Origin of the sequence: Sinorhizobium sp. 6-70 (assembly GCF_030124375.1) — a bacterium.
GTDB lineage: Bacteria > Pseudomonadota > Alphaproteobacteria > Rhizobiales > Rhizobiaceae > Sinorhizobium.
Genome location: NZ_JASKLS010000012.1, coordinates 155,909 through 213,579, shown reverse-complemented (window position 1 = coordinate 213,579; position 57,671 = coordinate 155,909). Strand labels below are relative to the sequence as shown.

The 57,671-nt window shown below is 57.7% G+C and carries 31 protein-coding genes and 3 pseudogenes (1 of these 34 cut by a window edge); 14 read left to right on the top strand and 20 right to left on the bottom strand.

The window, feature by feature from the left end:
• The 4 genes from QN222_RS22460 to QN222_RS22445 all read left to right on the top strand — a co-directional run.
• A protein-coding gene (locus QN222_RS22460; RefSeq protein WP_283962014.1) for a SpvB/TcaC N-terminal domain-containing protein crosses the window boundary here: on the top strand, window positions 1–6,859 show its 3' portion. 968 nt of this gene lie to the left of the window's left edge; the window shows 6,859 of its 7,827 coding nt (coding positions 969–7,827); its start codon lies off the left edge, out of view; its stop codon occupies window positions 6,857–6,859.
• 122 nt (window positions 6,860–6,981) lie between these two features.
• Entirely contained in the window at window positions 6,982–16,845 is a 9,864-nt protein-coding gene (locus tag QN222_RS22455; protein ID WP_283962015.1) for a neuraminidase-like domain-containing protein, read from the top strand.
• A 525-nt stretch (window positions 16,846–17,370) separates the two neighbouring features.
• A complete protein-coding gene (locus QN222_RS22450; protein ID WP_283962016.1) occupies window positions 17,371–17,832 on the top strand; it encodes a hypothetical protein in 462 nt (153 codons plus the stop codon).
• Between the two features lie 338 nt (window positions 17,833–18,170).
• Window positions 18,171–18,560, top strand: a complete 390-nt coding sequence (locus QN222_RS22445; RefSeq protein WP_283962017.1) for a hypothetical protein — start codon at window positions 18,171–18,173, stop codon at window positions 18,558–18,560.
• Window positions 18,561–18,636: 76 nt separating this feature from the next.
• Here QN222_RS22445 and QN222_RS22440 read toward each other — a convergent pair.
• From QN222_RS22440 to QN222_RS22410, 7 genes and pseudogenes are all read right to left on the bottom strand, one after another.
• Window positions 18,637–20,171 (bottom strand): annotated as a pseudogene (locus tag QN222_RS22440) (IS66 family transposase).
• A 68-nt stretch (window positions 20,172–20,239) separates the two neighbouring features.
• Window positions 20,240–20,593, bottom strand: coding sequence for an IS66 family insertion sequence element accessory protein TnpB (gene tnpB / locus QN222_RS22435; protein ID WP_283962018.1), 354 nt, complete (start codon window positions 20,591–20,593; stop codon window positions 20,240–20,242).
• Window positions 20,590–20,976: a transposase gene (locus QN222_RS22430; RefSeq protein WP_283962019.1), complete on the bottom strand. Its 387-nt coding sequence runs from the start codon at window positions 20,974–20,976 to the stop codon at window positions 20,590–20,592. The genes tnpB and QN222_RS22430 overlap by 4 nt, the downstream gene beginning before the upstream one ends.
• Window positions 20,977–21,018: 42 nt before the next feature.
• On the bottom strand, window positions 21,019–21,270 hold the full coding sequence (locus QN222_RS22425; protein ID WP_283962020.1) for a transposase: 252 nt from the start codon (window positions 21,268–21,270) through the stop codon (window positions 21,019–21,021).
• The gene (locus tag QN222_RS22420) at window positions 21,192–22,016 is read right to left on the bottom strand and encodes an IS3 family transposase (protein WP_283962021.1); all 825 of its coding nucleotides are present in this window, start codon (window positions 22,014–22,016) and stop codon (window positions 21,192–21,194) included. Before QN222_RS22420 ends, QN222_RS22425 begins: the two co-directional genes overlap by 79 nt.
• Window positions 21,950–22,134 (bottom strand): annotated as a pseudogene (locus QN222_RS22415) (transposase); the annotation flags it as partial. The pseudogene QN222_RS22415 and the gene QN222_RS22420, both read right to left, overlap by 67 nt.
• Before the next feature lie 66 nt (window positions 22,135–22,200).
• Window positions 22,201–22,348: pseudogene (locus QN222_RS22410) on the bottom strand (transposase); the annotation flags it as partial.
• A 275-nt stretch (window positions 22,349–22,623) separates the two neighbouring features.
• Between QN222_RS22410 and QN222_RS22405 the strand changes: the two are divergent.
• Entirely contained in the window at window positions 22,624–23,484 is an 861-nt protein-coding gene (locus tag QN222_RS22405) for a hypothetical protein (protein ID WP_283962022.1), read from the top strand.
• 563 nt (window positions 23,485–24,047) lie between these two features.
• The gene (locus tag QN222_RS22400) at window positions 24,048–25,088 is read left to right on the top strand and encodes a reverse transcriptase domain-containing protein (RefSeq protein ID WP_283962023.1); all 1,041 of its coding nucleotides are present in this window, start codon (window positions 24,048–24,050) and stop codon (window positions 25,086–25,088) included.
• A 207-nt stretch (window positions 25,089–25,295) separates the two neighbouring features.
• Here QN222_RS22400 and dgt read toward each other — a convergent pair whose 3' ends face one another.
• A complete protein-coding gene (dgt, locus tag QN222_RS22395; RefSeq protein ID WP_283962024.1) occupies window positions 25,296–26,744 on the bottom strand; it encodes a dGTP triphosphohydrolase in 1,449 nt (482 codons plus the stop codon).
• A gap of 618 nt (window positions 26,745–27,362) precedes the next feature.
• On the opposite strand from dgt, the gene QN222_RS22390 reads away from it, so the two are divergent.
• Window positions 27,363–29,627 (top strand): AAA family ATPase, encoded by a 2,265-nt coding sequence (locus QN222_RS22390; RefSeq protein ID WP_283962025.1) that lies wholly within the window; start codon window positions 27,363–27,365, stop codon window positions 29,625–29,627.
• A complete protein-coding gene (gene mcrC / locus QN222_RS22385; protein WP_283962026.1) occupies window positions 29,627–30,739 on the top strand; it encodes a 5-methylcytosine-specific restriction endonuclease system specificity protein McrC in 1,113 nt (370 codons plus the stop codon). The genes QN222_RS22390 and mcrC overlap by 1 nt, the downstream gene beginning before the upstream one ends.
• A gap of 453 nt (window positions 30,740–31,192) precedes the next feature.
• Here mcrC and QN222_RS22380 read toward each other — a convergent pair whose 3' ends face one another.
• The 10 genes from QN222_RS22380 to QN222_RS22335 all read right to left on the bottom strand — a co-directional run bounded on the left by QN222_RS22380 (window position 31,193) and on the right by QN222_RS22335 (window position 49,621).
• Window positions 31,193–31,954: an HNH endonuclease gene (locus QN222_RS22380; RefSeq protein WP_283962027.1), complete on the bottom strand. Its 762-nt coding sequence runs from the start codon at window positions 31,952–31,954 to the stop codon at window positions 31,193–31,195.
• Entirely contained in the window at window positions 31,954–35,844 is a 3,891-nt protein-coding gene (locus QN222_RS22375; RefSeq protein WP_283962028.1) for an N-6 DNA methylase, read from the bottom strand. Before QN222_RS22375 ends, QN222_RS22380 begins: the two co-directional genes overlap by 1 nt.
• A gap of 4 nt (window positions 35,845–35,848) precedes the next feature.
• A complete protein-coding gene (locus QN222_RS22370) occupies window positions 35,849–38,614 on the bottom strand; it encodes a DEAD/DEAH box helicase (RefSeq protein ID WP_283962029.1) in 2,766 nt (921 codons plus the stop codon).
• A gap of 4 nt (window positions 38,615–38,618) precedes the next feature.
• Entirely contained in the window at window positions 38,619–43,790 is a 5,172-nt protein-coding gene (locus QN222_RS22365; RefSeq protein ID WP_283962030.1) for a DEAD/DEAH box helicase, read from the bottom strand.
• A gap of 319 nt (window positions 43,791–44,109) precedes the next feature.
• Window positions 44,110–44,559, bottom strand: a complete 450-nt coding sequence (locus tag QN222_RS22360) for a hypothetical protein (RefSeq protein WP_283962031.1) — start codon at window positions 44,557–44,559, stop codon at window positions 44,110–44,112.
• A 338-nt stretch (window positions 44,560–44,897) separates the two neighbouring features.
• On the bottom strand, window positions 44,898–45,401 hold the full coding sequence (locus QN222_RS22355; protein ID WP_283962032.1) for a hypothetical protein: 504 nt from the start codon (window positions 45,399–45,401) through the stop codon (window positions 44,898–44,900).
• 81 nt (window positions 45,402–45,482) lie between these two features.
• Window positions 45,483–46,349, bottom strand: a complete 867-nt coding sequence (locus QN222_RS22350) for a DUF2971 domain-containing protein (RefSeq protein ID WP_283962033.1) — start codon at window positions 46,347–46,349, stop codon at window positions 45,483–45,485.
• 483 nt (window positions 46,350–46,832) lie between these two features.
• Window positions 46,833–48,038 carry a tyrosine-type recombinase/integrase gene (locus QN222_RS22345; RefSeq protein WP_283962034.1) on the bottom strand — a complete coding sequence of 402 codons (1,206 nt, stop codon included), beginning with the start codon at window positions 48,036–48,038 and terminating at the stop codon, window positions 46,833–46,835.
• Window positions 48,039–48,260: 222 nt separating this feature from the next.
• The gene (locus tag QN222_RS22340; RefSeq protein ID WP_283962035.1) at window positions 48,261–49,058 is read right to left on the bottom strand and encodes a DUF429 domain-containing protein; all 798 of its coding nucleotides are present in this window, start codon (window positions 49,056–49,058) and stop codon (window positions 48,261–48,263) included.
• Between the two features lie 56 nt (window positions 49,059–49,114).
• Entirely contained in the window at window positions 49,115–49,621 is a 507-nt protein-coding gene (locus QN222_RS22335; protein ID WP_283962036.1) for a hypothetical protein, read from the bottom strand.
• Between the two features lie 311 nt (window positions 49,622–49,932).
• On the opposite strand from QN222_RS22335, the gene QN222_RS22330 reads away from it, so the two are divergent.
• Window positions 49,933–50,094 carry a hypothetical protein gene (locus QN222_RS22330; protein WP_283962037.1) on the top strand — a complete coding sequence of 54 codons (162 nt, stop codon included), beginning with the start codon at window positions 49,933–49,935 and terminating at the stop codon, window positions 50,092–50,094.
• A gap of 128 nt (window positions 50,095–50,222) precedes the next feature.
• Here QN222_RS22330 and QN222_RS22325 read toward each other — a convergent pair whose 3' ends face one another.
• Window positions 50,223–51,530 (bottom strand): amidase, encoded by a 1,308-nt coding sequence (locus tag QN222_RS22325; protein ID WP_283962038.1) that lies wholly within the window; start codon window positions 51,528–51,530, stop codon window positions 50,223–50,225.
• A 226-nt stretch (window positions 51,531–51,756) separates the two neighbouring features.
• Here QN222_RS22325 and QN222_RS22320 point away from each other — a divergent pair, with 226 nt between their 5' ends.
• From QN222_RS22320 to ppa, 5 genes are all read left to right on the top strand, one after another.
• Entirely contained in the window at window positions 51,757–51,978 is a 222-nt protein-coding gene (locus QN222_RS22320; RefSeq protein ID WP_283962039.1) for a KTSC domain-containing protein, read from the top strand.
• 263 nt (window positions 51,979–52,241) lie between these two features.
• Window positions 52,242–53,804, top strand: coding sequence for an alkaline phosphatase (locus QN222_RS22315; RefSeq protein ID WP_283962040.1), 1,563 nt, complete (start codon window positions 52,242–52,244; stop codon window positions 53,802–53,804).
• Between the two features lie 122 nt (window positions 53,805–53,926).
• Window positions 53,927–55,753 (top strand): translational GTPase TypA, encoded by a 1,827-nt coding sequence (gene typA, locus QN222_RS22310; protein ID WP_283962041.1) that lies wholly within the window; start codon window positions 53,927–53,929, stop codon window positions 55,751–55,753.
• Window positions 55,754–56,092: 339 nt separating this feature from the next.
• On the top strand, window positions 56,093–56,599 hold the full coding sequence (locus QN222_RS22305; RefSeq protein ID WP_283962042.1) for a GNAT family N-acetyltransferase: 507 nt from the start codon (window positions 56,093–56,095) through the stop codon (window positions 56,597–56,599).
• A 320-nt stretch (window positions 56,600–56,919) separates the two neighbouring features.
• Window positions 56,920–57,453, top strand: a complete 534-nt coding sequence (gene ppa / locus QN222_RS22300; protein ID WP_283962043.1) for an inorganic diphosphatase — start codon at window positions 56,920–56,922, stop codon at window positions 57,451–57,453.
• A 1-nt stretch (window position 57,454) separates the two neighbouring features.
• Here ppa and QN222_RS22295 read toward each other — a convergent pair.
• Window positions 57,455–57,671, bottom strand: a 217-nt coding sequence (locus QN222_RS22295) for a DUF167 family protein (protein ID WP_284005594.1), incomplete at its 5' end; no start/stop codon positions are given.

Here is a 57,671-nt window from a genome sequence, read left to right as displayed (position 1 = left end):
CGGCATTACACATGGTCTTTTCCTCGTATACGAGACTGGAATGTCTACCGGGGAGCTCGGTGAAGGGCCGATCGGCTCGCCGATCCTGACTAAGCTCAAATCCATTCAGCAGATTCACTTCTGTAAATCGGAAGACCAATCTTCATCCGCAGGACGATACAAGACTGCTGAGTGGCCACCCCTCGAGTTCGCCTACTCCACACCCGGGGCAATGAGCTTGAAAAGAGTTTCTCGCACAGACGCGCCATCGCTCCCTGAGGGCGTCGACGGCTCACGCTTCGAATGGGTCGACCTCGACGGGGAAGGTATTCAGGGCGTTCTCTCTCGTCGTCAGGAGGAATGGTGGTACTCACCAAATCGCTGGGCCGATTCGGCGACCGATCCGGGTCATCCGCCGAATTCTCCTCCGTCTGGTGGCACATTCCCCCAGCAGCAGCCGTTAAGGTTGCGGCCCGCCGCGGTGGCAGGTGCACAGCTTGTTGACCTTGCAGGCGACGGTTTGTTGGACGTGATCGAATACTCGCCCCACGCCACATTAATGTACGAACGGAGTGACGACAGGGGGTGGCGGTCCCCGAAAGCACTGCCGCAGCGACCTGCCTTTTCTCTTGACGATCCCAACGTCCGGTTAATTGACCTCGACGGCGATGGTCGGACCGAACTCCTTCTTACGGAGGACGATTGCTTGTTATGGCAGCAAGGCCTCGGTGAGGACGGTTTTGGCGCCATACACCGCGTGGCAAAACTACTAGATGAAAGACGAGGCCCGCGATGCGTATTCAGTGAAGTCATTCAAACTTTCTTCTTAGCCGATATGTCGGGAGACGGTCTGACTGACATCGTACGCATTCGGAACGGTGACATCTGCTACTGGCCCAATCTGGGCTACGGCAGGTTTGGTGCGCGTGTGGTCATGGACAACGCGCCGGCGTTCGATATTATTGGCCAGTTCGACCCTAAGCGAATCCGCCTCGTCGATGTCGACGGATCAGGTGTTGCGGATATTGTGTACCTCGGGCGCGAGGAGGCCGTCTTTTGGGCAAACCAATCCGGCAACGGATGGTCGCGAAGCCAACCCATTCCCTTCCGAATTCCGCATTCGTTGGCCGGTGTCACGACAACGGATTTCTTCGGACGTGGGACCGGCTGCCTCGTTTGGTCCTCCCCTTCACCCGCCGATGTCGGCAGTCAGTTCTATGTGGTTGACCTAACCGGGGGCGTTAAGCCGCATCTCCTTACATCGATACGAAATAATCTAGGAGCGGAAACCCATCTATCATATCGCAGTTCGACCGAGTTCTATCTGAAAGACCTTGCTGAGGGACGCCCATGGGTCACCAGACTTCCATTCCCGGTTCATGTTGTCGAAAAGGTCGAGACGAAGGATATTATAGGTCGCAATCGCTTCATTTCTCGTTACGCCTATCACCACGGCTTCTTCGATGGCGTCGAACGAGAATTTCGCGGATTCGGCCTGGTTGAACAATGGGATACGGAAGAAATTGATGCGATATCAGCGTCGACAACCGGAGCTGACAACTGGCGATCAGATTCGTACGTACCACCGAAATTAACGAAAAGTTGGTTTCACCACGGCGCTTGGTTCCCGAATGCATCGGTCCGCGATGCGTTCAAGCGCGAATATTGGTCGGGCGATCCGGATGCCATTGATATACCAGATACAGTGTTGCCAGGCGGTCTCAGTATAGACGAGGAGCGCGAAGCAGGCCGTGCTCTTCGCGGTCGGATGCTGAGGCAAGAGGTTTTTGCGCTCGACGCTGATGAAAATTCACCATCGTCAACAATAGCAAGGGCGTCTCGTCCATACGAGGTTACCGAGCAAAACTTCACGGTTGTGATAGTTCAGCCCAGGGACAGAAACCGTCATGCGGTGTTTCTGGTCCATCCGCGCGAGAAAATTCACGCCCGGTATGAGCGATTAGAAAAGGCCGATCCGCGAGTCTCGCATGAGCTGACGCTCAAGGTCGACGACTTCGGCAACGTAGAACAGTCGGCGGTGATCGCCTACGGCCGCCGCCAAGCTGATTCAACTCGTTCGTACGAAGAAAACAATCAGCGTCTCACCGAGGATGAGGAGATTGTCCAAGGCCGCTCCTTGATCACTTTCACTCTAACAAGCTATACCAATTCCATTGACGAGTTCCCGAACTCGTGGCGCTTGCCACTACCGGCGGAGGTACGGACATACGAAATGACCGACCCGGCGTGGGAACGCGCAAAGTGGGTCGATTTTGATACGCTTCGAGATGCGGTGGCTGCGTGGAATGCGATTCCTGAGCTCAACTACGGGGAAACGGCTGGCTACACACGAAGAGAGCGCAGGCTGATCGAGCACGGTCGAACCCTCTATCGGGCGAATGATCTAAGACTATTACTTCCTTTAGGCAGGCTCGAGTCGCTCGCGCTTTCCGGCGAGGCGCTAAAGTTGGCAATTACTCCAAGCCTATTAGGCCTGTTTGAGCGAAAGTCCGAGCCCGATCAACTGAATGCCAGCCTGCGCGCGCCTCGTGCGGGCTATGCCGAGCCAGATGGCGACGGTTGTTACTGGGTCTCGTCCGGACGGACTTTTCTTGCACCGGATGCTTCTGGGGTACCTCAGGGGGCGGCGACCGAGCTTGCTTTTGCCCGCAAGCACTTCTTCCTTCCGCACCGGTTCGTGGATGCGTTCGGCAATGCAACGCGAGTCGCCTATGATGACGCTATTCTGCGGATTGCCGAACTTACCGACTCCGCTAACAACACGACCACGGCAAAATATGAATACAGGCTGCTGCAACCCCGACTGTTAACGGATCCAAATGGCAACCATACAGCCGCAGCATTTGACATACGCGGCTTCGTCGTTGCAACCGCCGTGCTCGGGAAAACGCCTGTTGGCGAATTCGGTGACACGCTGGAAGGCATCAGGACTGACCCGAGCAGTTCGGAAATTGAGAGGTTTCTTGCGGACCCGATCGCCAGCGGACCCTACCTCCTTGCACGAGCGACGAGCCGGTTCGTCTACGACATCATGCGATACTACCGTGCGGTGAACGCGGACAAAGCTACTTCGCCAGCGTTCTCGGCGGCTTTGGAGCGCCAGTTCCACGTCACTCTTCCGTTTGCTGACGATGGGGCGGCCCAGCATATTGCCGGACTTGAAAACTTCGATCTATCCGACCACATCCATTGTAGGATCAGCTATTCTGACGGTTTCGGCCGGGAGATTCAGCGAAAGCTCCGAACCAGTCCGAGAATTGAAGATCAAAATCCATCATCGGTGATGCCGCCACGATGGTTGGGTAGCGGCTGGACAATCTTCAACAACAAGGGACAGCCTGTTCGCCAGTATGAGCCCTTCTTCCGGGTGGACGAAGTAGGCCAACCTGCTGCCCATGCGTTCGAGTTCCGCAGCCGCGAGGGGGTCAGCCCGATACTCTTTTACGATCCGATTGGCCGGGCAGTCGCTACGCTGCATCCCGATCACAGCTGGGAGAAGGTCGTCTTCGATCCATGGAAACAGGTCGCGTGGGACCGCAACGACACAACCTTGATCGAACCACTGGAGGATCCCGACGTCTGCACGTTCTTCGAGCGGCTGCGCGTGGAGGAGTGGCCACTGATCGAGGGTGCTTCGCCGACGTGGAACAAGCTGCGCACGACCGCCAGCGAACTTGAAAAGCTGTTCCCGGGAACAACCGACGCGGCGAAATGGCGGCGACAGAAGGAAGCGGCGGCAGCCCAAAAAGCGGCCGATCACGCTGGCACGCCGATTATCACCCATTTTGATCCGCAGGGACGCGAATTCGTCGTCGTTACGCACAATCGATTCGTCGATTATCGATCGAACAAATTGAGGGAGGAGTTCGCGCGTACGCGGACTCTTCTTGATATTGAAAGTAATCGTCGGGCCGTCATCGATCCGCTGGATCGGACGGTCATGGCCTGGGAGTACGACCTGCTGCGCCGTCCGTTGCGGGAGACGAGCATGGACAGCGGTCGCCGCTGGATGTTGCCGGATGCAGCCAGCCAGCCGATGTTCCGCTGGGATGAGAGGGACCATTTCTTCACCCACATTTACGACGAATTGCGACGGCCCCTGGAAACCTGGATGATCAAGCCGCATGGACACTCGGCCGACGCGCAACAGGATGAGATTTGCTTCCAACGGTTCGCTTACGGAGAGGACGCGCGCGCACCATCCGACCGCAACCTTCGCGGACGGGTTTGGAAGCATTTCGACACCGCCGGCGTCGTGACCTTTGGGGAGTATGACGCCAAGGGCAATCTGCTATCGTCGAAGCGTCGGTTCTGCCGAGACTACAAATCCCCCCCGGATTGGTCTTCCAATCCCGATGTTGAGCCGGAGGAATTCGACTCCACTACCGATTGGGATGCCCAGAATCGCGCTATCCGGATCGTCACGCCGGACGGACAAGGCAGCGAGACCTTCAGGCTTTACAATCTCGCAGGGCAGTTATTTGCAACCACCGTTCGCCTCGAGACGCCAAAGGCCCCGCTTTTCCTTGTCGGCTGGAGCAGATCTTCGATGGAGCGGGAGTCGTTCTGGATTGTCCGCGGCGTCGACTACAACCCGCGTGGCCAGCAACGCATCGTGCAATACGGCAATAACGAGCGTGGGTACGGCCTGCAAACTACCTTCACATATGACGACAAGACGTTTCGACTCCTCAGCCTCACCACGGTCAATAAAGGCAAGGGCAGGACCGAGCAAAAGTACCAAGCCCTGGACTACACATACGATCCGGTCGGAAATGTCACTGCGATCGCGGATAGCGCACAGGAGACTCTTTTCTTCAAGCAACAAGCGGTCAAGCCAGAGGCGGAGTACATTTGTGACGCGCTGTATCGGCTGGTCTCCGCCACGGGGCGAGAACATATCGGCCAAAACCTCCCACCGAACGCTTGGGACACCCACCGCGCCGGCATCTTTGACGGAAACTGCACGTTCGCTGCCTTTCCGAATCCAAACGACGGTCAAGCTATGCGCAATTATTTGCAACGTTTTGTCTATGACCCAGTCGGCAATATCGAGGAGATGATGCATCAAGCCGGGCAGCAAGGGTCGTGGCGACGTGTCTATGGCTATGAAGGGGTCGCCGGGTCGCGCGAGAAGAAATCAAACCGTTTGCTCAGTGTCGCCATAGGCGGCACGACAATGCGTTATGATTACGACAGCCACGGCAGCATGATTTCCATGCCACATCTGCCGCAGATGGAAACGGACTTCCGCGATCAGTTGTGCTTCACCAGCCGACAGCTGATTCGCTGTGCTGCGGATCGGCCGCTATCACAAGGTGAGGCTACTTACTATGTCTACGATTCTGCTGGCGAGCGAGTCCGAAAGATCACCGAACGAAACGGTCGTCGGATCGCAGAGCGGTTCTATACTGGATTGGCCGAGACGTACAGAGCCTACCAGTCCAATGGCCAAGACATCGAGCTGGAACGGCTCTCCCTCCATGTTCTGGACGACAATCGTCGCTTCGCTCTGTTCGAGACGCGGACCAAGGGGGACGACGGCACTGCGAAACAGCTCATCCGCAGCCAACTTCCAAATCACCTGGGCTCCGCATGCCTCGAAGTCCAGTACGACAAGGCGGCACCGATCATCTCCTACGAGGAATTTCATCCTTACGGGACGACGGCCTATCAAGCGACCAATGCGAAGATAAAGGCTGCTGCAAAGCGCTACCGCTTCGCCGGAAAGGAACGGGACGAGGAAAGTGGCCTCAACTACCATTCGGCGCGGTATCTGGCGACTTGGCTGGGACGGTGGGTATCGGCGGATCCCGAGGGTATCGGCGATCACTTAAACGTCTATCAATTCGTACAAAACAACCCAGTCACCGGGACAGATCCCACTGGGCGATGGACCTCGAAAGATGCGGCAGTGGTTGGTGCTGTCGTAGCGGTCGCGGTTGCAGTGACTGTCCTCACTGCGGGGGTCGGGACGGTTGCAGTCGCAGCGGCAGCATCCGCTGCCGGAGCCGTTGGCACCACAGGCGCCGTGGCAACGGCTCTCGTCGGCACAGCCGCCGTCGGCGCGATTTCGGGAGGTGCGAGCGGTGTTGCAGCTGACTTCACCGCGCAGGCGCTGACAAGGAACGAGGGGGCGGAGTTCGATACCGCACGGATTAAGGCAGCAGCCGCGGGTGGTGCAGCTGCTGGCGGTCTCTTGAGCCTGATCCCAGGAGTCGCTGCTGCCCGGGCGACCGCACAGGCAATTCGCACCGGAAGCAATGTCGCTCAGGCGGTCAGGGCGTCCAGCATCGCTGCGGCTAGCGGGGGCCTCCCGCGAGAATTGGCTGTGAGTGCAGTTCGGGGCGGTGCAGCGGGTGCCGCCGGAGGTGCGATTCAAGAAGGCACTCGTCAGCTCGCAAGCGGGGAGGCAGAAAGCTGGCGCAATCTAAACGTAAATGACATCGCGGCCGCATCGGGCACAGGATTGGCATTTGGAGCGGGAGGAGCCGTCATGGCGACGTCAGTTCGCCAACGTGCAATCCTTTTCACGTCACGCGACACAAAGGGCCCAGTCGCCGTGACTGACGAAGCGATATCCGCTGCGCTGAAAGGCTCTGAGCTCGAAACCGCACAAATCAGCATTTCAAGGCCGGCTGTCGAACGCTACGTACGTCGGTTGGAGGCGGGAGAAATTGCCCCCCCAATTAAGGTGTCCGGCAATGCTATAGTTGATGGTAATCACCGATATGTGGCCGGCAGGTTGGTGGGCCGTGAGCCAGCAAGGACGGCTGGCACTCTCTCTCCTAGCCAACATGCGCGCCTCCAACCTGTCGAAAAGCTAAAAATAGATCCTGTTGATTGGGGCAATCGATGAGGTCAGCCAATGAGCGAGACAAACCTGGGAATCATATAATAATCCCAAGGTTCATACGGATATTTCGTTAGTATAACAGAAAATCGTTCAAGCGTAATGCGTCGCCATGAAGGAGAGGCGTTATGAAAGTCGTTCTGCCAATTTTCACTCCCAGTACCGCGGAAAAAGAACACGTCTCAAGACTGCATGAAGCGCTGAAGTTCCTGTTGGCCAATGGCGGCGGGCTGATGAGACGGCCCAAAGGGCAAGATGCGACCGACTTCAAAGCCGAAGTTGCGGCAGAACGCTACGGCAGGGTTACTAAGGATCTCATTTTTCAGTTTCAACAAAATAAGAATCTGCAGAAAAGCACCACTCTGGATAAAACGACGGCAAATGAGATCAACGTCGTACTGCACGCAGAGCGGCAGATTTCAAAGATATCCGGCCAGATAGGGTCATTTCAACAAGATAAGTTCACGCCTTCGTCTCTGATCGGCATCAAAGTTGTCGCTAGGCTCGAAGAAGCAGGCGCAGCAGATGTCGACGTGAGCGTGGCCAGTAGTAGAATCGATGGCAAATTCGATCTCTATACAGACGGAGAATATTCAGGTTCAACTGTATTCTTATACGCGTTCGTGAGGGACGCCCGTGTCTACGCTCATGACATCGATGTTACTCGGCCGCGCGTTCAATGGGCGCAGTTTGGTTCAGAGCAGGAAACTTCTCTTGGTGTTGATACAGCCAAGGTCCCGATCGTGGAGTTTCCTGAGGTTCGTAAAGAGGTCAAGGCGCGAATCCAGGTGGCAAAGCTTGACAACAGCTTGTGGGAGCATCCTGACAGGATAACCCCAGCTGATATCAAGATTATTATAAAGCAGAATCCTCAGTCGTCTTTCCCTTTGTTGACGGAGCAACAGCTTGAGTACTTCGTCGTCGCCCACTGGTTGGCCAAAGATGCGCTTAACGGCGAGATCTTTGATGCTCAGTTCGTCTACGGCATACTTCGTCTCGAGGCGCTGCTGTACGCTCAATTGGGGCAGGATGTCGAACAGATAAAGGACCAAGGGCGGAAGATACGACCGCGGGCACAGCTGAATATTTTTCCAGATAGATCCTTTGTCGACAAATACCTAGCTCAGATAGCGTTTTATTCGGATGTTCCGCCTAAAAGCGGTCCATCTGATGAAGTGGCACTTTTTGAAGTTATAAAGTCGGCGATTGACTCAAGGATAATAGAGCCTGGATTCGGAGACTCACCTCCGTACCTAAATGAAAATTACAGTGCGCTTAACGGCCTTTATAAAGAAAGACTAGTGAACCTTCGGGATTATTTCTATGACGTGAAGGAGGAATATGTACCGTCAATACCTTTTCATGTTCGACTAGATTTTGACTGCTATTGCGCAGAGCGTGGCGTACACGTTTCGAGTCAAATTGATTTCGCCCTGCTGGCGCAGACTGACAAGTTGCCGCAGTCATACGCGGATCTATCACTCAAAGTCGTGCAATCGCAGAAACTTAAAAGCGGGCCAAGGCATTTCCAGGCTAGCGCCACCCGAACGAGCATTGATCGTCTTATCAAGGATATTGGCCTTGACAGCGCGGAAGCTTCTAAGCTTCGCGCCATTGGTCGAGTTTCAAGCCTGACGCAGGAGCATAAAGAGATCGCGTTCTTGCTCGGCCATGTTCCAGAGGCAGATGCAAATCTGGACGGTGCTTGGAAGATCCGCATGCTGGGGAGGGGTCGGTTTACAAAGGCGTACGTCAGGGCATTGGGAGGCGAAGGCAAGGAATCGGGCTTGTTAGGACGCAAGGCTGCCACGTTGTACCAGCGAGCGGCAGCACGGGCTGAAATCACGGCACACATCTTCAGCGAGGCGCGTGCGCTTGCGACGGCACAATATGTAGATGCGCTTTGCTCGCCCCACGACCGAAACCGGATAGCGACGGCATTTCTCAAGGGCCGAGACGAGAATCTGCCGTCGTGGGAATCGCTCTTTGGATCTCTTGATGCGTGTGCCTGTGATGACTGTCAATCCATATATGGGCCTGCTTCCTACCTCGTCGACGTCCTGCAGTTCTTCAAACGGCTGGATTGCATTGACGTAGACGGCGGAGATCAAAACAGGGAAGACGCGCGATCTTACCGCCCCTGCCTCGCCGGCCCTAAAGAGGCTAAGACGGTTTTTGATATACTGATTAGCCGACGGCCCGACATCGCGTATCTCGACCTCAACTGTGCGAATGCGATGACTCCAGTACCCTACATCGATCTGGTGAACGAACTGCTGGAGGATTTTGTCGCCGAGACTCCTTTGAAATTGCGCCTGAAACTCGAGCCGGGGCCCATACCGGAAATCGCACTCACCGCCTTACAGGATAATGGTTTTCTTGCGGTTACGGCGAAGGCAGAGGTCACGGCCGATTCGCTTGGTAACCGACTTGTACGTGATGATCGGACACTTCTTCTCTTTGAACATCAAGGTGAGGAGGCTAAATGCCCAATTTGGCTGGTGCGAGAACTTCGCCAGACCTATGGATCAGAGGAAGAAATCGGCGCCGCTCCTGAGTTTGTCAACCAAGCTGCGGCGAGGGTATTGAGGTCCAGCCATCTTAATCTGGCCCTTCCATACGATGGAAACCGTGCGGAAGCTTTGTCGTACTTGGCGAAAATGGATCTCGATCGCGCGGAGGTGATCCGCGATCTTGCCACGTGGCGAGATCACATCGAACCGTCGACGTCATTCACCGGGATAGTGTCAGCTGAGATGCTCGGGCTCACCGCGGTTGAGCGCGATATAATCGTCACCCCCGATCCAAGGCGCCAACACGAATACTGGGCGGAAGCGCAGTGGGACGTCGTCGTGAAGATGAGTGAGTTGCGCCGCTTCCTGGACAAAACAGAGCTCAAGACGGAGCCGGTTGGCACGAGCGAGTTTGACGAGTTGCTCGGTGGGGCATTTATCAATCCATCGGGCAACACGCTCATTGTCGTCTCTGACGAGCCCGACAATCCCGCGACTCAGTGCGACACTAACAAGATGCACATTCGAGGTCTGGACGAAGAGGCGCTTGATCGGATCAACCGTTTGTTAAGGTTGCAGAAGAAGGTTGGATGGCCGATCAATCTTCTGGATCGGTTGATCATGTCACCTGCCATCGGACACGGAAAGCTCAATAAGACGTGCATTGCAGCACTTGCGGACCTCGTCTGCCTCGCCAGTCGATGGGACATGGACGTTCAGGCGCTGGCAACTTGGTTTGCTGACGTTTCTACTTTTGGCGGCCATAGCGATTACGGCCGAATATTTCTGCAGAAAGACGACAACGGGTACCCATATGAACCCTTCAAGGTCGAGAATTTGTGTCCACCCGTTCGCAAAGGACCGGAGGTCATTGTCGGTGAGTCGATCGATGCCGATCAGGACGACTGCCCGCTATTGAGGGATCACAAGGAACATCTAGCAAAAGCTCTCGGGGTTCCCACAGACCAACTAAACGCGTGGTTGGATTTCTGCAGTAACGAACCAGGCAGCCAGTCGCCGGTAAGATTGTCCCTGCGCAACCTGTCACGAGTCTGGGCATGGTTTCGGCTTACAAAAAAACTGGGACTGAAGATGCGCGAGCTCGTTACTCTGCTGACGATGCTCGACATTAAGGATGCGCTTGCATCCCCTGGTGTCACCGCGAGGGTCCGTGATGCCGTCAACTTGATGAAGAAATGGAACCTCTCGGTAGCTGATGTTCGCTTCTGGCTTCTGCACAAAGTGCAGGACGTCGAGGAGGAAAGAACGCGCATCATCTCGGACCTTTCAATTTCGAAACTGCTCAACGACATTCGAACATCGTTTCGAGCAGTGCGCGAGGCGAGAGCTGCTAAAGAAATCACAGATGACGCAATGGCCGGGTGTTTAGCCAAACTCACATCAGCGTTGTCGCAGGTTCCGGAGCTCACTGCCGGAGAAGTTCAACGGTTAGCGAACCTGCTGCAGAACCGTTCTTCGAGCGAGGAGGTGCAAGAATTCGCCGGGCTTCTAACCGGAGCCCCTCTCGGCTCCATCGCAGGTGTTGCCGAGCATGCTAGCAGGAAGCCTGTAAATGAAATCGGGTCGTGGACGGAGACGTCGGAAGATCCAAAGAAAGTCAACCACACGGAGTACTTGGCTTGGACATCTTTCTTTCTGGATTGCTTGCTTGACTACCTGGACCAGGCGGAACGGGATCTCGCGGTCCTCCGGCTGACCAGCCAGCACCTCAAGGCGCCGATTGAGCAGATCGAGACCATTCTGCGCTGGTGCAGAATGCCCAAGGACGACCGTCCAGCAGCGGGCGGCTCAATTATAGAGACGTTGTCATCAGCGAGTTGGTCAACAAGTCCAATCTCAAACGATGTCGAAACCGCGAAGCTAATCAAGGGAATGTGGAACGGCATCTTTTGTGCTGCGCAGGGCTGCATCGATACACTAGACGAGAAACCACGCAAATTCCGCGAAGCGGTAGTTGCGAATACGCCGATCACAACCTGGGATGAGCCCCCCGAGATGGCGGCGGTCGAAAAGTGGCGTAGCCTGCTGAGCCCACTGTTTATTGGCATTCGTCTGACTCACAAAGTCCTTGGCCTTATGCAAAAGTTGAATGTGCAAACAGATCATTTGCTGTGGGGGCTCTGGCGCGAGTTGCCAGAGGATGGGTCACCGAACCGCTTCCAGCGGCTTGGCTGGTTTTCGCCCGATCAGGTTCCCTTAACAAAATCAGCTGATGCGTCCGAACTGGGCGACTTATATCACCGTTGGGTCATGCTTTTGGAAGGACTCGACTTCCTAATCCGATACCCACTCACGGAAATTGCCAACGACCCAAACGTCAAACTAGGTGGAGCAACCGCTCTTGAATTGGCACTTAGTCCCGCGCCGTCCGACGCGACCGGCGATCCATCCACCGGCTTGGATTCCATTCGCGACATTCTTGCTATTTGTGACGATCTGTTCGACCTGCCGCACACTGAGGTTGTCGCGATTGCTGGATGGCTGGAAATTCCGCGCGCGGGATTCAAGGATGCAGCGACGTATAGATATCTATTGCAGGCCTGCAATGTAGTGAGAAAACTCGAGTTTCCGATTGCAAGTCTTCCGGCCCTTGTCGCCGATGTGGTTACGCGCGACTTGGTGTTGGTCCTTAGACAATGTTTGAAACAACAATCCGATCCAACGACCTGGCTGGAGACGCTCAAGCAGGTTCAAGATCCACTGCGCGAACAAAGGCGCGACGCGCTAGTTGCTTACCTAATTGCTGACCCGAATCACGGTTGCTTTCACAAAATAAACGATCTCTATGACCACTTCCTGATCGATACACAGATGTGCGCCTGCATGCCAACATCGCGGATAGTTCAGGCTCATGCAGTTGTCCAACTTTTCGCCCAACGCTGCCTGATGGGGCAAGAGCCGTCCGTCAACCCTAGTGCCAATGAAAGTGCGGATGACCCGAATAGCTGGAATGAATGGAACGAATGGCGCTGGATGCGAAATTATCGCGTTTGGGAGGCGAATAGAAAGATCTTTCTTTACCCGGAAAATTGGATCGAACCGGAACTAAGAGACGACAAGTCACAATTCTTCAAAGGGTTTGAACAGTCGTTGGCGCAGGCGGAAGTGACAGACAGCAATGTAGTGCTAGCAGCCCAAACATACTTGGACAAGCTTGACGACGCCGCGTTCATGGAAGTCATGGCTATTCACTACCAACACAGTGACTTCGCGGAGAGTGGAAGAGTCGAGGGGCCCGTTTTACACGTTGTCGCCCGCACGAAGGGCGGGGATCCAGCTACCTACTTCTATCGCCGTTTTCTTGCCGAGAGCGATTGGACTCCATGGGAAAGTATCGATCTCGATATTGCAACAGATCATTTGTTGCTTTTTGTGCGAAATGGCAGGCTGAACATCGCCTGGCCGGTGTTTACAGATGTCATTGATGAGTCGGCGGAGCTTGAAGTGCCGACTGCCGGCCAGGGGAATCAAGGGAAGCGACAGATACCGACCGCCCCACGGGGATGGACAATCCAACTCGCCTTAAGCGAGCGCAGCAATGGCGCTTGGCAACCAAAGCGCGTGTCAAAGGACGTGATCCGCACAAGCATGGTGGACACCACCACCGAACGCATGATGTCCGAGCGGAGGCGATGCCGCTTTGTCATCCGGGACACGGACGCGGCCCAGACCAAGATGGCAGACGACAACGTCAATCAGGGTTTTTTTATCCTCGCCTTCGGATTTATCAGGCCAACCGCGGCCAACAAGCTCGACCACCCAGATGTAAAGTCTGAGCCGTTGCTGATGGGAGCCTTCAATCTCGCTGGCTGCAAAGGTTACCCGGAGGTAGTTGCTGCGAAGAAACTCTCAAAATTCTCATCGGCAACAGGAGTTACCGTACCAAGAATAGAGGACACCATTTTCGAGTCACAGCGGTGGGGTGAACAGTATAGCGACTCCAACGACAGTCTTTCTGTCCAGGGACTACTTGCTAATCACTTCCATCGTACTGCAGTACTTGGAACTACGCCTGGAACATTTAAAGTAACGACTGCGCAACAGACGACAGTTGTCGACAACGTGATAATGGGCATATTACGGATACTCAAAGAAGATCCGCGTCAATGGCAACCTAGCGGAGTTTTTTTGCCATTTTTTTACGAAGACGGCCGAAGGGCATATGTAGCAGTACCTACGCTGCGCGAATCAAAAGATGTTCGTGACAATATTACAATAAGCGATCTAGCTAAAAATTTGTCTATGCTTTCCTCAGACATTGAGGCAGCGGTGAAAAGAACCGAAGAGACTTGGGAAGATCTTGTCCATATGTGGAGCAAGTTACCGAAGGACGACGCAAGGCGGCTGGCGTATAACGAGTTAACGGGCCAATTGCGAGGATGTTTCGGCGTTAGCTTTACCGCCTTCTACCACCCCTTCGTCTGCTTTATGAAGCAGTGTCTCGCCGAAGGCGGATTTGAGCGCTTGATGAATTCGTCCTCCCTATCGTGGAGAAATAAGAGAGACGAGTTTGTGCAGCTATACAAACCGGATTCTGTTGTTTTGCGACCATACCCAACTGAGACAAAAGAGTTCCAGTTTGAAGTCGGCGATGGATATGCAAGTTATAATTGGGAAGTATTTTATCACTTGCCTTCCATGGTCGGTCACAAGCTAGTGGTCGATCAGAAGTTCGAGGACGCACTGCGATGGTATCACTTCATTTTCAACCCGACTGGGGTGCCTGATTCGCGGAGGACTTATGGTGAAGATGTCGAGCAACAGTCAGCCGCACAAGGGGCGGGACGCTATTGGGTGACAAAGCCATTTCGTCTTCGAACTGATCAGCCATCAGACAGCGAAAGCTACGTGGGACAGCGCATTGAAACGATTCTGGCGATCCTTGCCAAGCCCGATGATCATTCTGAAGCCTGGAAGCGTTGGCACGATGCTGTTGTTCAGTGGCAGCGGAACCCATTTGTTCCGCATCTTGTCGCTCGGGGTAGAACTGTCGCCTTCCAAAAGACCACAGTGATGCGCTACCTGGATGCAGTCATCCAATGGGGCGATTTCCTGTTCAGGCAAGACACCAGGGAAAGCGTCAACGAGGCACTGCAGCTCTACATCACGGCCGAGCGCCTGCTCGGCACAAGACCACGAGTGGTCGAGGCGCCGAAGGGTTCTCGCCCGAGTAGGACCTACCGTGAACTCGAACTGGTCATGTACCGGGAGCTGGCGGATGACCGCAGCAGCCTCGTGGAGTTAGAAAACACGTTGCCCGGCCAACTGTCGATCCCTGATGTTGGTCGACCGAGCATTCCTGCGCTGCCGGCCGGCTGTCTTTTGGCGACGCCTTACTTCTGTGTCCCACGAAATGAAAAGCTGATGGGATACTGGGATACCGTCGATGATCGGCTCTATAAGATCAGGCACTGTCAGAACATCGAAGGCGTCGAGCGACAGCTTGCTTTGTTTGCTCCCCCGATAGACCCGGCACTGCTGGTCCGGGCGTTCGCCGCGGGCTTGAGCATTGGTGACGTTTTGGCCCAAGGGGCGGGCGAGGTACCGCACTACCGATTCCAAGTGATGATTGAAAAGGCATTTAATCTTGTACAGATGGTCATCAATCTAGGGAACTCGTTGCTGCAAGCCATCGAGAAGAGAGATGCAGAAGCCTTGGCCCAGCTTCGATCGAGCCATGAGATCGGTCTACTGAAGCTCATTAGAGACATCAAGGTTAGACAGATTGAGGAGGCGCTGCAGACATTGGCCGGCCTGAAGCAGACGAGAGCTGCGATTGAGGAGCGGTATCGCTTTTACCAAAGCATTGAATATATGACCAGCGCCGAGCAGAGATCCCTCGATTTAAATGAAGAGGGAATGCGACTAGAAACGACCGCTTTGGTCTTCAACACTGCCGCAAGCGTTGCGCATATGCTACCGGACTTTACGATCGGTGGATGGGGATTTGGAGGCGCGCCAGGGACAGATCTCGCGTGGGGTGGCGTCAATATAGCTAATGCTGCGAGCGCCATGGGGCAATTTGTCGGGGAATCCGGCTCGCTAAAGCGTTCCGCAGCCTCCGCGGTGGGTGTCCAGGCGAGCTACGAGCGCCGCTGGAATGAGTGGAAACTTCAGGAGCGCGTGGCCGCAAAAGAACTCTCACAGGTCGATCGGCAGATTCTCGCAGCTGAGACTCGAATTGAGATCTTCAAGAGTGAACTGAGAAGTCACGACAAGCAGCAGGAGCAAGCGGCAGACATTCTCGCGTACATGACCGATCGGAAGTTCTCAAATCAGGAACTTTACAATTGGATGATCGGCGAGATCTCAGCCAGCTATTATCAAGCTTGGCAAATGGCGCATCGTTTTGCCCTGCGTGTGGAACGAGCATTCCATTTTGAACTCGGGCCTAAGGGTGACGGATTTACGGCCAATTCCTACGTGCGTCCCGACAGTTGGAACGGTATTCGCAATGGGCTGTTGGCCGGCGAGCGTTTGATGTTGGACTTGAAGCGAATGGAGGTCGACTACCTGGAGCGAAATTGCCGTGAGTTCGAGATCACAAAGCACATATCGCTCGTTCGGCTCGATCCAGATGCGTTTCTGGATTTGAAGCGCTCCGGTCGTTGCAGCGTTGAGCTTCCCGACTGGCTGTTTGATATGGACTATCCGGGTCACTACTTCCGGAGGATCAAGAGCGTAAGCTTAAGCATTCCGTGCGTCGCTGGGCCGTACGCGAGCGTCAACTGTACGTTAACCCTTACCAAGAACCGAATTCGTATAAAGCCCATGCAATCGGTTGACGATGATGAGCCGAATCTCCTCACCAATTTTGCCCATATTCAATCAATAGCGACAAGCGCTGCACAGAATGATAGCGGGATGTTCGAGGTGAACTTCCGCGACGAACGCTACTTACCCTTCGAAGGCGCCGGTGTTCTGAGTTCGTGGATGCTGGAGTTGCCTAAGGAGGATAATCGACAGCTAGACTTCGACTCGATCACGGACGTGATCGTCCATTTGAAGTATACCGCACGGCAGGGAGGAAAGAAGTTGCAGGAGAATCGTCGGAAAGCGGTGAGCAATTACTTCGAATTAGGGTACCCCATCAATGATCCCAAACCGATAGTTCACCGCCTTTTCTATTTAGAGGATGAATTTCCCAGCCAATGGCATCGCTTCCAGGCTTTGAAGAACGCCGACGGAAAGCACGTATTAGCTCTCGAGGGGCTTGAGGATCGGCTTCCGTACTTATTGCGGGAAATACCCAGTGCGGCGGCCAGGGTTCGAATTGTTAGCTTGACCGAAACTAGCTTGCAGCCGACGTTTGACTTGAACGACTATACGCCGGAAAGCAAAAACCAATGGCAAGACGTCGTGTTTGGAGAATGGAAGTTCGCCGCAGAGGAGGCTCCTGACAATCTTGGTCTACTTGTAAGTATAAACCTGAAGGCTCTTGAGGACGAGCCAAGCTGAAGCGTCTACTGGCCGATGCGATACTCGACTTGTCAACGCTGCCGTGAACTGGGGCGATGGAGGAGAAAGTCTATTGCAGTGCCGCGCTTGTGTCTGGTGGGCATCGGAACCAATCCGCGCCTTTTCGGTATCGGTCGACGCGCGGCGATGATGCTGCCGGCGGTGCAAAGGCTACCAGAATTTGCCAGCCACGAGGATCGCTTTGCCTGCACACATCGTACTGAAGCTGGAATACGTCGAGACCACTTGGAAAAGCCTTACGGCCGTGCGCAAGGGCGGCCGTAAGCGACCGCCGACGGGCAGTGACACAGGGGAACAGAATAAGCGCTGGAGCGGACTTCGTCTCGGATGCGTTGGTCGACGGCAGGCGCTTTCACGTCCTTTCACGTCTTCGATGGCTTCTGTCCTGCCGTGCTACGGTGGATGCACTCCCGCTCCGGTGAGCGCCCAATCCTCAACTATCCCATCGTTATGTTCTAAAAATAGGAAGTAAGTTGCTGACCTGCTTACATGAGGAAAAAAGACGTGGACAAGAAAGATCTATTGCTTTCGATGTACGAAGAGCAGGCTGCCCAAGCGAGACAGCATGAAGAATTGAGAGCTAAAGCAACAAACTTAACGTTTATTGCAGGCTCCGTGCTGATATCGCTTTTGTTTAAGGATGGTAAGCCTATTGTAGATCAAACAGCGCTTGCGGGAGTCCTTATCGGGGTGGGAATCTTTGGAGTTCTCTTGTCTCTGAAGCACTATGAACGCAATCGACTCCATGTCGCAATAGCTCGCAGGTACAGACAAGCGTTAGAACACGAGCTATCAACACGGGATCTTTCCCTGATGAGGGAGCTGGGACAGCAAGACAATGAACGCAAATACCCGTGGTTGTCGAGACTGCGCCTAAATTGGCTTTGGAGTTCAAGTTGCGTTGTGTTCATCATTGTAGGTGTAACGCACCTTATGATGAGCTGGGATTTTCTCCGCCAGTGGTGAAGAGCTTCGCCTACCAAGCGTGGCCGCCAAGTGGCCCGTTCGTGCTCTTTGTGCCTCAGGCAGGTAAAATCGCGACCTTGCCCTGACCTTGCCCCCAAGTTTTGTCCAGTTTTGAGTTCGCTCCAGCGGATTTGGGTTGCTGCAGTTGCGGAGGTAGCGGCGGGTTGCGGTGCGGAGCCATTTCGGCTGCGCAGCACCGCATCACGTCGCGGGCTGATGGTAAGCGGCGTTCCGATCACACCTTGACAGCGCAATTCCGTCCGCACGCCCAAGCGCCCGCGATATTGCTCTTCGCTGCAAGATAAAGCAGCGTGGAATCGCGATGCACGCACAGCGCGATGTTGGGTTTCGATGAGATGAGTAAATTTTGGCACCGGATCACGTACTATCGTCATCGCAGCGAGCTTTGGGCACTTGGTCTGGCGATGCAGGTGCCGCTGCTAGCGATGCTTCCGATCGGAATCGTACTGGGTTTCTGGTGGGTCATTGCCCCACTGCCTATTGTTCTTCCGATTATTCTACTGCTCGAGAGCCTCGGCCACTTTGGCGCAATAGTCTTAGGTTTCTTAGGAATCCCGGCTCTTGTGGTGCTGTTGCTTGCCGCTCCATGGTTCTTTGGATGGTACGGTATTGCAGCCAGTCTGATGTTTGGTCGATTCACGACCGCGAAAGCCAAGGAGAAAGCCTTGGCAGAATCAATTCATGCCTATCGGACGAAAGCCGTTTGACTCCGGGCTATCCTTCTCTTGATCGGAGCCAGCAAAGTTCAACATGGACTGCGACATGTCGTAGGTGGTGCCCTCCTTACACTTTGGTGGGGTAATTCCAGGGGAGCAGCTCGTCAATCCGACTCTGTTTGTGGCCATTGACGATGCTTGTGAGCGTGCTGGTCAGATAGGCCTGCGGATCGACGGCATTGAGCTTGCAGGTTTCGATGAGCGAGGCGACGGCCGCCCAGTTTTCGGCTCCGGCGTCATGTCCCGCAAAGAGTGCGTTCTTCCGGTTCAGTGCAATCGGCCGGATGGTTCTTTCGACGCTGTTGTTGTCGATTTCGATGCGGCCGTCGGTCAGGAAGAGACACAGGCCATGCCAGTACTTGACGATGTATTTCAGGGCTTCACCCAAGGACGATTTGGCAGCGGCGCGGGCACGGTGATAGGTGAGCCAAGTTTCCATGTCGGCGACAAGCGGCTTTGATCGCTCCCGCCGCGCAGCCAGGCGGGTTTCCGGATCAAGCCCGCGCAAGTCGGCCTCGATTTGGTAAAGTTCGCCAATCCGCTTCACGCCTTCCTCGGCAATCGGCGCGACTCCCGTGCGGTAATCTCCACCAGCTTGCGACGCGCGTGAGCCCAGCAATAGGCCAGTTGAATGTTTGGCCCGACGCGATCCGGTGCGATCAGCCGATTGTACCCGGCGTAGCCATCCACCTGCAGAACGCCGGTGAAGCCCTGCAATATCTGTTCGGCATGCTGTCCTCCGCGACCAGGGGCGTAGGTGAAGGCAACGCCCGGCGGTGCACCGCCACCCCAAGCCCGGTCGTCACGCGCCAGTGCCCAGAAGTAACCGGTCTTGGTTTTGCGGGAGCCGGGATCGAGCACGGGAGCACGGGTCTCGTCCATGAAGAGCTTGGTCGAGCGCTTCAGGTCGGTGATCAGGGCGTCGAAGACGGGACGGAGTTCGAAGGCTGCCCGGCCGACCCAATCGGCAAGCGTGGAGCGGTCGAGATCAATGCCGTGGCGGCTCATGATCTGCGCCCGCCGATACAGGGAAGATGATCGGCGTATTTGGAGACCAGGACATGCGCGACCGTGGCCTCCGTCGGTAGACCTGCCTGGATCAAACGGGCCGGGGCCGGAGCTTGGACGACACCGTCCGTGCAGGCGCGGCAGGCATACTTGGGACGACGGGTGACGATGACGCGGAACTGTGCCGGGATCATCCAGCCGCTCGGACACATCCTCGCCGATACAATGCAGGCAACCGCCGCAGGCGCAGATCAGGTTTTCCGGCTCGATGACCTCTTCGATACGGGCAAGATGGCTGGGAAGTGAGCCGCGATTGGTCGTGCGTGGCTTGGAGGATCGTTTGCCCGGAGGAGCATCGGCCTCTTCCTCAGCCTGAACGGCCGCAATGGCCGTTTCCAAATCCTCCAGCGCCAGATCGAATTGATCGGGATCGGTCTTCTCGGATTTGCGCCCGAAGGCTGCTTGCTTGAAGGCGGCAACCAGTCTTTCCAGTCGTTCGATCCGCTCGTCCTTGCGAACTTCACGCGCTTGCGCTGCGATCAGCATCGCCTTCAGGGCGGCAATGTCATCTGGCAAGTCGACGGCGTTCAGCATGCGCCGCGTCTACCAAATTCGGCCTCGGCTTGCCTCTGCAATTTGCCACCCGAGTCATCGTGCCGCAGCTACTCGATGGCCTCCGGCGCTCTCGTCACGACAGCGCGGACGCGACGCCAGTCCAGGCCGGCAAACAGGGCTTCGAACTGGGCATGGCTCAACGTCATCAAGCCATCCTTGATGCCGGGCCAGGTGAACGTGTGCACTTCCAGCCGCTTGTAGGCCATTACCATGCCGCTGCCATCCCAGTAGATCAGCTTCAAGCGATCTGCCTTGCGCGACCGGAACACAAAGACCGTTCCAGTGAACGGGTCCTTGCGCAGCTCGTTCTTCACCAGCGCTGCCAACCCGTCATGGCCCTTGCGGAAGTCCACAGGCTTGGTCGCCACCATGATCCGCACGCGGTTCGACGGAACGATCATGCCGAGGCCGCCAACGCACGCGCAACCGCAGCGATCCGGGCTGCCGATGCGCCTTCCTCCAGACGGATGGTGACAGGACCAACGATGATCTCCGGACGGCTGACTTCTCTAATCGGCGGCACGGCATCACACGTCTCGACAACCATCGCCGCGAATTCCACCGCATCCTCGGGCGCAGGCAAAACCAGCTTGCCCTGCCGCGCCATCGTGCGCCATGACGACAGGTGGTTCGGCTTCAGCCCATAACGCTCCGCCACCTCGTTCACCGTCACGCCCGGCCGCAAACTCTCCGATACGATCCGCGCCTTGACCTCCTCCGGCCATTGCCGATGACGTTCACCCGCAGCCTTGGCGGTTGTGAGAACCTCCAACGTAGTCTCCATGGAGAAACTCCCTTCGTTCTTCCATGGAAAGCCGATCACAGATCACGCCAGACAGGGCAACGTGGGGGCTAAACACCGGTTACGGCTGATGGTCTGAGCGAACTCGGCAGGTGTCAGCCAGCCGAGGCCAGAGTGTGGTCGGTTATCGTTGTAATCGCTTCGCCAGTTTAAAAGCGCTGATCGGGCACGGGTCAGTGACGAGAAGAGAGTCTCATTCAAGAACTCGTCTCGCAGACGGTGGAGCTTTCGATGAAGGCGTTTTGGATCGGTTTGCCCGGCGCGATATAGTGCCATTCCACCTTTGTCCGGTCCGTCCATTGCAGGATCGCGTTGCTGGTGAACTCGCTGCCATTGTCGCTGACGATCATCTTCGGTTTGCCGCGCTCCTCGATGATCCGATCCAGCTCACGGGCAACCCTCAGACCGGAAAGCGATGTATCGGCGACAAGTGCCAGGCATTCCCTGGTGCAATCGTCGACGACCGTCAGAACCCGGAACCTGCGTCCATCGGTGAGCTGATCCGATACGAAGTCCAGCGACCAACGATCATTGGCTGCCATCGGGATCAGCATCGGCGCTCGCGTGCCTATCGCTCGCTTGCGGCCGCCGCGCTTGCGCACTGTCAGCTTCTCTTCCCGATAGAGCCGGAAGAGCCGCTTGTGGTTCACACGGTGACCCTCACGCCTGAGCAGCACATGAAGGCGTCGATATCCAAAGCGGCGGCGTTCATGCGCCAGCGCCTTCATCCGCTCGCGAAGGTCATGGTCATCGCTGCGCCTGGTTTCATAACGGATCGTCATCCGGCAAAAGCCGATGGCTTTACACGCCCGCCGTTCGCTCATCTGGTGGCGATCCATCAGATGCGCGACAGCGTTCCGCCTTGCTGCGGGCGTCACCACTTCTTTCCCAAAAGGTCTTTCAAAGCGGCATTGTCGAGCATGGCGTCTGCCAGGAGCCGTTTCAGCTTTGTGTTCTCGTCCTCCAGCGCCTTCAGCCGCTTGGTCTCGGATACGTCCATGCCGCCGAACTTGGCCTTCCACTTGTAGATGCTGGCGTCGCTGACACCGTGTTGCGGCAAAGCTCCGACACCGGCGTGCCCGCCTCGTGCTCCTTCAGAATGCCGATAATCTGTTCGTCCGTGAAACGGTTGCGCTTCATTCCCTGGTCCTCTCAATGGGCCAGAGCTTACTTCAAAATGGATTATTTCAACGGGGCAAGGTCATGATCGTTGTAGTCGCTGCGCCAGCTTGAAAGCGCCGATCGAGCATGAGCCAGGGACGAGAAGAGGGTCTCATTCAAAAAACTCGTCTCGCAGCCGCCCATTGAAGCTTTTGATGAAGGCGTTCTGGATCGGTTTGCCAGGCGCTATGTGGCGATGTGGCGGATCGAGCTCGCGTGCAGGAGATGACGGGAGGTTTCGGACGTGGGGGATCTTGTGATAGGTCGGCACAAGTCGCCTCGCGGGGGTAATACCTCCGTCGATCGCCTCCCGGTCAACCCGCAAAGCGCTGCGTGGCCGCAGCCAGCTGTTGATCAGAAATCACCTGGAAGAGGCAACATGAGCTTAGTAATTTTGGAGCGCTGGTCTTGTCTCCCATTCGCTGCTGTGCTGTTGAACTGGTCTAAAACAAGCGCGGGTGAATAGCAGTGACCAAATTTGAACGACTTCCTATGACTCTGGATGAGGCCACCTTCGACCGTTCGCTTCGCCTCATGGAAAACCACACGTGGATAGCTTCGAAGAATGATCGTTTCAATGAATTGCTGATGTTTTGCTCGCGGGATGAAGAACGAAGTTTAGTTTTCGATATTGTTGAACGGTACACTTACGTGGACAGCGAACAACTTCGGCAATGCCTACAGCAGATCGCAGAGCGAATAACGAATGAGTGGAAATGTGGTCCACAGGACAGTGTCATTGTCGCTATGGATAAATCTCGACACGCCGACAGTTCCGCAGCCATCGCATGGTTTCTCAAGCCAATCTTAGGCGACATGGCGGATTGGGAAACAAACCAGTTCTTCAAAGCTTTGGGTGAAGCAGTCACTGCCGTTCCAGATGGCGGCAAAATCGTCATAGTCGATGAGTTCGTGGGTACCGGGCAAAGCCTCAAAAGGGCGCTTAAATGGCTATCTGGAAAACTCGACGAGCAAGGGAAAAGCGCCAAATTGTTTGTTGCGACGGTAGCGGCGATGGAAGCATCGAAAGAAAAAGATCTCTCTCTTGCAGAGGACTTTTTCTCAACAATCTGGATGAAGAAATCGATCAGAGATTTCTATCCTCCCGAAACGGCGGAGCTTCATGAACGTCTCATGTTATCCCTAGAAGAGCGCCTTCTTAAAGAAGATGGATACATGAGGTTGGAAAAATATTCCCTTGGTTACAAAAAATCGCAGTCGGCCTATTTTTTCGAGAATGGAAATCCACCAAACAATAACTTTCCGATATTTTGGTGGAAGCGGCTCGCCAATGGCTCTCGGAGGCGTCCTTTGACGCCGAGAGTTTAATATGTCTTCAACTGACAAAATCATCCTAAAGACGGCTTTTCAGTCACCTGGTGGTGTCGATCTGTATGACCTTCATGTCAAGTACCGCCTCAGCCCTGCGGCCCTATTTCAGAGCAGCTCCAACTTCCAAGAGCGGAGGATACTTCACCGTGAAGGAAGGTTGGTCTCGCTTACGAGCGAAGGGCGGCTTTGGGTACTTACGAACCGGAAGCGGATTTTTTTTACATCTAAGCGAGAGTGGGCGCAGCCTAGCGATTGGCATTTTAGCCGTCGGCTTGATTCCCACGAACCCTACCTTCCAGACCTTGGTCTAGTAGATCGAGACTATTTCACAAACCTCTTGCGGGAAAAGGATTAATTGCATAGAGAGTCAAATGGGGCGCAGCGATAGTTATCGGGGGTTGATTCGCCCCTGTAAGCTGAGGCGCGCGTTAGATTTTCTTCACGCACTTCGCGCAAGAAGCATAGATCCTACGGATCTATGTTTACTGCATAAAGCAGTAAATAAGAATATAATAATATTCACTTTGGTATCGTTGCGCTCCACCTAATTATCGCCGCTTATGACTGAATATAGAATCGAAGACTGGCTTTTCTTTTTTCAAGAGAACGTCAAAGGTGCCCGTGGTCGAGATTTGGTCAGAGGCTATCTTGCCCATATTGAGGCTGTGACCGCCAACAATCTTCCGCCAATTTTTGAGTTTTCGCACCTGTCGGAGTTGCTTGGGATCGAAGGAGTGATGCTTGCGAAAATATGTCATGCGCCGCATCTGTTTTATAGAACTTTTCAGATACCGAAGCGTACAGGTGGGCATCGAGAGATCAGCGTCCCGAGACCGATACTAATGACTCTCCAGCAGTGGATTCTCGATAATATACTGGAGCGAGGTAGCGTTCATAAAGCTGCGCATGCGTTCGTTAAGTCGCGGTCAATTGTTACTAATGCTCAACAGCATTTGGGATGCAAAGAACTCCTAAAGATCGACATTGTAAATTTCTTCCCATCGATCAAGTCGACGAAAGTGCAGCGTGTTTTTAAGAATTTCGGCTATCCCAGCCAAGTAGCGGCTGCACTGACACGGATATGCACAAAAAATGGCAGTCTGCCGCAGGGGGCGCCTACCAGCCCTGCGATCAGCAATCTGGTGGCTGCGGAGTTTGATGCTCAGATTGAGGAATTATGCGCGTCGTGCGGCCTAACTTACACTCGATACGCCGATGATCTGGCAATTTCCGGCGATGGTATCCCCTCGGATCTAAGAGGTAAGATTGCGCACATTCTTGCCCAATCTGAACTAAATATTCACCCGCTCAAAAGCCGCACATTCGGCCTGAAGGATCGAAAAATCATCGCTGGCATCTCCATTTCATCTGGCAGGCTCATGCCGACGCGGCACTTTGTTCGATCGCTTCGGAGAGATGTTCATCACGTGATCACTAGAGGGTTGCTCGCGCATATGGCGGCCACGGATAACTTTGATCCGATATATTTGGAAAGATTGCTAGGCAAGATTGCGTTTTGGATGCACGTTACTTCCAAAAGTCATCAGTCAATCCGCGCTGATGCAGCTCTAAGAAAGTACATGGCTGAGGCTGGTTTGTAGAAATTTCACGAACCGCCGATCGCAGGCTGCCGCAAGACAAAATCGACCGACAGCAGGCACGTAACCTTGCCCCGTTGAATAATCCATTTTGAAGTAAGCTCTGGCCCTTGAGAGGACCAGGGAATGAAGCGCAACCGTTTCACGGAAGTAGGTTTCCTGCGACTCCTCACTCTCAGACGCTAACTTATGAGCTCGCCATGGCACCTATCAAAGTGGCTTATGCATCGTCATCCCATTAGCGCCAAAAAGGCGGCTATAGAACTCGACCGCGTAGCGATCAGTCATACCGGCAATAAAATCACATATCGTTCGCATTTTCCCAAGGTTGTCGCTCTGCCGGTAAATTTCCCTAAAGTCCGGAGGCATCAGGCGGTCACCATTGGTCGAGCTAATGACATCGAATATTTTTGCAATCACATCCTTCCCGCGGTATTCTACGACTTGTAACATAGGAGATCTAATGACGGATTCGAAGGTAATATTCTTAAGAACTTCGACAAACACAAATGTCTTTATATTAAGTTTTGCTTGGTGAAGTTGTGGAAAATCGGGGTCAGGAACAACTTCAATGCCGTCCAAAAATAGCTGTACAAGTTTGGAGGTGAAGCGAGTTCGATGATATCCGTTGCCCGCGTAGAGTGACGATAATTTTTTGGCAGACATCGGTGAATACATCTTTCTCCGGCCTGGGTCTATGGATCTATTTCGGAGAAATTTCTCTTCATCTGTTCCGATAGAGAATATATCTCTAAAAACCTCGTAAAGAACATCTCTTACGTCAGACACGGTAACCCGCGTCTCCTCTCCTTTATATTGCTTTTCTATTCTAGAGTTTATTGTCTCTACGACGTACTCATAAACCTGTTCAGGAAAACTGAAAAGGTCTAGGGGTCCATGTATCCCGCTCTTGAATATATCTTCCAAGTCGTATGTTGAGTATGCGATATCATCTGCGATATCCATGATCGAGCATTCGACGGTTTTAAAGTCCGCGTGATCTGAAGTGCCCAGAACGTGAAGCTTTATATCACGAACCAAATCTTGGTCTGACTTATAGTATCCTTTCATGGGACTATGTTCTTTGTCCTCAGGACGTTCTTTACTTCCGACAGGGATAATTCTGTCGTACTTTAGTACCGACGCGAGAGTACGGTAAGTTAGGTTCAGTCCTCTCCTTAAGTCGTTTCCGTCGGAGTCAAATAGCGAAGAGTCATCGCTGGAAGTCTGCTTCTTTTCCAGTGTGGAGAGAATCCGAAGGGTTTGGGCGTTGCCTTCGAACCCACCAAAATCACGCATACACTCATCCAAGGCCTCCTCTCCATTGTGACCAAATGGAGGATGCCCCAAATCGTGCGCCAAGCCGGCGAACTCAACGATATCGAGGTTGATGGCAGTTTTTTGAAAGTGTTCAGACGTGCTATTAAGTTTAATCGCAATCGATTTTGCGATCTGCGCTACTTCCAGCGAATGCGTCAGGCGATTCCGAAAAAAATCGCTTTCGTGACCAGGGAAAACTTGAGTCTTTCCCTGAAGGCGTCTGAAACTTGCACTATGAAGGAGGCGCGCATAGTCTCTTCGCGCCTCGTCTCTATACTCTTCTGGATTGGGCTGATCTATTGGGCGCTTGTAGTCACCAGCAGAATATAATTCAGACATGCAGTATCCACGGTCATTTCACCTTGTAATTGACCGTATTCGCAGCCCTTTCCTTCGTCAAGCTCCACTTGCCCGTAGACTGTTCAATGGCAGTACGTAACGTCTTCAATTCGCTCACGGCTGCACGATAGACCGGGTCTTTATCCGTCTTCGCTGCGGACTCCCTGCTACTGGATTTCATGGCCGGTGAACTTGCCATAGACGCTCTCCCTCTCGAATGCGTGAGCGCGTGCGCGCGGTTGCGCACATTGCATATGCTATGGGATGTCCATTGCATACAGGTTAATACTGCTCGTCTGAGAAAACGCAGTCACGTGTGTTGAGTTCCGTCGCAACACTTGTCGACCCGACGCCCGACGCAGTTTCCACCTTGTCTAAAACGTACGTCAGGGATCGGGCTTATGCAAGGGCAACAGGTCGCAATCGTGGTGTTACGCCGCCACGACGTGCGAGCGCGAAAATCGGCCATCGGTTCTAAGGAGGGTTCGGGAACCCACCACCAAAGCAGGCGGGTTCGTACTTCGCTGTTTCCGCCGCCGCCCCCTGCGTTGGTGAGGTGACGGACGTCTCAGACGAGCAGGGCTCTTCTTCCGAGACTTATGGAAACGAAGCAAGCCTTTGCTTGCGCTCGCAGGGAGGAATCAGCACTATTGGCCGCTACGGGGGGAATCAATGAGCCTGAATATCAATAAAAGCTACAAAGCAATTCTCGATGGTGCGCGGCAGGGGCGGTTTGTCACCTATGGTGATGTAGCGGCTGCCAGCAATGTGGAATGGAGGTTCGCCCGGCGTCCGCTGCCCTTGCAGCTCGACCAGCTCGTGCAGATTTCCCATGACCGCGGCTGGCCGCTCATCTCGGCCATAGTCGTAAACAAGAGCAATCTCGACACGGGGAAGCTGGAGGGAGAGTCCCTTGCCGGATTCACGACCGCCGTCAGGAAGCTCGGCATCCCGGTCAACAATCCCGAGACCTTCCTGCGAGAGCAGCAGCAGGCCGTGTTTGAATGGGCGAAGACAGCGCCTGACGACCTCGGCATCGAGACTGATGCTGATGAGGATGATCCTGGCGGCCCGCGTTTTGTGCGCTATTTTGGGCCCGTGCTTTCGGCTCTGCAATCGCTTGGGGGGAAAGCCTCACCTGAGCAGGTCTTTGCATGGATCAAGGACATTCTCGATGTGCCGGACGAAGACATAACAGGCGCCACCAAGGGCGGGCAGTCAAAGTTCGAGAACAAGGTCGGTTGGGCGCGGTACTATCTCTCCAGAGCCGGACTAATCGATGGCAGCAAACGGGGCATCTGGGCCCTCACCGCGGAAGGTCAGGTTACAACGCTAACCAATGCGCAGGCGCTGGACGTCTTCAAGGATGTCCGCAAGCAGTTCAACACGACCGGCCAAGAGAGCGAGGACGAGGCGGCCCCCGATACCTTTGGCGGGCACGAGTTGTTCTCCGATCCCGAGCGGCAATTCTGGTTTGTAGGGGCTTCCTGGGGCGGAACCGATGACCAGACGGCGCGCTTTTATGGCGAAGGCATCTGGCAGAACGGCTTTCACAACAAGTTCACCGAAGAAATCCAGCGTATGAAGCCAGGCGACAAGATCGCCATCAAAGCGTCCTTCGTGCGCAAGCATAACCTGCCGTTCGACAATCGCGGCCAGCCCGTCTCCTGCATGCGCATCAAGGCCATCGGGACGATCACCGAGAACTTGGGCGATGGAAAGACGGTGAAGGTCGATTGGGAGGTGCTCGATCCCCCGCGAGACTGGTATTTCTACACCTACCGCGTGACGCTGGTTGAAGCCGATCCCAACGATGAAATGGCGCGCAGGCTGATCGCCTTTGCCTTCGCGGGTGCCCGGCAGGACTATGATTTCTGGATCAAGCAGCCCTACTTCGCAAAGAAATACAGCCCCGCGCAGGAGACGCACAGCCTTGACGACCTGTTCGAGGATGACGCTCTGGAGACAGAGGAAGAGGCTGCATCGCCGTCCTACACCGTTGATAACATCATCAGTGACGGCTGCTTCCTGACAAGGGAGGAGATCGACCGGATTCTGGCCCGTGTCGAAAGTAAGCGCAATCTTGTGCTGCAAGGGCCGCCCGGCACGGGCAAGACCTGGCTCGCCAAACGGCTTGCCTATGCGCTTCTGGGATCGAAAGACCCCAAAGTCACGCGGGACCGTTTGCGCGTCATGCAGTTTCACCCGTCACTGTCCTATGAGGATTTCATCCGCGGCTGGCGTCCTTCGGGCGATGGCCAGCTCGCCCTGATCGACGGCGTGTTCCTTGAGATCGTGGAGGCCGCGAAAGCTGAGCCCGATAGACCTTTCGTGCTCGTGATTGAGGAGATCAACCGCGGCAACCCTGCGCAGATTTTCGGCGAGGTGTTGACCCTGCTTGAAGATACAAAGCGCAATCGCGAGGAGGCGATGGAGCTTGCCTATCGCCGGGCGCCGGGCGAGCGGGTTTACGTGCCGCGCAATCTCTATGTGATCGGGACGATGAATATCGCCGACAGGTCGCTCGCCCTTGTCGACCTGGCGCTGCGCCGCCGCTTCGCATTTATCAGCCTTGAGCCGCAGCTGAACGGGCTATGGCGGGAATGGTGTACCGGCAAATGCAGCCTTGCCCCTGATGTGGTGTCGCTGATCGAGCAGCGCATGAATGCCCTGAACGAAGAGATCGGGCAGGATCGCGGGCTTGGGCAACAATACCGGATCGGCCACAGCTACGTCACACCGGCTGCGGCGCTGGCCGGTGATGCGCGGCAGTGGTTTGTTGACGTCGTGCGTAGCGAGATCGTACCCCTTCTTGAAGAATACTGGTTCGATGCGCCCGAGAAGGTGGCCGCCACGCGGCAAAAACTGCTTGAAGGCCTTTGATGCAGGGCGCGGTTGCCGAACCATCCGCGCTGCCGGAAAGCCGCCTCATTGGCCGCATCCCGGTGCGCAATATCTGGCTGCTGTTTCTGTTTGCCTCAAACCTTGCGCGGTTTCACGGGCAGTACGCCGCAGAGGTGGAGGAGTCTCCCGATTTTCCGTCGCTGATCGCCCGGCTACTTTGCTATGCAGTTGACCGGCGCCTGCGGCGGAATCTCAGCCGCGGCTACCAGCAGCGGGAGGCTGCGCTCACCCGTGTGCGCGGACGCATTGACGTTCTGAGGACCTTCTCTAATGACCTCCTTGGCAAGGGCATGATCGCCTGCCGATTTGAGGAGTTCACCTTCGATACGCCGCGCAACCGCCTGGTGCGAGCAGCGCTTGATGCGCTCTCGCGCCGGGTAGATGACCCGCTGCTCGGTCATGAATGCGCGCGCCTTGCGGGCGATCTGGGGCGACAAGGTGTCGGCGGTCTCAAGCCTTCGCGGGCCGCGCTCAGTGCTGACCGCCTCGGGCGGCATGATGCCGACGATCTGCTGATGGTGACGCTGGCCAAGCTTGTGTATGAGCTGGTGCTGCCGACGGAAGATGCAGGTGGCCATGCCATGTCCCGGGTGGACAAGGACGAGGTTCTCGTACGGCGGCTGTTCGAGAAGGCGATCGGGAACTTCTATAAAGCTGAGCTCGCTACCCGCGGCTGGTCTGTCCATCAGGGAAAGTCGCTCCCCTGGCAGATTGAGTATCTGACGGCGCGCGCAGAGGGGCTCTTCCCCGGCATGGTGTCGGACATCATTCTTGAAAACAAGGCGCTCGGCCGGCGGCTTGTCATCGATACCAAATTTACATCGGTGTTCGGGCAATCCCAGCACAGGGAAGCCGTCCTCAAGAGCGGCTACATCTACCAGCTCTACACCTATCTGCGCAGCCAGGAGCGGGCCGACGATCCGTTGTCTTTGAGCGCCGCAGGCATGTTTCTGCACCCGGTTGTCGGCGGCGATCTCGATGAGAGCGTCAGGATTCAGGGGCATGAAATCAGGTTTGTGACCGTCGACCTTTTGCAGCCGACATCAGCCGTCCTAAACCGCCTCAAGCAACTGATACCGATGGGAACATGAACGTTGTGCCTGAGCGAGAACTCACGGTTCTCATAACATCAAACCTCTGTAGAGGAGCCTACTGCAATAAATTCCATTCTCCTCCCGCCTGCGATAGTGCTCAAAGATCAGGTCGGGTTCGCAGCCCCGATCGGCGCCTGGATCCAACATAAGGCATGATTGCCGACCCGAAACTTTTCTCGGCCAAGCTGAATGCCGCGCGGGCGGCCGTGCTGAACGGCACCACCGAGATCGGGGGCCCGTTCGGGGAACCACAGCGGGACCATGCCTCCGAGGCGCGAGGGGCTTGAGCTCCAGACTTTGGCGGCGCTGAGCGGTGACGACACGGTCGAGTTGTCGGGTGCGTTCCGAGCCGCGGAGAGCTGTTTTGCGGCGGAATCATACGAGCTTCTGGAGCGCGAAGATTGATTAGAGTGTAGGTCCGCTACATACGGCTGTTGATCGAACCGGGTTTCATGTCGCGCACCTGTCGAAGAACTGCGCCCTGTGCCGAGCTAGATGCGCGCGGTGCCTTTCGGTCAGCGGAAGCGGCTTGTGCCAGCGAAGCTCAGCCCGGGCTACATCGCTCAAGGTTTGCGAGAATTGCGGCTCGCCTTCGTCGTTGAACGTCACGAGGCCCCGATCAAAAGCAGCATCCCAGAGTGCGGAAAGCAACAGACCGTTGTGAACGTCCAGCCGTTCGGCATCGCTGCCGCATTCCGCCCAGGGCACGATATGCGAAGCGCGCAGCAGCGCCGGATCGGTAATGCCAGTCAGCGGGCAACTTCCCTGCCAATAGTCCATGAGGCCGGCGCGGAAAATATCCTGCCCGATACGCTGGACGACCAGCCGCTCGGCCTCAGTCGTCCGGGGCATCCCGGCTACCTTTGTCTGGAACGCATGAAGCGGCGCGTCGGGCAGGCTGGCAGCCAGTTGGTAGAGGCGCGGCAGCACGGTGTAGAGCGCGCCGAGCTTGTCGAAGGCATGGCGCGCGATGCCTGGCCCGGGAATGTCGGCGGGGGCAAGGCCAAGCTCGGCCTCGACGCCCGCGTGATCGAGCGCAAGGAACCACGGTCCCTGTTTCCCGACCGCCGCCAGCCAGATCGTCCCTTGCGCTGTGGTCGAGCCAAAACCAGCCCAGCCGTCACGCTCGCCCAGCACCCGGCGGAAACCGTGCTGCCAGGCAGCCTTTTCGCATTCCTCGCGGACGACGAAGCTCTGTGGCTTCTCGATCATCACATCCCCATCGCCTTGAACTCACAACCTGCCTCCATGCGGTCCCAGGCTGCGAGGACAAGGCGGCGGGTGCGGTATTCGCCGTATTGACGCATTTCCTTTTCCTTGAGCACACGGAAGGTTTCCGAGGGGTAGTCGGGGCCTTTCACGTCGGCGGGGTCGAGGACATAGCGCAGTTCGTCGCGGGTAAGGCGGTAAGCGCGGGCATAGAACGCGTCGAGATCGGCGCGCAGATAGGCTCGGCGGTTGTCGTCCCAGACGAAGGGTGGGCCTCCATAGCCTAAATCGCGGGCGAACGAGGCTAGGCTGTGCGAGGTGTAGGTGAGTTCCAGAACCCGCGACGCTACAAAAGTTAGGCGGCCGGGGATGTAGAACGACGGAGGCAACAGTGGAAGCTGTTTGAGGATGAAAAAGCTAAGGGAAATGCCGCTGATCTTCTGGCGCGCAACAAAGTCGAGAGGGATTGAATTCAAATTTGCTAATAATGCATAACCAGGCTCACGCACGTTCCACCCGAGTGTCGGATGTTTAATTGAAGCAGGTTCAAAGGGTAAAGCGAGCGAAATTACGGATCTTTCGTCTGTTGCTCTTGCGACGTCTCGATAACCCAGCAGCCAGTTTGGCTGTTCAGGGTATTTCTGCATCAGTGATTCAAAAAAAGACTTTCTCACCCAATATCGGTGCACCTGCTTACCCGGATCTTCGCGGTCCGATAGCTCCTCTGTTTTGTCGCCGTCCATGAAAGTCGCATAGTGAAGGCAGTAGGCGTTAGTAAGCTTGCTTTCCCAAACGGGCAGTAGAACTGCATCGCCGTTTCTCCAATTTTGGCCTTCCTGCTCAAACCCTTCATTTTTGGCCCGTGTACGGTCATAGAGCTCAGAACTGTGATCGCCGAAGTGTATTAACCTGAGGTAGTAAGCACCCCAGGGGTTGCCCGCCGGGCCTTTGCTCTCGTCGATTAGCACGGAAGCGTCGCGATAAATCTTGGCCGTCAGTTCAGCATCCCACCGGGAGCGGAAAATCGGAGCAGTATGCGTGTTCGGGTTAATTGCAGCAATCTCTTTGAGGCTGAGGGTAAAGTTGCGTTCTGACTCAGCCATTTGCCCGGTATTCGTTAGGAAGAAGGCAAAATTTGCCTCCAGTTCGTCGCTTCCAATGGTCAGCAGAGCGAACTTCATGCGGCTATCCACAGCGGAAAACAGGCCCGCGCGGTTCTCAAAATCCACCAGCCGCGACAGCCGTCGCCTTTCCACCAGATGGGCAAAGAAGGGAGCGGTGGTGGCGTCGGTGGCAATGCCCGTCGGTACGATCACCCCGGCGCGCTGCCGTGCAAGGTTGGTGAATAACTCGGCGAATAGCGCATAAGTATTTACGTCACCCCGTCCGGTTAGCCCAAAACGCCCGCCATGCTCGTCGACTAAACGGACAAATTCACCCGTCGCTTCTGCCTCTCGCTTCGCCGCGATGAAAGCGTCATGCAAGGCGCGCTCTGCGCTGCCCACCGGTGCTTTTTCCAGCGCCTTGATCAATTTGTCGCGCGAGGCTTTGTTCGGGGCGTTCGCGATCTCAGGGCTGCGGGCGGCAAAGAACTCCTGTTCCTGCAGCTTGATCCTTTCCCACGGCGGGTTGCCCAACACCACGTCGAACCCGCCGCGCTGCATGACATCAGGAAATTCCAGCGGCCAGTGAAAGGCGCGGGCGTGGCGGGCGGTCTTGGGTGCTTCCGCCATCGCAGCGCGCATCTTGCCTTGATTGAGGGCCATCCATAGCTCCTCGGTGGTCGGCACGGTGCGGCCAGACGCCCCAGCCGGGGCCCCGCCTGCCTTGGGCAGCAGGAAGGCCGCGACATACAGGTCCGCTGCTGCCTTGGCGCGGGCAAAGGTCTGCCCTTTGCGCAGTTCCTTGAAACGTGCAGCCTTGGCTCCGATTTGCTCCACCGTATCCTCGGGCAGGTCGCGGAAACCTGAAAAATCCAGCGCGAGCGGCTTCATGGCCGGCATGGCGGCATGACCGGCGCCGAAGTCGAAACCGCCCTGACCAACGGTCGCGGCGCGGTTGGCCTGCAGATAGTAGCGCGCCGTATCCTTGTCGTCGCCGGTCAGCGGCTTGTAGGCGGCGTCAGGAATGCCTTCCTGCAGCACCTTGAGGTCAAGCACCCCGAGCAGCGCGTCGCCGCAACGTATCTGCGCGTCGAAGAAGCCGAGTGGAAGACCCGGATCCACCGTCTCGATCCAAAGCGCAACCTTGGTCAGCTCCACTGCCATCGGGTTGCGGTCCACCCCGTGGATGCAGCACCGGGCGACATCGCGCAGCGCATGGCGGAAATCGGCGAGCGAGGGCGTGCCCTCCGCCCGGATGCGGGCCAGTCGGGTGGCGATGCGGCGGGCGGCGGCCAAAAGGAAATGGCCCGAGCCGCAGGCCGGGTCGATGACCGAGAGTTTCAGGAGCGCCTTAGCAGGATCGTCCGCTTCGGCCTCAGTCTTGTCGAGAACGGGGTCAAGCGCGGTGTCGAGGAGCGCCTGAACGAGGCTGTCGGGCGTGTAGTAGGACCCGGTGGTCTTGCGCTGGTTGCCCTTCTGCTCGCCGGCCTCCGAGGCAAAGACCAGCGTCTTACCGTCATCGCCCAGCTGGGGCTGGAGTTCGAGCAGGGATTCGTAGACCGAGCCCAGTTCCTCGGTCTCCATCGCACGCCAGTTGACCGGCACCATGCCGTTCCCGTCTGACAACCAGGACAGGCGATAAAGCGCCTCCATAAAGGCGCGGTTACGCAAGGTCGCAGTTTCCAGGTGAGGCAACCTGTCGGTGGCGAACAGCCCGCCAAGGGCGGGCAGAGCCAGCGCATCCTGCCCTGCAGCAAGGGCGCGGAAGACAATCTTTATGCCCTCGTAACGGTCGTGGTAACGATCCCATGTTGAGGCGCGGAAGCACTGCGCGCGCAGCGCCATCAGCGAATAGCCGTCGGCATAGAGTTTTCGCGCGTCGGCGCGAGCGCTCGTGGGGTGCAGAAGGTTACGATCCTCGGCCACCATCAGGAAGATCAGGCGGTACACGAGGCGAAGGAGTTCGTTGAACCATTCGGTCAGGTTGACCTCGCCCGATTTCAGGCGGGCACCGAGGTCGGGGTTGGCTTCGAGGAAACCCGAGCCGAGGAGCTCGAGGGCGTCCTTGACCTGTCTGGCCAGGCGGTCGCGGGCGACCTCGCCCTCGCGCGCGCCGGAATCGCGCCAGCGTTCCAATGCGCAATCGGTGGCCGGCGTTCCCGCGGCACCAAAGCGGGTGCGATGGAACAGTAGCCAGACGACGGCGAAGGAGGCGGCATCCTCATTGGTGAAGATCTGCGCCAGATCCGCCTCGATATAGGCTGGGCGGGTCAGCGAGGCGTTGTCGCGCATCAGCCGGATCATCGTGCCGTTGGTGACAAGCCCCCAGAGGCAGTCGTCGTTGTCGTTCAGGTAGTCCTGAAGTGCAAAGGCAGGCGAACGTGAGCGATCGGTCGAAAGCGTCGGGCTGCGCCGGTCGAGCTTTTCCTCATCGGGTGGAACGATGCCGACTGGCACGCGGCCACCGGCGACGAAGGAGAGGATACCGTCCGCAGGGGCGAGATCGTCGAAACCCAGTGTTTCGCACAGAAAATCGCGCATGAAGCGGCGGGTGGCTTCGGCAGAAGGATTCTGCATCCGACGAAACGTGTCGAAATGCGATTGGCCGACGCGGAAGGAGGTGGAAATTTCCTCGCGGATCGTCAGTCCCTTGCGGATGCGATAGGACTGTTGGGTTTCTTCGTCGTCCTTCGGCGCGGCGATCTGTGCGACCATTGCCGGTGCGATCAGATTGCCTTCGAGGCTGAGTGAGGGCCAGGCTGACATGTCGATGACGGGTTTGCGGGCCATGGGCTTAGATCTCGCTCGGCATCAGGACGAAAAGGCCGATCACATCGGGCGGCAGGACGGGTTCGACGGTCACACGCGAGGCGGAACCTGCGGCCGCGCGCAGGCGGGCATGATCGTGCACCAGTTCCTCGGCCCGCTGCCGAACGAAGTTGGCCAAGGAGCCGTGAAGGAGCGCGGGCAGATCCTCACGTGCCTTGCCGATGAAACGTTCACGTGCCGACTGCGCAAGATCCGAGGTGGCGGGGGCGTTGAGGAGATTGCGCGCATCCTCCCCGACCGCGAAGATCCTGTCGCCCTGAAGTGCGACAAGGGCAGCTTCCTCAGCCAGCAGCAGGCGTTCCCGGCGGGCGTGGACAGTGAGCTTGAATCGAATGCGGAGGAGTGCGAGCCGGGTGAGCTTTTGCACCGCATCCGTAGGCCAAGCGCCGACGCGGCCGATGCCAAGCGCAGCGAGCGTCTCGGGATCGAGGGAAGCTTCAACCAGGCATTCGGCCAGCGTTGCGGTCAGCGGATGGGTCCGGGTCAGAAGCGTAGCGCCCGATGGCGCCGGTTCGGCTAAAGCCAACCGCACCGACCCCTTCAGATCGTGCTGTTCGAGGCGCTCGCGCAAGCCCGCATCCAAGCCATGGACATGGGCGAGAAGCAGCGATTTCTTCCCTTCCAGCGGCACGCCAAAGCGGGCCATCGCTGCCTGGACAAAGGCGCGCGCGTCCTCGGGTGAACCGAGGAAGTTACGCACTTTTTCCCATTCGGGCGCGACCTCCTGCGGCTTCATCGCATTCTGAGCAAAGCGGGCGCGGGATTTCTTCTCGTTCTCCGAGGCATCACGCCAGCGGGCCTCCATCGCCTTCGTCCCATCGTCGAGGCGAAGATCGAGCGCCAGCTGCTTCGTCCCGCCCCGTCGCAGCATCATCGAGGCCATCAACGCATCGGTGACCGGTCCGCGCTCATCGGGCAGCGGCACGGTGACGCCGGTGACTTTACGGATTTCCTCAGCCTTGCGCAGGATCACCTCGAGCACCGCGCCGTCGATGGCGCTATCTGGCGAGAACATCATGATCGAGCGCACAAGTTCCGCTGGCTGCCCGAAGCGGTCCACCCGGCCTTCGCGCTGCTGGTGACGGGTCGGGTTCCAGCACAGGTCGTAATGAATGACCGTGTCGAAGATCTGCTGGAGATTGATGCCCTCGGACAAGCAGTCGGTCGCCACAAGCAGCCGCTGATTGCCCTCTTCGCCGTCGCCGCTGGCCATATCAGCTACACGGTCACGGCGCTCGTCTGGCGTCAGGACGCCGGTGACCGCCTCGATCGTCAGCTTCGGGAAGGCGCGGCGCAGGCCATCGCGTACATAGTCGGCTGTCGCAAGATACCGGCAGAAGACAACCGGATTGGCGCCCTGTTTCAGCAGTGGTCTCAGGGCGTCGATCAGCGCGTCCAGTTTGGGATCGGGTTGCGAGATCAGGGTCCTAGCATGATCGACGAGCACGAGAAGCGCCGGGTCGGCGGCGAAGCTCGCTCCCGGCTCCAGATCGACGGCATCCTCGTCATCGCCATCGTCATCGTAGATCTGCGGCTCCAGCCGGTCGGTCTCGCTGGCCATGCGGTTGCGCAGCGCGCTGAGCGCCGCCGCTGGTGAAGAGCCGACGCAGCGCATCAGGGCCAGCGTGCCCCAGAAGGCGAGTCTACGCTCGCGCGCGCCTTCACCAGCGCGGGAAACCACGCCGAGGCAATAGTCGAGCACAGATTCTTGAAAGCCGAGATGAGCCTGGGAGAGCCGATAGGAAAATTCGGTTGTTTCGTGTTTGGGGAATGCGCGTTCCTCGTGCCATTCCCCTGATACGAGGTCGATGCGCCGGCGCTGGACAAAATGCCGAGCCAACCGTTCGCGGTATCGCGCATCGTCGAAATTCATCGAGACGAACGACGGGTCGATCAGAGAGAGCAGCCGGCCGAAAGCCTCTTCATCCCCCGAATGTGGGGTCGCCGTCAAAAGGATCATCCGGCGGTCAAGATCTTTTGCTAGGCCTGACAGAAGCTCGAAGCGCTGCTGCTTACCCGCGCCGGTGCCGACGCAGGCATGGGCCTCGTCCACGATCACAAAATCCGGGCAGGCTCTAGCGAAACCTTCCCGGCGTTTTTCGGCCTTGATGTAGTCGAGGCTGACCACTGTGTAGGGATAGGCATCGAACAGGGTCTGCGAGAGCGGTAGGCCGCGTTCCAGACGGGCGGCACTCCCCGAGGTGACCGCCACGGCGTCGATGCCAAAGCGGGATTTGAGCTCGATCACCCACTGCTCGACCAGATGCGGCGGGCAAAGGACCGAGAACGCATCAATCTCACCACGGTCCATCAATTCGCGCAGGATCAGACCTGCCTCGATCGTTTTCCCGATCCCGACGTCGTCGGCGATCAAGAGGCGCGGCACCTGCAGGCGAAGCGCCATGAGCAGGGGCACAAGCTGATAGACGCGCGGTTCGAACGCCAGTTGGGCGGCCGATCGGAACGGCCCCGCGCCGCGGCGCAGAGTGAGGCGAAGAGCATCCGCCAATAGCGCGGCCTTGGCCTGGACGGTGTGGCGCGCGTCTTCCGGCAGGTCAAAGCGCGCGGGCTCGACCGGCATGATTTCCAACTGCGGATCCAGGATCACCGCATCACTTTCGCCACCCGAAAGGGGGCGCAGCGCCAGGGTGCCTTCGCGCGGCGCGGGCAGGGCAACCCATTCGCGGCCGCGGGCACGGACGAGGTCTCCCGGGGCAAAACTGACGGTCATGTGCTTACTCCTTCAGGGCCGCGACGAATTCCGTCGGTAGGTCCGCCCCGGTGTCTTTTGGCAGCTCGAATAGCGACCAACCCATATCTTCGGCATATGATCGCGCGGTATCGCTCAGTGCTTCGGTTGTCGCGGCGATTCGATTATTACGCCACACCAAGGGAAACTCCTGTTCCCCCAGCGCCGCCGGTTTGGCATCTGGCTGAGGCAGGCCGGCCCGCTTGAACGCGGCAGACCAACCATCAGCCTCGTCATTCTCCCGAACCGACGACATGACATGCACTTCACCGCGTGCCAGGTCGACCAGCATCTGCTTGGCTTCTTCGCTCGTGCGGTCGATCAACTCGTGATCCGGCTGGTTAAAGTAGGACAGCAGGCATCGGTAGCAGCCCCGGACACAGGCCGTATCGACGCTGTCCGTCAGAAGCGCGCCATCACCAGCGGCGATTGCCGCATCGACATTGTCAAAATGCATCAGCGTCAGCGCCGCCCGAGCAACGCGACCAAGCGCCTGTGGATCGTCTATCAGCCGATTCAGGACGCCGGCGCCGCCTTCGGTGGCCTCATAAGTCAGGATCGAGCGTCGATTGTCTCGGGCGGGCAGAGGCTCACCAAGAATCTCGCCTTCCTCCAACTGGAATTCCAGCTCGACTCCGCGCAGAAGGGAATGCTGAACCGTGGCGATCGTCTCGGGTTGTAGCGCCTCCGGCTCCTTGAAACGTATAAGCAGAGCGTTCTTGCGATCACGCACGATCGGCACGATCCGCACGGGTTTCACCACATCGGGCGGAGTATCAACATCCGAATCTTCATCTTCGGCTTTTGCCCAATAACCGCTACGGGGATCAATGTTGAAACCGAGTACCGTCTCGCTCTTACGCCGCTTCAGTCCCTTATTGATGCGGCTGATCTCGGCGCTGTTGGCATATTGCAGAGAAAGGACAGAAGTGTCGTCGCAACGAAACTCCGCCTCCGTTACCTGCACCCGCCCATCCCTGCGCGGCCAGGAGAATACAGTCTGGATATCGAAACCCTGTCGAACCCGCTCTTCATCATTGGCGGTGATGCGCTCGGCGGGAGCGGCCTCGACATTGTCGATACGCAGCGTACGCTGCACTTTGCCTTTGTCCGAAATGGGCGCATTGCAGGCGTGACAACGCTCGACGTCGCCTTCGTGACAGGCGCCGCAGTTCGAACAAATGAAAATATCCTTGGTTGCCAGCTCCGATCCGTCGCCAGTACGGACCTCGGGCGGCAGCTTGGCCTTCATAACCCGATAGGCGCGACCCTCGTGATAGATCAGGCTACGCGGGCCAAACTCGGAAATGGCAAGGAAGCGTGCGCGCTGCAGAAACGACCCGGTTTTCCCTTCTCCGGGCACGAAGGCATAAAGCGGCAGGCGCGGGAAATTGTAGCCTGGCAGGAAGCCTTCGGTCGCCAGATAGCGGTAGGAATAGAAGTCCGACCCGTTTGAGGCCTTGCCTTGTTCCAGAATCGCGATCTGATCGGTCGCCTGCATCTGTGCGGCCTTGATCTTCTGGCGATCCGCCCTCGACAGACCGGCGATCATGGATTTGGCGTTCGCCTCGGCAAGCTGGCTGCGTGCGGAGTGGTAGAGTTCACGCCACCTGTCGAAGGCCGCGTCGAATTCGTCGGGTGACCTCGTTGCAACCGTCAGGATGAACTCATCCGGATCGCCAAGCCAGACGGGCACTGCGCTGCCGACCGAGGCGAGGATCTGGTCCAGCACCTGTTTCATCGGCGCGCGGCAGGCTGTTACTAAAGATGGCTGCCGGATGACATCCAGCAGTTCCGGCTTCAGCGGATATTTCTCGCGGGTCAGGTCGAGAATTTCCGGGATATCCGGGGAGAGTGCCAGTTTCGCTACCGCCAGCCAGATGGCATGGAGATGCGAGCGCACGAGTTCTTCATTGGTGATGTCGAGCGCCGGGGGGCGCACCACGCCTGCAACCATCTCGTTGCGGCGGGTGAAGAAATACTGGTCATGTGGAGACTGCGCGGCGCAATAGGTGACGATCACCGCCGCCTGGCCCGAACGTCCGGCGCGGCCTGCTCTCTGGGCATAGTTAGCCGGGGTCGGCGGCACATTGCGCAGATAGACGGCATTCATCGCGGAAATATCCACGCCGAGTTCCATTGTCGGCGAGCAGAACAGCGCGGGCAGGAGTTGAGCCGTCTCGCCCGCCGCCTTCATCTCAGCAGCATTTTCCTTCATTCGTTCGAGATCGTCGGCCTCGAAGCGGAACCGCCACTCGCGCCATTCACGTTGCTTTTGCGAAACCTGCGCGGTGTGTTCTCGGCCTTCCAGTCCCCAATAGCTGCTTCGGCCATCTTTCAGGTCGTTGGCGATGGCAGAGTAGAGGCCAAGGAAATACTGATTTCCTTTCGTATTCTGTCCCAGAGCGGCAGGCCCTGGAACAATGCGGACTGCGGATGGAGCCAATCGCCAACCACGGAGACCGGCCTCGACCTCGACCGGCGTGACGAGCCCTTCTCGGGCCAGCAGCTCCATCAGCCCGGTCATGACCGCAAGGTATTCGTCCTTCTTCAATTTGGTGCCGATCACCGATCTGCGATTGATCAGTCGGCCCAGCCGGGAATTGTGACCCGCTCGCAGGATTGTCTGCTCTTCACGAAGTCCGACCCGGTCCTTGCCCGGTGCTTGCAAAAGAAGCGTGGTATGGCCACGCGGGGTTTCCTTCTGATCCATCGCCCATGGGCTGCGCAGAAGGTTGCGCGACTTCAAACTGACCCCATCGAGCACCGTGCGATCCAGTGCCTCGGTATTGACCGCCAACCCTTCGAGAAGGAAATACAAGACGGAATGCAAGACGTTGCGCCGCCCACCAGCATCCAGATCAGCCAGCGCGGGCAGGATGGAGGTTAGCGCCGAATTATCCTCGGCGACATCGTCAAGCCCGATAAACTCGACCTGGATCAGACCAAGCTCGGCAAGGCTGGGGTTGGTATAGCGCCAGCCACGCCGCAGGTCGCTCCAAACCCGATGCGCCAGCACCTTTGCCAATGCACGCTGCGCATCCTCGCGAATAACGGCACCGGCATCGGGTTCCAGCATCCAATGAACCAGAGCCTGTCTGTTGGCGGCAGTGAAGCCCAGCGCCCGAACGGCCTTGAGGCCGAAATCATCCTCGCTGAGGCCATCGGATCCGGCATCCAGCACTGCGCGCAGGATCGCGCCACGCAATAGGCCGACAAACAGAAAATCATTGAAGTGTCCAGCCTGAAGCGCCGCATCCTGCCGGTTGTCGGTAAAACCGAGAAGTTTGCGCTTCTCACGCGGAACGCCGCTGTCGTCGCCGTTCATCCATTCGAGCGCACTCGAGACCAGGAGCGTGGTCGCGGAGCTTCGTCCCTCGCCGGAAAGTCCGGGAAGCTTACCGCGCTCTCTCATCCGCGGCTGTGGCTGGTGCTGGCAGCAGGGGCAGAAGCCGAATTTTCCGGGAAGAAACCAGAATTCCGGCCCTCCAGAGCTATAACGCCCGTCCGGCCCTATACTCAGGCGCTCAGGCATCCGCTTCTTGTAGTTGGAACGCAGGCGCTCGATGCCATTGCGCTCCTCCTTCCAATCCTCGGGATAGGTGTCGATATCGCCGTCGAAGACATAGTCGAGATCGCCATCTCCCACCGGTGTAAGATAGCCCGCACTATCGCCATCCTCGCTCTCGAGCGGCGTGTCATCGATGTTGCGCGGCAGGAAACGCAACCCGTCGGCGTCTTCCGTTTTGGTGACGACATGCACCTCCTGCCCGCAGTCGCGGCAGAAGCGAGTCGGATAAAGCCGGTTTCCCGGAGCCTGCGGATCTTCGAGCTGCCCCTCGAACAGCACCCGGCGTGGACGGGCGGTCAACGTGGTGAAGACTTCCCCCGCGCCCGAGATGAAACGGTGTAACTTGAAGGCCAGAAAAGCGCCTGTGCCCGTCCCGCCACGTTCGGTTTCCGACAGGCTCACACGGGTCAGAAAGCGCTCGAAAACCTCGCGGCAGATTTCCGGCGAAACGCCGCTATCCTCTGAAAGTCGCTCAACCGCCTCACCAAAGGGCACGGGATTCTGACGGCGCAGTTCCTGTTCGTCCTTCAGTCCGATGGCGAGTTCCGCCCAGACCGCTAGCGGGTGTTGCCGCAGCACTTCATCCGTCAACGCCTCTGGCAGGGGTGAGGTAAGCACGGACGCCAGGAGCGGCCTGACCTGTTCGAGCGTCAGCGTGTCATCCGTAGCGCGCTGTAAAGCCTCGTCGATCACCGCATCCGGACCGATCTGGGCACCGAACAGTCGGGAGGCAACGCTTGCAACCGCTTGCGCCTTGCTCTCATCCGAACCTTCGCTGGCCATGGTGGCCGAGGTCCCGATGCAGATCGGCGTCTTGTCCGGAGTACACCGATTGCGAAGGCGACGAACGAGAACCGCCACATCGGCCCCCTGGCGGCCGCGATAGGTGTGAAGCTCGTCCAGAACGATAAATTCCAGCCCCGAAGCATTGCCTATCACCCGGGAATCCAGGTCGTCCTGCCGGGTCAGAAGCAGTTCGGCCATTATGAAGTTGGTCAGCAGGATATCCGGTGGATTATCAGCAATCCGCTGGCGCTCTTCTCGACCCTCCTGGCCGGTATAGCGCTTGACCACAGGCTTCAGGTTCTCGGGCAGATCCGATTGCGAGATGAACTTTTCGATTTCCTTGATCTGGCTGTTGGCCAGCGCGTTCATCGGATAGACAATGATGGCGCGCGTTCGACGCGGACCACCCGCTTTGATCGCCCGCACGATAGTATCCACGACCGGAACGAAGAAGCACATCGATTTCCCCGAGCCGGTGCCCGTAGTTACTACAAAGCTCTGCCCCATCCTGACCTTGGCGATCGACTGCGCCTGATGGCGGTAGAACCGGATTGGGGTGCTGCCGAATCTAAAGATCCTGCCTGTTGCCTCGTCCAGATCGCCGGAGGCTACGAGGTCATCTACTGTCGGCCCCTGTTTGTAGCGCGGGTTCAGGGAAAGCAGACTGTCAGGCCAAAAGCGCCCGGCCTCGTATTCAGCCTCGACTTCGCCTCGCAGGTCCTCTGCGCGAATGGTGCTGAACGAACGTGAAAACCGGGCATAGGTGTCAATAAGATCGTGATCAAATTCAAAGGCTTTCACTCACTCCCCCCAAGTTCACTGATCTCAAGGCCGGGGAGATCATCTCTCCGCGCATCTCTTGGCCTGCGCAGCTTCCTTCTGCAGATCGGACCAGTTATCGACGTCCAATCTCTTGAAACGCCATGCGCCGGCTAATTTAAAGCCCGATAGACCGCTCGCTTGGCCAAGCCTGTAACCAGTCTTCTCATCAATGTTCAAGTAGAACGCCACGTTCGCGCACTGTCATGGATTGATCCGTTGTCTCCGCGATCATCGAACCCTCCGATGTCATTCGGACCGTAGCAGAGCAACTCAGGGTTACCAACCGGATTATGGAGGATCAGAGTGCGTTCTGTACTGCCCAGTCGACAACAGAACTGACGAGCGTTGTGACGCTGGCACCGCCGACGAGAATTTCCCCATGAGGTTCGATGGAATGATATCCCGAAAGGGGCGCCGTGCCGCGGACAAAGCCAGTTCGCCTCGCGAGGATGTTCTTTGTTCGTCGATTTTCCTGCCAGTAGGTGAGGACTGCGCGATATCGCGCGCCCACCGGGCTTCCGGGGTGGATTGCCTGTTCGGGAGTCAGGCCGAGGTAAATATGATGGGCATGCAAAAGCGTTAGGTCATAGAGTCTGGCGACCAGTGTTCGCATCTCGTCGAGACTTCCGTTTCCACCCACATCCTTGCATTCGATCGCCACCCTGGGACGGCCCGTCGGGCTTCCGCCAGTTAATCGCAATGCTGCGCCGACGCTAGACGGCACAATCGCGATGTCGATCTCGTGCAAGGTTTGACTGCGCCCCTGGAATTGGATGCCATTCCATATTTCCCAGCGAGGTCCGCCCGGGGCTTGAAAGCAAATCACTCCAGCATTGCCAGGACCTGCGGCCGCTGGCTGAACCCCACTGGGGGCGCCCCCGCGTTGTATGAACTGGCGATTTGGGTCGGTAGGCCTAATCGGCGTCCCGTCCGATCTCTGAAGCCACACGGAAAAGCCTGAACTTCTTAGACCGAGTGCGATCTCCGTCATCACGAAGAGCTCGAACATCCGGCCCGCGCCCGCAGCGTTGGTGAGAATGGTTGTCCTTCCAACAATCGTGTTTAGTGCAGTCGCAACATTGGTAATCATGGCTGGGGATTATTCCTGACCTGCGCTGACCACGCTTCAAGTTCTTTGCGAAGCCGCGGCAATTCGGCCCTGGCTGCTGAAGCATCGTTCAGCGTGGTCTGTCTCCCAGGTCCGTCGTCCTGAAGCAGGATCTGCACGGATTGCGAAATAGGCTTTGCCTTCACATTCCCGCTGACGCCGTCGCCGAGAATGACGGTGAGGTTACGTGCGCAGGCTTCCATTTCGGCTACCGTTGCCTCCATCCGGTCGCAGACGTAGGCGACCGCCCACTCGACCTGGTCGTCGCCCTCGATCGGCATTGGTTCGGGGGGCGGAGAAAACGGCAGCTCGCGGCGAGCCCCGGTGCGGGCGTCAGACCTCGCGCCCATCAGGTTTTCAGGGGGTTCGATCGGCGCTCTGCCAGCTCGGATCCCATCTATTAGTTCAAACACAAGCCAGTCGAGCTGCGACCCGCGAAGCGTGTCGAACAATTCGAAGAGGCGCGGATCTATCGATGCCATGTGATGGTTGCTCTGCTGTCAGACTTGCGTGAAATCGAAAGTCGCACAGAAATCATTGATAAAAAAACAATAAATGTTCGGTCATGTTCTATATGGAGTGGAACTCGGATCAACGATTTCAGGATCATACCCGTGTTGGCGAAGAAAAAACTGGATGCTCTTTTTGACCGCATCATCGTTGACCCCAGGTCCGATGGTGATGTCCTCGATAGCCAGTGTTTTTCCCTTGGCATCAAGCTCAATATATGGGAGCAAGAGTTGTCCACGTGGCCGGAACTTGATTACTCGCTTCGCTGGACTTGTGACCACAATGCGCCATTCTTGCTCCTCTCTAAACCCAAAGTGCTTAAAGCGTGGCACCATCTTGGTAATGAGGTCTGAAAAGCTTTGACGTATCTCGCTATCTTTCAATGATCCGATCAGATATTGAACATCGTCGATGATATCTGGAAGCTCGTCTTCGATCGCAGACTTCAGTGCCCGGTTCGACTCGTTAATCCCATAAACGACCTGATGGAGCTCAGCCTCCATACCCGCAAATGCCCTTAGCAATTCTTCGGTCTTAAATGTGATGCTTACGCCCTGTCGTGACGCGTAGCCTCGCCATTGGCTCAGCAAATCGCTCCGCTGGCAGAAGCACGCGATATAAGCGTCGGGCGGCTGAAATTTTGCGAAATCTCTCGCAATGTCTGAGACCAGCTTGAGCCGTCCTCCGTCGTCAGCGTCTTGACCCTTGAGGAGTTTTTGCAGGACTGCGTTTGCGCGGTTGACGCCATATTGCAGCTCTTCCGGATCGTTCAGAAACCCGGCATGGCTTAACCACATCTGCTTGTTAGCTATGATCCCCTGAAATCCAGCGAGATCGGTGTAATGCGTAAGGTACCTGGGTGTTTCGCTCGGAGACGCCTTGCGGATTTTCTTAGTCGTTCGTTTTGCAACGCTAGGCATCGGCATTCATGTCCATGGAAACAATCTGCAGTGGTTGCGGCAGATTGGCCACGTGACAGCAAGAAAGCAATCCGTCTCCTCGCAATACAGTCGTTTTTCTTCGTCATCCAGTCCCATGACAAGCGACATTCGGTTCCGGCGCAGTTGGGCCCTTCGAGTTGCGCGAACCAAGACCCGCTCTTTTGTGACGAGTTCCTGGCCCGTCTGCGCGCCGCGTTTCTTTCCTAGTCAATGCAGCTCTCCCGCGCCGCATGCTGCCTTCCATGCCTTCCCGCCACGTGTCAGTTCACTCGGAGTCTATGTGGCCATCTGTTGAGGAGACCGGCAACAACGCCACGACACGCACCGTTGTTGCGAGCTCTCAGATGACTAGCCAAGAGACCGGTAGATCGCTAGTTCCATAATCCTTGGACGTGCACAAGCGTCTCACTTGAGGCAGCCCGAAAAACTTGACAAGCATATTCTCCATTCGCGCCACCCGAACTAGAGACCGAGACAGTATCTCTCCCACTCAATCATCACCTTCCGGCGCTGGTCGAGGAGGTCGGTACGGTGATAGGCCGCCTCGGTTGCGTTCTTAACCGTATGGGCCAAAGCGCGTTCAGCAACGTCACGTGGGTAGCCGTTCTCTGACGCCCAGTCACGGAAACTGGAACGGAAGCCATGGGCGGTGGCAATCCGCCCCGGGGTATCGCTCGTGACCTTTTGATCACGCAGGAACTTCGTCATCGTCATGTCGCTGATCGGGGTGTTGGAACGCGAGGGAAACACAAGCCCTTCTCCCGTGTCGGACTTCTCCAGTTGGCCCTCGAGCAGAGCGATCGCTCGCGGGGCTAGCGGCACGCGATGCAAAACCTTCGCTTTCATCCGCGATGCCGGTACTGTCCAGATCGCATCCGAAAAGTCGATTTCGTCCCATTGCATCTGCCTGATCTCACCGGAGCGAGAAGACGTCAGGATAAGCAACTCCAACATGATCTTGGTCGTGCTCGGCGGACCGGCATGCAGGACATCCCGAACGAATGCCGGCAGTGACCGCCACGGCAGTGCAGGCTGGTGTTCAACGCGCTCCCTCTTGCCCGGCTGCTTGGGAAGCAATTTGTCTAGAACCCGGACCGGGCTCGCCAAAATGTGGCCGCTGGCCGCACACCAGTCCATCACGGCGTCGCACCTTTGCTTGATACGCGACGCAGTCTCCGGCTTTTCGAGCCAGATCGGCTTGAGGCAGGTAGCGAAATCGGAAGGTCCCAGTTCGTTCACGGGCCTTTTGCCAATCCGCGGGAAGACGTACTGCTCGAGCGTATTGATCCATTGATCGATGTGCTTCTTGTTTCGAAACGCTTCGGCACGATCAGCATGGTGACGTCGAGCTGCCTCCTCAAAGGTCGGTATTTTCGCCACCCTCTTGGCTTCATCTTCCCGTTGTCGTCTTTCTTCTAGTGGATCGCCGCCTTTCTCGATCAAGGTCCGGGCTTCTAACGCTCTTGCGCGCGCGTCACGGATGGAAACGGCCGGATAGCTTCCGAGGCCCATGTCGCGTCGTTTGCCCGTCAGCGGCGAGACAAACCGCAGAACCCATTTGCCGCTGCCGGGTGTGGCCGAGGGATACAGGTAGAGCCCCGTTACGGCGCCATCCGAAATTGGCTTATCGCCCGACTTTATTTTTCTCGCTTTGGCGTCACTCAGCATCGTTATTCCCCGGTTCGTTCGATCCTCACTCAGTTTCTAGCCCATCATTCAGTCCATCACAACGACCGCGATTGGTTGGGTTGAATTGATACGAAACGAGACTGAGCGCGATTTCCAAGAAGTGAAAAAGCGCATTGTTTTCAATACAGTATGAGATTGATTGCTATTCGATGTGGCGGAATTAATGGCAGACCCCCTCTCCGCCATTTAATCACGCAATCGCTAGACCCGTGTCGGACTTGGCGCTCGTGCTTTCGCTGAGACCGCCGCGCTGTTCTGCGCCAAAGCCTGCCTCGCCCAAGGCGCCCAAAGCTCCGCCGGCGGTAGCCAGAACCAGCCGCCGGCCTCGTCCCCGACTGCTTCGGACTTGCCTGCGACGGCGGTTGCTGCTGTCAGCAGGCAGATCCATGCTGCCCGTTGTTCATGGTCTCGCTCGGTTGTGACCTTCTGCAGTAGCGTGTCATTGTTCCAGCCGATGGCGTCAAGAAGTCTGTCGAAGACGTGGCTTTCAACCGCTTGGTCGTACAGCCAGTCAAACCTTCTGCGCTTCGCTGCCCTGGACATGGCAAAACGGTCGTCCTCGAGAAGAACGCCGAGAAAGGCGTTCGGGAAGGCCTCGATGATTGCGGCGCCGGGAATGATGGACCTGCCGATCATCGGCGCAGCCGCAAGGTGCCTGACCTGCGCTGCGGTCTCGGCCGCAGCCTTTCTCAGGGCGAGACCATGGCCGTGGTGGCTGAGCCCCGGCTTGCAGCGTGCGTGGAAGGCTCCGCGGATGAAGAGCCGCTCGCAGGAGCGGTCGAGTCCATCGGGCGCGTCGACCGGCAGCAAGGGGCCATCGATGGCGATAACCGAAAACATCGTGGATGCCGGAATGTGCAGCTGTCGACGGTTCCAATCGGTATGCGCCTTTGCGCAGCCGACGTTCCCGCCGGCGCACCATGCAATCCCCGTGGTCGGTCGCGACAGCGAGTATCCAACGTCGATGCCGAGCAGTTTGTCGAAACTCTTGTCTTTCAACGTCGCAACTCCCACGGCAAAAGCTGTTCCTTTGCCCGAAAATCGCATCTACAGCCTCATCCCCGCGCATTCGTGCGCAGCCACGCCTCCAATGCAGCGATTACAGCCAGCCTGAGGCTTGCACCACGGGCAAGCGCGTGGGCGAGGGAGCGGTCGTCGGGAGGAAACCCGATTTCCTGCATGACGTCCTCCGGCTGCAACCGGCGTTTCGCCATGATCGCTTTGATTTCGGCGATGGCAGAGGGCAACAGATACCGGCCGCTCGCGATCGGAGCCTCCGCGGCACGTTGAGACGGCGAGGGGCCGGAGGAATGCGTGACCGTCGTCGATAGCGCGCCCCTGGCCGCGAGCCAGCTCAAAAAGGCGTTCCGCTCGTTATCCGTCGCCTTCGTCCAGGAATTCTTAAGCTTATCCAGTCGGGTACGCTCGGGCTTTATACCGGCGATCACGAAGGCCTTGCGCAAGGACGGGATCTTGCCGGCAAGAAAAGCGCCATGGACGTCGGGGAATTCGGACTTCAGCCGCTGCAGATCATGTGCATTGTCGAGTTTCTTCTTCGCCATCCTCACATCCGCTGTCGAAATTTCGTGATCCTCTACCGTGCTCGCAAGGCAAGGGCGAGCAAAAAGGTATCTCACGGCAGGGCGCGCGCCGCCGGAAGGAGCAGAGGGCGCAGCCGGAAGGAAAGGCTTGCTGCATGTTTCCCTAAAACCGTCGCCGATTTAAGGATGAAAACATGCAGCAATTCAAAGTGCTACAGCATCCCTTGCGTCTGATAGGACGCGCGGGGCCGCCCCCTTAAGCCCCGCACAAGTCGGCTTTCCTATCACCGTCACAACGACCGGAATGTGATGCGGCGAAAAAGGACGATGCGATGTCTAATGATGTTCAACACTACAGCGATCCCCAGGATGCGGCCCTGGCCCTGATTCTCGCGAACAATCGCGGCGACGAACTCACGGACATCCTGGTTGCCGCGCTTGAAGATACATTCCGGATCCTCGATGAGGAGTGGGTGTCCGAAAGGATGCACTAAACCACGATGATTTCAGTCGAATCGACCGGAAATCGTAAGACGTGATCGATTCTACGTAGTGAGTGCGGAATGCGGGCGGAAAACCGCGCATACTTTCCTCATCCCGCTCTCGGCTTATGCCGCAACATTCAGCCGACTTGCAGCAATCTCTCGACGTACGCCGCTGCGGCCAGCAGCATCCCGTCCGTCCCGCTCCGTCCCACCAGCATCAGCCCTGCCGGTAGGCTCGTGCCTGCCATCGGCAGCGTGATCGCCGTCAGGTCGAATTGATTGGCGACCTGCGTGTTGCGCAGGAGCAGGTCTTCGACGCGGCGATATTCCTGTTTGTCATGTTCCACAGAGGCAATGCCGACGGCGGGGATCGGCGTGGTCGGCAGGACGATGAGGTCATAGGGCGCGAGCCGCTCGTCCATCGCGCGAATGAGGTCTTGCCGCGTCCGCAGCAGCTTTTCCAGTGCTGGGTCGGGCACGGTCAAGCGCCGGCGCAGCGTCGATGTTACCCGCGTATCGACGGGTGCGTCCGCGTCCTCAAGCCAGCTGCGGTGGATTCGGCTGCCTTCGATCGCGGCGACGGAGCCGATCGACGTTGCCTCGGCGAAGCGGGCGAGGAGATCGTCGATGCTGCATTCGGCGAGTTTTGCGCCGGCGCGGCAAAGCATTTGCAGGCTCGCCTCGAAGGCCCGAGCGATCTCCGGCGCGAGGTCTTCGAGCAGAAAGCCTTTCGGAATGCCGAGCTTCAATCCGTCAAGCGCCAGTGGCGTGAGCGGTCTTGGCCCACCGCCCGCCATGATGGCGTCGGCCAGCGCGCAGCCGGCGACGGTGCGCGCGAGCGGGCCAATCGAATCGAGGCTTGGCGACAGCGGGAAGGCGCCGTCGAGGGGCACGCGCCGGGCGGTCGGCTTGAAGCCGACGAGGCCGTTCAGCGCCGCCGGAATGCGCACCGAGCCGCCGGTATCGGAGCCGATGGCGATCTCGCTTGTGTCCTCCGCCACCGACACGGCCGCACCGGACGATGAACCGCCGGGGACGAGGCTCGCGTCGATCGCATTGCGGGGCGCCGGATAGTGCGGGTTGAGGCCGACGGCGGTGAAGGCGAATTCGGTCATGTGCGTCTTGCCGATGATGACGGCGCCGGCCGCCCGCAGTCGCTGGACGATCGCCGCGTCTGCCGTTGCCGGTTCCGCCGCCCGGCGGATGATCGAGCCGGCAAGCGTCGGTTCGCCTGCGACGTCGAAGAGGTCCTTGATCGAGACGATCCGGCCGTCGAGCGGGCCGAGGCCGCTTCCATCGCTCAGCCTTCGGTCGGCGGCGTCAGCCTCGGCCCGGGCGGTGTCGGAATAGAGTTTCACGAAAACGCGTTCTTCGTGCCGGCGCCCATTCAGGCGCGTGAGTACGGCTTCGAGCCGGTCGCGAGAGGGAGTTTTCGATTGGGTCAAGGCGAAGACCTCGTAAATGGGATGACCGCTGTTCGCATGATTCCGTAAATCGGCAACCGAGTTATGGACAAATCACGCAGCAATTCAAAGTGCCGCGACGTCATTGCCCGCGGCCGCCTTGCGCGGGACGCCGACGCCGCGCGGATAGGCATCGTTTATAAATCCCGGCCATTGATGTATGATGTTGGGTGTCAGCGACTTCTGGAATCCAGCCGGGAAGACGCCAATGTCAATGTTGCAATCGTCCGCGATTCTCGACTCTTCCGCGATCCAACGCGTCAATTACGATGCGCGCCATCGCACGCTCAGCGTCTGGTTCGTCGGCAATCGCAGGCCTTACCATTACCTCGATGTTCCGGAGAGCATCTACGAGGAACTGGTGCATGCTGCTTCCGCCGGCAGCTATTTTAACCATCACCTCCGGGATCACTACGATTTCACGCATTGAAGGGGCGCGTGCGGTCTTCGTCCCCTTCGCGCCTCATCCGGCCTGCCGGCCACCTTCTCCCTGCAAGCGGGACCTGTTGCGCGCTCGAACCTCCGCTTGCGGCGCGAGGGCTGCGGTGACGACCGCTCGTTCACAGAACTGTCGCCAAACCGTTCAAATAGTTTCATCCAGCTGTAAAGCCGCTGACATGCGGCTCGCCAAAGGTCCGATCGCGAAATCGATGATTCGCGAACTTTTTGCGCATGTCGTTCCGGAGGCAAAATTTGGCCGATATTCGAAGCACGCTGACCAGGCGCTCTTTCCTCTTCTCCGCCGGCGCCGCCGGTCTCGTCGCTTCTTCCGGTCTCGCGACACCCTTCTATGCCCGCGGCTATGGGCGGCCGGAATTCTTGCACGGCGTGCAATCGGGTGACGTCGATACGCAATCGGGAATGATCTGGACGCGGGTCGATCGGCCGGCGCGAGTGGCGGTCGAATATTCGACCACCGAAAGCTTCTCGAACGCCCTCCGGCTTCCCGACATCGACGCGACGCCACAGACCGACTGCGCGATCAAGTACCGGCTCGACGGCCTGCTGCCGGACCAGGATATCTTCTATCGCTTCACCGCAACCGATCTTTATGACGGCAATCGTGTCTCCGAGCCGATCGTCGGACGTTTCCGCACGGCACCCTTGCGCCGCCGGTCGGTGCGCTTCGTCTGGTCCGGTGATACTGCCGGCCAGGGTTGGGGCATCGACGATGTCGGGATGAAGACCTATTCGACCATGCAACTGCACGAGCCGGATTTCTTCATCCATTCCGGCGACACGATTTACGCCGACAATCCCATTCCAGACGAGATCAAGCTCCGGGACGGCGGCATGTGGAAGAACAGGATCGTGACGCCCGAGAAGCGCGACGTCGCCCGCACGCTGGAGGAATATCGCGGCCAGTGGAAATACAATCTGCTCGATGAGCACGTGCGCGGCCTGAATGCCGTCTGCCCGACCTTCTATCAGTGGGACGACCACGAGGTCTTGAACAACTGGTCGGCCTCGACCGATCTCAGGGACGATCCGCGTTATCCGGAAAAGGACGTGGCGGTGTATGCGTCGCGCGCCGCTCGTGCGTTCCACGAGATGACGCCGATCCGCACCTTGCCGACGCAGCCCGGACGCATCTTCCGCAAGGTCGCTTACGGCCCATTGCTCGACGTCTTCTTCGTGGATCTGCGCTCCTATCGCGGCCCCAATCAGGGGGAGGGGGATTCCGGTCTCTTCGGCTGGCGCCAGGCGGATTGGCTGAAGCGTGAGCTGGCCGCCTCACGCGCGACCTGGAAGGTGATCGCTTGCGACATGCCGATCGGCCTCGTCGTCTGGGACGATTATTCGGCGCGGCGAGGGTCGGATGCGATTGCCAATGGCGACAATGGCGCGCCGATGGGAAGGGAGACGGAATTCGCCGACCTGCTGCGGTTCATCCGCGACAACGCGATCAACAACATCGTCTGGCTGACGGCGGACGTGCACTATACCGCCGCGCATCACTACGATCCGTCGCGCGCCGCCTTCAAGGAATTCCTGCCCTTCTGGGAGTTCGTTTCCGGTCCCTTGCATTCCGGCACCTACGGTCCGAAGGAACTCGATATGACCTTCGGCCCGCAGCTCCGCTTCATCAAGGCGTCCGGAGGCGGCATCGATAGCAACCTGCCGCCGTCCGCCGGCCTGCAATTCTTCGGCATCGTCGACATCAGCGGCCAGACGCGGCAGATGACCGTGCGGCTGATGGATCGGGAGGATAAGGAGCTCTGGCGCGTAACGCTCGATCCGGCGGCCGTCGCGTGAAGCTGCAGAGCTGGTCTGAGCGCAGGCCCCCTTTCGCTTATGCAAAAAAACTTGTATGAGCGCGGCAACTGAAAAGCGGTACCCGCCCTGTCGCGCGTGCCCAGAACTTTCCGAGAGAAAAAATGAGCATTCGTAACATCGCGATCATCGCGCACGTCGACCATGGAAAAACGACGCTTGTCGACGAGCTCTTGAAGCAGTCGGGCTCGTTCCGCGAAAACCAGCGCGTTGCCGAACGCGTCATGGACTCCAACGACCTCGAAAAAGAGCGCGGCATCACCATTCTCGCCAAGGCGACTTCGGTCGAGTGGAAGGGAACGCGCATCAATATTGTCGACACGCCCGGCCACGCCGACTTCGGCGGTGAAGTCGAGCGCATCCTGTCCATGGTGGACGGCGCCATCGTTCTCGTCGACGCTTCCGAAGGCCCGATGCCGCAGACGAAGTTCGTCGTCGGCAAGGCGCTCAAGGTGGGCCTGAAGCCGATCGTCGCGATCAACAAGATCGACCGCCCGGACGGCCGCCACGAAGAAGTCATCAACGAGGTCTTCGACCTCTTCGCCAATCTCGACGCCACCGACGAACAGCTCGACTTCCCGATCCTCTATGGTTCGGGCCGTGATGGCTGGATGAACGTCGCCCCGGAAGGTCCGAAGGACCAGGGCATGGCACCGCTGCTCGATCTCGTGCTGAAGCATGTGCCTGAGCCGACGGTTGCTGAAGGTCCGTTCCGCATGATCGGCACGATCCTTGAAGCCAATCCCTTCCTTGGCCGTATCATCACCGGCCGCGTTCACTCGGGCTCGGTCAAGCCGAACCAGGCCGTCAAGGTTCTGGGGCAGGACGGAAAGCTCCTCGAATCCGGTCGTATCTCGAAGATCCTCGCCTTCCGCGGCATCGAGCGTCAGCCGATCGAAGAAGCGCAGGCAGGTGACATCGTTGCGATCGCCGGCCTGACCAAGGGCACCGTCGCCGACACCTTCTGCGATCCGACCGTTGCCGAGGCGCTGACCGCCCAGCCGATCGACCCGCCGACGGTCACCATGTCCTTCATCGTCAACGATTCGCCGCTCGCCGGCACCGAAGGCGACAAGGTCACGAGCCGCGTCATCCGTGACCGCCTGTTCAAGGAAGCCGAGGGCAACGTTGCGCTGAAGATCGAAGAATCCTCCGAAAAGGATTCCTTCTACGTCTCTGGCCGTGGCGAACTGCAGCTTGCGGTGCTGATCGAAACGATGCGCCGCGAAGGCTTCGAGCTTGCCGTATCCCGCCCGCGCGTCGTCATGCACAAGGATGAAAGCGGCCAGCTTCTCGAGCCGATCGAGGAAGTGGTCATCGACGTTGACGAGGAGCATTCCGGCGTCGTCGTCCAGAAGATGTCGGAGCGCAAGGCCGAGATGGTCGAGCTCCGGCCGTCCGGCGGCAACCGCGTCCGCCTCGTCTTCTTCGCCCCGACCCGCGGCCTTATCGGCTACCAGTCGGAACTTCTGACCGATACGCGCGGCACGGCGATCATGAACCGCCTGTTCCACGACTACCAGCCCTACAAGGGCGAGATCGGCGGCCGGATCAACGGCGTTCTCTTGTCGAACGACGCCGGCGAATCGGTTGCCTACGCGATGTTCAACCTTGAAGACCGCGGCCCGATGATCATTGAGGCGGGCGAGAAGGTTTATGCCGGTATGATCATTGGCATCCATACCCGCGACAACGATTTGGAGGTAAACGTTCTCAAGGGCAAGAAGCTCACCAACATGCGCGCTGCCGGCAAGGACGAAGCCGTGCGCCTGACGCCGCCGATCCGCATGACGCTCGAGCGCGCTCTCTCCTGGATCCAGGACGACGAGCTCGTCGAAGTGACGCCGAAGTCGATCCGGTTGCGCAAGCTGCACCTCGACCCGAACGAGCGCAAGCGCTTCGAAAAGGCCCGCACTGCCGGCGCGGCGTAAGCCACAGGCCGAGACGACCTCTCATCCAGCCTGCCACCTTCTCCCCGTTTTGACGGGGAGACCGCGATGCCGCTCCAGTCCCCTCGCCCCGCTTGCGGGGAGAGGCGAAGGTGAGGGCAAGCGCCAGTTTTCGGATACGTCAATCGCAAAATCGAAAACATTCACAACCCCGGGGCGATCCGGGGTTTTTGCTGTGCGTGCCGATCGCGGGCGGCTTGCGGATAAAGTTAAAAAGGCGTTAACCTTCATTCGGATGCCGTTAAAGTTGCCTGTGGGTTAACGCCGCCCGGCAGCCCGACGGGATTCCGGTTCGCCGTGTCGTGTGTTTAGAGTCAGGTCATGAAGACTGTTTCGATCGAGGTCAGGCCCGGGGAGCCACATGAGGCGGCGGCGATCGCCGAGGTGCATCGCATTTCCTGGTTGCAGGCCTATGGCGGCATCATTCCGCATCGTCCGCTGATCCAGATGGTCAACCGCCGAGACGAAACCTGGTGGCGCAAGGCTACGCGCGGGCCGGCGACCTTGCTCGTCGTCGATGTCGCCGGAACGATCGCCGGCTATGCCACGCTCGGCCTGAGCCGCGCGCGAGCGCTGCCGCAGGAAGGTGAGATCTACGAAATCTACCTGCGGCCCGAATATCAGGGCATCGGCCTCGGACGCATTCTCTTCCGCGAGGCGAAAAGCCTCTTGAGGTCACTTGGCTGTCGAGGCCTCGTCGTCTGGTGCCTCGAAGACAGCGAACACGCCTACAGCTTCTTCCAAACGGCTGGTGGCAGTGACATTGCCGAGGGCATGGAAGATTTCGGCGACAAATACCTGAAGAAAGTCGGCTTCGTCTGGAACTGACGGCTCGGTCGCCCTTTACTCCGGCAGGTTCCCCTCCGACTTTTAGCCACGCTTGTCATGGTAGAGGGCCTGATCGACGTCGCAGCGGACCCGATCGCTTCTCCATCGGCGATCTTGCGCGCCAGCTCGTTCGCATCGACCCGATGCGAGAAGATCGCGGCAACCATCGGCTTTCTCGTGCTAAAAAACTTCGCCTGCCTACTTTTGGCCGTGTCGCCCGCCTAGAGCCATTCCGCCCATCCGGACGAAAGTTATGTTGCATCGCGGCATTTTTCCCTTTATCCGACGGGGCGAATTTAAACCGACCCCTGGAGGTACTTATGCGGATCGACGCTATTTCCATCGGAAAGAATCCACCGGAAGATGTCAACGTAATCGTGGAGGTTCCGGTCGGCGGGCATCCGATCAAGTACGAAATGGACAAGGAAGCCGGCACGCTGGTGGTCGACCGCTTCCTCTATACGCCGATGACCTATCCGGGCAATTACGGCTTCGTCCCGCACACGCTGTCCGACGACGGCGATCCGATCGACGTGTTGATCTGCAACACCCGCCCGCTGGTGCCGGGCTGCGTCATCAATGTCCGCCCGATCGGCGTGATGATGATGGAAGATAATTCCGGTCAGGACGAGAAGATCATCGCCGTGCCGTCGAGCCATCTCACCAAGCGCTACGACAAGGTTCACGACTACACCGACCTGCCGGAGATCACGCTCAAGCAGATCGAACACTTCTTCGAGCACTACAAGGATCTGGAGCCCGGCAAGTGGGTGAAGATCTTCGGCTGGAAGGACGCGAGCGTTGCCAAAGAGCTGATCAAGGAAGCGGTCGAGCGCGCCAAGGCAAAGAAGTAGTTTATCCCTTCTCGCCAACAATTTCGGCGAGCCGCTTGATGATATCCTCCGGATCGGCCTCGATCCGGAGGATTTTTTTGCGCTGTGTGTCGCCGGAAACGAGTGCGATCCTGTTCTTTGCGATGCCGAACTGTTTTGCCAGCAGCGCGATCAGCGCCTGATTCGCCTTGCCCTTTTCCGGCACGGCGCGGACGCGAACCTTGAGATATTCCTCTCCG

Excerpts from the sequence above, each read along its gene's own strand:
- QN222_RS22455 (WP_283962015.1), top strand. The coding sequence starts at position 6,982 with ATGAAAGTCGTTCTGCCAATTTTCACTCCCAGTACCGCGGAAAAAGAA.
- QN222_RS22445 (WP_283962017.1), top strand. The coding sequence starts at position 18,171 with ATGTTGGGTTTCGATGAGATGAGTAAATTTTGGCACCGGATCACGTAC.
- tnpB (WP_283962018.1), bottom strand. The coding sequence starts at position 20,593 with ATGATCGTTCCGTCGAACCGCGTGCGGATCATGGTGGCGACCAAGCCT.
- QN222_RS22430 (WP_283962019.1), bottom strand. The coding sequence starts at position 20,976 with ATGGAGACTACGTTGGAGGTTCTCACAACCGCCAAGGCTGCGGGTGAA.
- QN222_RS22425 (WP_283962020.1), bottom strand. The coding sequence starts at position 21,270 with ATGGCACTATATCGCGCCGGGCAAACCGATCCAAAACGCCTTCATCGA.
- QN222_RS22400 (WP_283962023.1), top strand. The coding sequence starts at position 24,048 with ATGACTGAATATAGAATCGAAGACTGGCTTTTCTTTTTTCAAGAGAAC.
- dgt (WP_283962024.1), bottom strand. The coding sequence starts at position 26,744 with ATGTCTGAATTATATTCTGCTGGTGACTACAAGCGCCCAATAGATCAG.
- mcrC (WP_283962026.1), top strand. The coding sequence starts at position 29,627 with ATGCAGGGCGCGGTTGCCGAACCATCCGCGCTGCCGGAAAGCCGCCTC.
- QN222_RS22380 (WP_283962027.1), bottom strand. The coding sequence starts at position 31,954 with ATGATCGAGAAGCCACAGAGCTTCGTCGTCCGCGAGGAATGCGAAAAG.
- QN222_RS22375 (WP_283962028.1), bottom strand. The coding sequence starts at position 35,844 with ATGGCCCGCAAACCCGTCATCGACATGTCAGCCTGGCCCTCACTCAGC.
- QN222_RS22370 (WP_283962029.1), bottom strand. The coding sequence starts at position 38,614 with ATGACCGTCAGTTTTGCCCCGGGAGACCTCGTCCGTGCCCGCGGCCGC.
- QN222_RS22355 (WP_283962032.1), bottom strand. The coding sequence starts at position 45,401 with ATGGCATCGATAGATCCGCGCCTCTTCGAATTGTTCGACACGCTTCGC.
- QN222_RS22350 (WP_283962033.1), bottom strand. The coding sequence starts at position 46,349 with ATGCCTAGCGTTGCAAAACGAACGACTAAGAAAATCCGCAAGGCGTCT.
- QN222_RS22345 (WP_283962034.1), bottom strand. The coding sequence starts at position 48,038 with ATGCTGAGTGACGCCAAAGCGAGAAAAATAAAGTCGGGCGATAAGCCA.
- QN222_RS22335 (WP_283962036.1), bottom strand. The coding sequence starts at position 49,621 with ATGGCGAAGAAGAAACTCGACAATGCACATGATCTGCAGCGGCTGAAG.
- QN222_RS22330 (WP_283962037.1), top strand. The coding sequence starts at position 49,933 with ATGTCTAATGATGTTCAACACTACAGCGATCCCCAGGATGCGGCCCTG.
- QN222_RS22320 (WP_283962039.1), top strand. The coding sequence starts at position 51,757 with ATGTCAATGTTGCAATCGTCCGCGATTCTCGACTCTTCCGCGATCCAA.
- typA (WP_283962041.1), top strand. The coding sequence starts at position 53,927 with ATGAGCATTCGTAACATCGCGATCATCGCGCACGTCGACCATGGAAAA.
- QN222_RS22305 (WP_283962042.1), top strand. The coding sequence starts at position 56,093 with ATGAAGACTGTTTCGATCGAGGTCAGGCCCGGGGAGCCACATGAGGCG.
- ppa (WP_283962043.1), top strand. The coding sequence starts at position 56,920 with ATGCGGATCGACGCTATTTCCATCGGAAAGAATCCACCGGAAGATGTC.